Below are 56,550 nucleotides of genomic sequence, written 5' to 3' on the forward strand. Positions count from 1 at the left end.
ACCACGCGAACGTGAGCGCGTTCAGCCAGGTCTGCAGCGGCGGCTTCTCGAAATACTTGTAGCCGTTGTAGCGCGGCGTGATCCAGTCGCCGGTGACGAACATTTCGCGCGCCATTTCCGCGTAGCGGCCTTCGTCGCTCGGAATCAGGTGGCGCAGCCCGAGCGGCGAGAACCAGACGATCGCGAGCGCGACGACGAGGAGGACGAGCGTGATGCGATTGAGCGGTAGCCTCGACGGCGTATCGTTCATGGATTTTCAGCCTGTTGGTTGATGTGACGGGCCGCCGGCGGGTTGCGCCGGCGGCGGGCGGCTTCGCCGGGCCGATCTAGGGGATCGATCCGCTGCGCCGGCCCGAGTTTTACCGCATCGGGGATTAACGTTCAATTAAGAGCGCGGCGGCGACTTTGCGGCCCTCGGCCATCAGGATGTTGTAGGTGCGGCAGGCCGCCTGGAAATCCATCGTCTCGACGCCGATCCGCTTCGCCGTGAGCGCGGCGACGAGCCGCGGGTGCGGGAAGCGCAGCCGCGCGCCGCTGCCGAAGATCACGAGTTCGGGCGTCGGGTCGAGCAGCATCGCGAAATGCTCGGGCGCGAGCGCGTCGAACGACGACACGGGCCATGCCTGGACCGGCGCGCCGGGCAGCACGATGACGCTCGTTTCATGGCGTTCGAGATTGACGTCGACATAATCGGGGCCGTAGCCGGTGACGGTGTTGAGCGCGCCGCTCGTGTCCTGGTGCAGTTTCAAGTCGGTATTCCGCGGTTCCGTAGGGGAATGTGTCGCAGGCCACACGGGCCCGAATGGCCGGTTTCGCTCGCCCGGGGCACGCGGGACGCCTGACGGCGCAGGCCCGGCGCGGCCATGGTGCATTGCGAAAGTCGGCCAAAATCCGCTAAATTATAACTTTTTGGTCGCCCCCGGGCGCCACTTGCGTCGCGCGTCGCCACAAGCCGCGCCCGACCGCCCGCTTTTTCCCAGTCTAGACAGCGCGCACAGACCGGCCGCTTTCCAGTTTTGATCCCGTCCCCCCGGCCGCAAGGCCAAGCCAGGAACCGTGTCGTCGTGAAACCGATTCAGAAGTCGAACAAGCTGCTCAACGTCTGCTACGACATCCGTGGCCCGGTGCTCGAGCACGCCAAGCGCCTCGAGGAAGAAGGCCACCGCATCATCAAGCTGAACATCGGCAACCTCGCGCCGTTCGGTTTCGACGCGCCGGACGAGATCATCCAGGACATGATCCGCAACCTGCCGGCGTCGTCCGGCTACTCGGATTCGAAGGGCGTGTTCTCGGCGCGCAAGGCCGTGATGCATTACACGCAGGAAAAGGGCGTCGTGGGCGTCGGCCTCGACGACATCTACATCGGCAACGGCGCGTCCGAGCTGATCGTGATGGCGACCCAGGCGCTGCTGAACGACGGCGACGAAGTGCTGCTGCCGGCACCCGACTACCCGCTGTGGACGGCCGCGGTCAGCCTGTCGGGCGGCACGCCGGTGCATTACATCTGCGACGAGCAGAACGCGTGGATGCCCGATCTCGACGACATCCGCCGCAAGATCACGCCGAACACGAAGGCGATCGTCGTGATCAACCCGAACAACCCGACGGGCGCGCTTTATTCGGACGAATTGCTGCTCGAACTGCTCGAGATCGCGCGCCAGCACGGGCTGATCGTGTTCGCGGACGAGGTGTACGACAAGATCGTCTACGACGGCCTCGAGCACACGGCGCTGGGTGCGCTGTCGGAGGACGTGATCACCGTCACGTTCAACAGCCTGTCGAAGAGCTATCGCTCGTGCGGCTACCGCGCGGGCTGGATGGCCGTGTCGGGCCTCGGCGGCGACAACCGCCGGCGCGCGAAGGACTATCTCGAGGGGCTCGGCATCCTGTCGTCGATGCGCCTGTGCGCGAACGTGCCCGGGCAGTTCGCGATCCAGACGGCGCTCGGCGGCTACCAGAGCATCAACGAGCTGATCGTGCCGAGCGGGCGCCTGTACAAGCAGCGCGAGCTCGCGTACGACATGCTCACGTCGATCCCCGGCGTGACCTGCGTGAAGCCGCAGGCCGCGCTGTACATGTTCCCGCGCCTCGATCCGAAAATCTATCCGATCCAGAACGACCAGCAGTTCATACTCGACCTGCTGCTCGAGGAGCGCGTATTGCTCGTGCAGGGCACGGGTTTCAACTGGGCGAGCCCGGATCACTTCCGCGTGGTCTTCCTGCCGAACCTCGACGACCTGACCGATTCGATCAACCGGATCGCACGCTTCCTCGACGGCTACCGCAAGCGCCATTCGGCCTGAGCGGCAGGGCCACACGGCACTCACTACTTCTTACTCATCGATCACACGCAGCATGGAACCGATCAAAGTTGGCCTGTTGGGCTTCGGCACGGTGGGCAGCGGCACCTTCACGGTGCTGGGCCGCAACCAGGAAGAAATCAAGCGACGCGCGGGGCGCGGCATCGAGGTGACGCGCATTGCGGTGCGCAACCCGGCCAAGGCGCTGGCCGCGCTCGGCGGCAATGCCGGCACCGCGCAGATCACCGACGATTTCAACGCGGTCGTCGACGATCCGTCGATCGCGATCGTCGCCGAGATGATCGGCGGCACGGGCATCGCGCGCGACCTCGTGCTGCGCGCGATCGCGAACGGCAAGCACGTCGTGACGGCCAACAAGGCGCTGCTCGCGGTGCACGGCACCGAAATCTTCGAAGCGGCGCGCGCGAAGGGCGTGATGGTCGCGTTCGAGGCGGCCGTCGCCGGCGGCATCCCGATCATCAAGGCGCTGCGCGAAGGGCTCACCGCCAACCGCATCCAGTACATCGCGGGCATCATCAACGGCACGACCAACTACATCCTGTCGGAAATGCGCGACCGCGGGCTCGACTTCGCGACCGCGCTGAAGGCCGCGCAGGAGCTCGGCTACGCGGAAGCCGATCCGACCTTCGACATCGAGGGCGTCGACGCCGCGCACAAGGCGACGATCATGAGCGCGATCGCGTTCGGCGTGCCGGTGCAGTTCGACCGCGCGTACGTCGAGGGCATCAGCAAGCTCGACGCGACCGACATCCGCTACGCGGAAGAGCTCGGCTACCGGATCAAGCTGCTCGGCATCACGCGCCGCGCCGAAAACGGCATCGAACTGCGCGTGCACCCGACGCTGATCCCGGAAAAGCGCCTGCTCGCGAACGTCGAAGGCGCGATGAACGCGGTCGTCGTGCGCGGCGACGCGGTCGGCACGACGCTGTACTACGGCAAGGGCGCGGGCGCGGAGCCGACCGCATCGGCCGTGGTCGCCGATCTCGTCGACGTCACGCGCCTGCACACGGCGGACCCGGAGCATCGCGTGCCGCATCTCGCGTTCCAGCCGGACAGCCTGTCGAACACGCCGATCCTGCCGATCGAGGAAGTGACGAGCGGCTACTACCTGCGCCTGCGCGTCGCCGATCAGACCGGCGTGCTCGCCGCGATCACGCGCATCCTCGCCGAGTCGGGCATCTCGATCGATGCGCTGCTGCAGAAGGAGTCGGAGCAGATCGACGGCGCGAACGGCGAGACCGACATCATCCTGATCACGCACGAGACGCTCGAGAAGAACGTCAACGCGGCGATCGCGCAGATCGAGAGCCTGGCGACGGTGGTCTCGAAGGTAACGAAGCTGCGCATGGAAGCGCTGAACTGAGCCGAGGACGACATGAACTACATTTCCACGCGCGGCGCCGGCATCGGCGAGCGCCACACGTTCTCCGACATCCTGCTCGGCGGTCTCGCGAAGGACGGCGGGCTCTACCTGCCGGCTGAGTATCCGAAGGTGTCCGCCGACGAGCTCGCGCGCTGGCGCACGCTGCCGTACGCGGATCTCGCGTTCGAGATCCTGTCGAAGTTCTGCGACGACGTGCCGGCCGACGACCTGCGCGCGATCACGCGCCGCACGTACACGGCCGCCGTGTACAGCAACACGCGCCATGGCGAAAACGCAGCCGACATCACGCCGCTGAAGACGCTCGGCACCGAGAACGGCGCGCCGATCTCGCTGCTCGAACTGTCGAACGGCCCGACGCTCGCGTTCAAGGACATGGCGATGCAGCTGCTCGGCAACCTGTTCGAGTACACGCTCGCGAAGCACGGGCAGACGCTGAACATTCTCGGCGCGACGTCCGGCGACACCGGCAGCGCGGCCGAATACGCGATGCGCGGCAAGGCCGGCGTGCGCGTGTTCATGCTGTCGCCGCACAAGAAGATGAGCGCGTTCCAGACGGCGCAGATGTTCAGCCTGCAGGACCCGAACATCTTCAACCTCGCGGTCGAAGGCGTGTTCGACGATTGCCAGGACATCGTGAAGGCGGTGTCGAACGATCACGCGTTCAAGGCGCAGCAGAAGATCGGCACGGTCAACTCGATCAACTGGGCGCGGGTCGTCGCGCAGGTCGTGTACTACTTCAAGGGCTATTTCGCGGCGACGAAGTCCAACGACGAACGCGTGTCGTTCACGGTGCCGTCGGGCAACTTCGGCAACGTGTGCGCAGGGCACATCGCGCGGATGATGGGGCTGCCGATCGCGAAGCTCGTGGTCGCGACCAACGAGAACGACGTGCTCGACGAGTTCTTCCGCACCGGCGCGTATCGCGTGCGCAGCGCCGAGAACACCTATCACACGAGCAGCCCGAGCATGGACATCTCGAAGGCGTCGAACTTCGAGCGCTTCGTGTTCGACCTGCTCGGCCGCGATCCGGCGCGCGTGATGCAGCTGTTCCGCGACGTCGAGGAGAAGGGCGGCTTCGATCTCGCCGCGAGCGGCGATTTCGCGCGCGTGGCCGAGTTCGGTTTCGTGTCGGGCCGCAGCAGCCACACCGACCGCATCGCGACGATCCGCGACGTGTTCTCGCGTTACGACACGATGATCGATACGCACACGGCCGACGGCGTGAAGGTCGCGCGCGAGCATCTGGATGCGGGCGTGCCGATGGTCGTGCTCGAAACCGCGCAGCCGATCAAGTTCGGCGAGACGATTCGCGAAGCGCTCGATCGCGAAGCCGAGCGTCCGGCCGCGTTCGACGGGCTCGAGGCGCTGCCGCAGCGCTTCGAGGTCGTGAAGGCCGACGCGCAGCAGGTGAAGGACTTCATCGCCGCCCATACGGGCGCATGACGCTCGGCCGGGCCGCGGGCCCGGCTGCGCAGCACGGCCGGAATGCCGATTCGTCGAACGGATCGGGGTTCCGGCCGTTTCGTTTGGCGCTGCCGCGCGGCAAAACCAGTGCCAGACTCGCGCATTCGCGCGCATCACAGTTTGCGCATGTCCGCCATGTCGCGCGCCCGCGCGATGGCGTCGCTACAATGACGTATTGACTCCAACGATCCCCGATTCCATCGATGTCGAACCCGAACCCCGCGGCGCCGCGCGCGCCGATGCTGTCGACCGCCGAAGCGCTCGCCGCGCTGCTCGATGCCGCGAAGCCGTTGCCCGGCACCGAAACCGTCGCCACGCTCGATGCGCTCGGCCGCGTGCTGGCGGCCGACGTGAGCTCGCCGCTCGACGTGCCGCCGATGCATACGAGCGCGATGGACGGCTATGCGGTGCGCGTCGCCGACCTTTTGCACGGCGAGCGGCGTTTGCCGGTGTCGCAGCGCATTCCGGCCGGTCATCCGGCCGCGCCGCTCGCGGCCGGCACGGCCGCGCGGGTCTTCACTGGCGCGACGGTGCCGCCCGGCGCCGACGCGGTCGTGATGCAGGAGCAGACGGCGGCCGACGGCGATGCGGTCGAGATCCTGCATACGCCGAAGGCCGGTGAATGGATCACCGCGCAGGGCGCGGATATCCGGCAGGGCTCGGTGATCCTGCCGGCCGGCACGCGGCTCACGCCGCAGGCGCTCGGCCTCGCCGCGTCGGTCGGCTGCGCGCAATTGCCGGTCGCGCGGCGGATTCGCGTCGCGGTGTTCTTTACCGGCGACGAACTGACGATGCCCGGCGAGCCGCTGAAGCCCGGCGCGATCTACAACTCGAACCGTTTCACGCTGCGCGGGCTGCTGGAGCGGCTCGGCTGCCACGTCACCGACTACGGCATCGTGCCCGATTCGCTCGCCGCGACGCGCGACACGCTGCGCGCGGCCGCGCGCGATCACGACGTGATCCTGACGAGCGGCGGCGTATCGGTCGGCGACGAGGATCACGTGAAGCCGGCCGTCGAGGCCGAAGGGCGGCTCGCACTGTGGCAGATCGCGATGAAGCCCGGCAAGCCGCTCGCGTACGGTGCGGTGCGCCGCGGCGACGATCGCGCCGATGCCCACTTCATCGGGCTGCCGGGCAACCCGGTATCGAGTTTCGTCACGTTCCTGCTGTTCGTGCGGCCGTTCCTGCTGCGCCTTTCCGGCGTGCGCGACGTCGCGCCGCGCGCGCTGTCGCTGCGTGCCGACTTCTCGCAAGGCAAGGGCGACCGGCGCAACGAATTCCTGCGCGCGCGCGTGAACGCGGCTGGCGGCCTCGACCTGTTCCCGAACCAGAGCTCGGCGGTACTGACGTCGACCGTCTGGGGTGACGGCCTGATCGACAATCCGCCGCAGCACGCGATCAGCGCGGGCGAGACCGTGCGTTTCATTCCGTTTTCCGAACTGCTGTCGTAATCCGACGGCTTCCCGAACCATGAAGATTCAGCTGAAATTTTTTGCAAGCGTGCGCGAGGCACTGGGCGTCGCCGACGAGCAGGCCGACGTGCCGGACAGCGTGACGACCGTGGGCGACGTGCGCGCCTGGCTGCGTACGCGCGGGGGGGCATGGGCCGAGACGCTTGCCGACGGGCGCGCGTTGCGCATGGCGTGCAACCACGAGATGACCGATCCCGGCACGCGGCTCACCGACGGTTGCGAGGTCGCGTTCTTTCCGCCGGTGACGGGCGGTTGAGGCACGGGCGATGGCAACGATACGAGTCCAGACCGACGATTTCGACCTGAACGCCGAGGTCGCGGCATTGCGCGCGCGCAACCCGAAGATCGGCGCGATCGCGTGCTTCGTCGGGACTGTGCGCGACCTGAACGAAGGCGATTCGGTGGCCGCGATGGAGCTCGAGCACTATCCGGGGATGACCGAGAAGGCGCTCGAGAAGATCGCCGCCGAGGCCGCCCGGCGCTGGCCGGGCATCGACGTCGCGATCGTGCATCGCGTCGGCCGGCTCCTGCCGCTCGACCAGATCGTGATGGTCGCGACGGTCGCGTCGCATCGCGGCGATGCATTCGCGTCGTGCGAGTTCGTGATGGACTACCTGAAGACCGACGCGCCGTTCTGGAAGAAGGAAACCACGCCCGATGGCGAGCGCTGGGTCGATGCGCGCAGCACCGACGATGCCGCGCTCGCGCGCTGGGGGATCGAATCGGGCAACGCACCGCGCTGAGCGGGGCGCTGCCGGGTGATGCGACGTGGTGTCGCACGCGCGCAGGCGTCGCGTGCGATGGCGCCGCGTTACGCGTCCGGATCGGTGCCGCGGCCGATGATCTTCGTCGGAAACGGCTCGCCGCGCCGTCGCGACGCGGGTGACGGCAACGCGTGCGAATCGTCGCCCGTATCGCGACGGCGCGGCGCGATCGCATCGAGCAGCGCCTGCTGCTCGGGCGGAATCCGATAATCCCAGCCGAACCGGCTCAACTGCAGGCTCTGCGCGATCCGCAGCGCGGGTTCCATGAAGCGGATCGCCGCCGGCGGCGCGTAGCGCGTCTCGACCGTCTTCAGGAACAGCGACAGCCAGCGGCCGAAATGCGCCGGCTCGATCCCGTCGAGCGGCTGGTGCGCCTGCTGCACGTTGCCGCGATAGCCCTTGGTGCCGAGCACGAGGCTCGACCAGAACGTGACCATCTTCGGCAGGTGGTCGTCCCAGCGGCCGGCCAGCTTCGCGTCGAACACGGGCCCGAGCAGCGGATCGGCGCGCACGCGGTCGTAGAACGCGTAGACGAGATCGCGGATGTTCTCTTCGGTCGGCTCGGCGTCGCGAGGGCGGGCCGGTGCGGGTTCGGGCGAGGCGGGCGGGACGGTCATGGCAAAAGGGCCGGCAGAGGGGCAACGACGGGGCGGCGGCGCTGGCATCGGTCAGGACGCCGGCCGGATTTTGACGCAAAATAACGTCCAATAACCGCTGAAAAACGTGCAGATGTCACGCATCTTATTGCGTGCGCGCCATTCCGGCAATCCGGGGCCGCGGAACAGGGGCGCCGACCGGCTCCGTGCGCATCCCGATCGGTCCGGCTTACGTATCCGGTACACGATCGATTTTTTCCGTATTCGCCCATGAGACTCACCGACTACACCGACTATTCGCTGCGCGTGATGCTGTACCTTGCCGTGCGCGGCGAGGGACTCGCGACGATCCAGGAGATCTCGGACGCCTACGGCATCTCGAAGAACCATCTGATGAAAGTCGTCCAGCAGCTCGGCGAACTCGGGTGGGTCGACACCGTGCGCGGCCGCAATGGCGGGCTGCGGCTGTTCCCCGAATCGCTGCGACTGACAGTCGGCGAGGTCGTGCGCGCAACCGAGAGCGATTTCGCGCTGGTCGGCTGCTTCTCGGCCGATGGCGAGGCGCGCGGCTGCGTGATCGAGCCGCAGTGCCGCCTCAAGGGCGTACTGGCCGCTGCGCGCGACGCGTTCTTCGCCGCACTCGACGGTCACACGATCGGCGAACTGGTCGAACCCGCTGCGCCGCTCGCGGCGTTGCTCGGCATCCATCCGCTCGTGCGCGTACCGGCCGCAGCGTCGCCTGAAGAGGCTGCCGTGCCCGCCGAGTCGCCGTCGAAGGCCGGCTGACACGCGCGCGCCGCACGCCGCGATCCGGCCAGGGCCGGTTCCCGGGCCGCGTCGAGCCGGTCCATCGATTTTTGCGCTGAATCAACCCGAATTTCGCTTGAAAGCCGCATAACCATCCTCATCTTGGTGGTAATCGAAAATTGGAGGTCTCGACTAAATGAGAATCGACAAGCTCACCACCAAGTTCCAGGAAGCACTCGCGGACGCCCAAAGCCTCGCGGCAGGCCGCGACAATCAATACATCGAACCCGTTCACGTCCTCGCGGCGCTGGTCGCGCAACAGGACGGTTCCGCCCGCTCGCTGATGTCGCGCGCAGGCGTGCACGTGCAGGCGCTGCAAGGCGCGCTGAACGAAGCGATCTCGCGCCTGCCGCAAGTGACGGGCACGGGCGGCGACATCCAGATCGGCCGTGAACTGGCCGGGCTGCTGAACCAGGCCGACAAGGAAGCGCAGAAGCTCAACGACACGTTCATCGCGAGCGAGATGTTCCTGCTCGCCGTATCCGACGACAAGGGCGAAGCCGGCAAGCTCGCGCGTCAGCACGGCCTCACGCGCAAGGCGCTGGAAGCCGCGATCGCCGCGGTGCGCGGCGGCTCGCAGGTGCACAGCCAGGATGCGGAAAGCCAGCGCGAGGCGCTGAAGAAATACACGGTCGACCTGACCGAACGCGCCCGTGCGGGCAAGCTCGATCCGGTGATCGGCCGCGACGACGAAATCCGCCGCTCGATCCAGATCCTGCAGCGCCGCACCAAGAACAACCCGGTGCTGATCGGCGAGCCGGGCGTCGGCAAGACGGCGATCGTCGAAGGGCTCGCGCAGCGCATCGTCAACGGCGAAGTGCCTGAAACGCTGAAGGGCAAGCGCGTGCTGTCGCTCGACATGGCCGCGCTGCTCGCGGGCGCGAAGTACCGCGGCGAATTCGAGGAGCGCCTGAAGGCGGTGCTCAACGACATCGCGAAGGACGAAGGCCAGACGATCGTCTTCATCGACGAAATCCACACGATGGTCGGCGCGGGCAAGGCCGAAGGCGCGATGGATGCGGGCAACATGCTGAAGCCGGCGCTGTCGCGCGGCGAGCTGCACTGCATCGGCGCGACCACGCTCGACGAATACCGCAAGTACATCGAGAAGGACGCCGCGCTCGAGCGCCGCTTCCAGAAGGTGCTCGTCGACGAGCCGAGCGTCGAGGCGACGATCGCGATCCTGCGCGGGCTGCAGGAGAAGTACGAACTGCACCACGGCGTCGACATCACCGACCCGGCGATCGTCGCCGCGGCCGAGCTGTCGCATCGCTACATCACCGACCGCTTCCTGCCGGACAAGGCGATCGACCTGATCGACGAGGCTGCGTCGAAGATCAAGATGGAAATCGATTCGAAGCCCGAAGAGATGGACAAGCTCGATCGTCGCCTGATCCAGTTGAAGATCGAGCGCGAAGCGGTGAAGAAGGAGCAGGACGAAGCGTCGCAGAAGCGCCTGCAACTGATCGAGGAAGAGATCGAACGGCTCGGTCGCGAGTATTCGGATCTCGAAGAAATCTGGACGGCCGAGAAGGCGGCGGTGCAGGGCAGCGCGCAACTGAAGGAAGAGATCGAGAAGGTGCGCGCCGACATCGCGCGGCTGCAGCGTGAAGGCAAGCTGGAGAAGGTCGCCGAGCTGCAGTACGGCAAGCTGCCGCAGCTCGAGGCGCAGCTGAAGCAGGTCACGCAGGCCGAAGAGCAGGAGCAGCACAACCCGACGCGCCCGCGCCTGCTGCGCACGCAGGTCGGGGCGGAGGAAATCGCGGAAGTCGTGTCGCGTTCCACCGGGATCCCGGTGTCGCGGATGATGCAGGGCGAACGCGAGAAGCTGCTGCACATCGAGGAAAAGCTGCATGAGCGCGTGGTCGGCCAGGATGAGGCGATCAGCGCGGTGGCCGACGCGATCCGCCGGTCGCGCGCGGGGCTCGCCGATCCGAAACGTCCGTACGGCTCGTTCCTGTTCCTCGGCCCGACCGGGGTCGGCAAGACCGAGCTGTGCAAGGCGCTGGCGTCGTTCCTGTTCGATTCGGAAGAGCACCTGATCCGCATCGACATGAGCGAGTTCATGGAGAAGCACAGCGTCGCGCGGCTGATCGGCGCGCCGCCGGGCTACGTCGGCTACGAGGAAGGCGGCTACCTGACGGAAGCCGTGCGTCGCAAGCCGTACAGCGTGATCCTGCTCGACGAGATCGAGAAGGCGCATCCGGACGTGTTCAACGTGCTGCTGCAGGTGCTCGACGACGGCCGCATGACGGACGGGCAGGGGCGCACGGTCGACTTCAAGAACACGGTGATCGTGATGACGTCGAACCTCGGCTCGCAGGTGATCCAGGCGATGACGGGTGCGCCGCAGGAAGAGATCAAGGACGCCGTGTGGCTCGAGGTGAAGCAGCATTTCCGCCCCGAGTTCCTGAACCGGATCGACGACGTCGTCGTGTTCCATGCGCTCGACCGCAGCAACATCGAGTCGATCGCGAAGATCCAGCTCGCGCGCCTGCACGATCGGCTCGCGAAGCTCGACATGGCGCTCGACGTGTCCGACGCGGCGCTCGAACAGATCGGGAAGGTCGGCTACGACCCGCTGTTCGGTGCGCGTCCGCTGAAGCGCGCGATCCAGCAGGAGATCGAGAACCCGGTCGCGAAGCTCATCCTCGCGGGCCGCTTCGGTCCGAAGGACGTGATTCCGGTCGACGTCCACGACGGCAAGTTCGTGTTCGACCGCGTCGTTCACTGATCGCCGGCTTCCGGCCATCGCCCCGCAGCCCCGCTTCGCGCCGGGCGTGCAAAAACGAACACCCCGCCTCGGCGGGGTGTTTGCTTATGGCGCGTCGCAACGACGCGGTGCGTCAGCCCTGCTTGTTGCCGCCGAACATGCCGGCGATCTGCGACAGCGAGCCGAGCACGTTCGACGGGTCGACCTGCGCCTGACCGTCGGCCGGGACCGCGCCGTCCGGCGTCGCGTGGTTGACGACGTGCGGCAGCACCTGCGCGAGCACGGTCGAGGCCATCGCCGGATCGACGCCGAACTTGCTCGCGAGCGCGCCGATCGCGTCCGAGCCGAGCACGTTCTGCAGCGTGTCCGGCGAGATCGGCTGGTTCTGGCCGGTGCCGACCCACGAGCCGATGATGTCGCCGGCGCCGCCGGCCTTGAACTTCTCGATCAGGCCGTTCAGGCCACCCGGCTGGTTGTTGATGAATTCGAGCGCGGTCGTGATCAGCGCGCTTTGCGAGTTGCCGCCGGCCTGGCCGCCGAGCAGACCGCCAACGATGTCGAGGAGACCCATGGTTCTTCACCTTTACCGATAAGGGCGTCACGCAGTGGACGCCCGTTTGAACGAATGCCGCGCGCACGCCGTCGCGCGCGCGGCGCACATCAGGCGCCCGACGCCGTGGCGGCGGAGGCGGCCTTGTCCTTCTTGCTCTTCTTCTTCGAACCCTTCGTCGCCTTCGTCGACGACGCCGCGGCCGGTGCGCTCGCACCCGCATCGGCGGACGCCGCTGCGGCCGCGGCCGCTTTTTCCTTCTTCGTCATGCGCTTGGCCTTGGCCGGCTTCGCCGCCGCATCCGGCGCGCTTGCCGCCGGCGCAGTGGCCGTCGTGCCGGCCGTCGCGGTCGTGGACGTCGACGCCGTACCGGCCGACGTGGTGGCCGACGTCGTCGCGGCCGGCTTCGACAGCTTCACGCCCTTCGGCGGCGTCGCCGAGCCGCCGATCGTCAGACCGTTTTCCTCGAGATGCCCGACCGACTTCGTGCCGAGGCCCTTCACGCGATTCGCGAGATCGTCCGCGTCCTTGAACGGGCCGTTCTTGGTGCGTTCGTCGATGATCGCCTTCGACTTCACGGGCCCGAGACCCTTCACGGATTCGAGCGCGGCCTGGTCGGCCGTGTTGACTTCGACGGCCGCGGCAAGACCTGCGGCGAGCGACAGCGATAGCGCGACGAACAACATCAGCAGCTTTTTCAGCATGGCAAAGGCTCCCTGGTTCTGACGGATGAATGGTTGTTGCAACGGACGGCGGGGCGAGACCTGGCCGGGCGTCGCCGTTAAGCATAGGACAAATGCGTGCCCTTTTTAAGACAAGCTGACCGAATCTTGCTGAAGGCTTGCGGCGCTGTAAAGACCGAAACCCGCGCCGGCACGTGATTTTGACCATTCTTTACGGTGTCGCCGGGCAGTCGCCGACGAATGTCGCACTGGCCGTTCGATAGCGCTTGACTTAGAGTGAACTCTAACTCCTAACCTTGTTCCTGCCATGTCGAAAACCGTATCCCAACCTTCCTCCGCCGGCCCGCTGACGATCGGTCAGGTCGCCGAAACGACCGGCTTGTCGACGCATACGCTGCGGTACTACGAGCAGGCCGGCCTGCTGCGTGCGATTTCGCGCACGGCGGCCGGACACCGGCTCTATGCGCCGGCCGACCTCGACTGGCTGGCCTTCGTGATGCGCCTGAAGGCGACCGGCATGCCGATCGCGCAGATGCAGGCGTTCGCGGCACTGCGCGCGCAGGGAGAGCCGACCTTCGGCGCGCGGCGCGATCTGCTGGTCGCGCATCGCGACGCGGTGCGCGCGCATATCGCGGAGCTGCAGGCGAGCCTCGACGCGATCAGCGACAAGATCGCGTACTACGAGGCACAGGAACGGGATACGGCGCGACGGGCCCACCCCTCTCACGCTTTATCGGAACAGGACGGACATCATGGAACGACTCGTTGAAGATCGCTACACGCGCGGCTGGAACAAACTGAAGGAAATCGACGGTGAGGTGGGCGAGCGGGTGATTGCGGCGCTGGCGCCGATCGCGCCGGATTTCGGGCGGCTCCTGGTCGAATTCAGCTTCGGCGACATCTACAGCCGGCCGCAGCTCGACCTGAGAGCGCGCGAAATCGCGACGATCGCGGCGCTGGCCGCGCTCGGCAACGCGCAGCCGCAGTTGAAGGTGCATATCGAGGCCGCGCTGAACGTCGGCTGCACGCGCGACGAGATCGTCGAGATCTTCATGCAGATGGCCGTGTACGCGGGGATGCCGGCCGCGCTCAACGCGCTGTTCGCCGCGCACGAGGTGTTCACGCGGCGCGACGAAGCGGCCGGCCACGCGGCGCACGCAGGCGAAACGGCCGGGCAGCCCGGATGACGACGCACGCGCGTGCGCGTCACGCGCGGTGCGGCGCAACGATCCGGTGCTTCGCGATGCGCCGGTACAGCGTCGCGCGCGAGATGCCGAGCGCCTGCGCGGCCGCGTCGGGCCGCCAGCGGTGCGCGGTGAGCGCCGCGACGATGCGGCCGCGTTCGTCGTCGGGCAGCGCGCCGGGCGCGACGCCGCCGAGCTGCGCGGCGATATCGGCCGGCAGGTCGTGCCGCGTCACGCGCGCGGCGTCGCACACCGCGCACGCATAGCGCAGCACGTTGCGCAACTGCCGCACGTTGCCGGGCCACGCATACGCGGCGAGCTGTTCGGCGAGCGTCGCATCGAGCGTCAGCACGTGGCCGGTGGCCTGCGCTTCCTCGGCGAAGACGGCGGCAATCACGTCGCGCACGTCGGCGCGTTCGCGCAGCGGCGGCAGCTCGAACGTCGCGCCGCTCAGCCGGTAGTACAGATCCTCGCGGAACGCGCCGTCGGCCACCATGCGCGCGAGATCGCGGTGTGTCGCACAGATCACGTCGAGATCGACGCGCACGGGCGTATCGCTGCCGAGCGGCACGACTTCGCCGTCGGCGAGCACGCGCAACAGGCGCGTCTGCAGCGCGAGCGGCATGTCGCCGATTTCGTCGAGGAACAGCGTGCCGCCGTCGGCGAGCGCGATCTTGCCGCGCGCGCCGTGCTTGCGTGCGCCGGTAAACGCGCCGGCCGCATAGCCGAACAGTTCGCTTTCGATCAGCGCTTCCGGCAGCGCGCCGCAGTTGACCGCGACGAACGGCCTCGCGCGCCGCGCACCGGCGTCGTGAATCGCACGCGCGAACACTTCCTTGCCCGCACCGGTTTCGCCGAGCACGAGAATCGGCAGCCGCTTGCTCGCGACCCGCAGCGCGAGTTCGGCCTGCTGCGCGATGCGCGCGTCGCTGCTGTGCAGGAACGGCGTCAGCGCGCCGACGTGACGTTGCGCGGTGCCTGGGCGGCGCGACGCGGTGCCGGGCTCGCGGCCCGTGCGCCGTAGCGGCGCACGCAGCCGCGCGTAGAGCGGCGCACCGGTCGCGCGCAAGCGCAGCGCGACGATCGCGTCGAGCCGCGCGGCATCGCGCAGCGGCATCTCGGTCGCGTCGAAGATCTCGTCGATATGGCGCGGTTCGCGCAGTGCCGGCAGCGCATCGCGCGCCTGCCGGTTCGCGGCGACGATGTTGCCGCATTCGTCGAACGCGATCAGCCACTCGGGCTGCGCTTCGACGTAGTGACGGTTCGGATGCCCGAACAAGATCCAGTGCTGCGCGGTGCTGTGCACGAAATAGCCGTCCTCGATCAGCGCCGCGCTCTGCCGCACGAGCTGATAGACGAGCCGCTGGCTGTCGCGGCCGTCGGGCGAATGAACGGCCGACGCGTCGAGCACGCCGATCAGCTCGCCGCCCGGCGAGAAGATCGGCGCCGCGCTGCAGGTGAGCGTCGTGAACGCCGCGCGAAAGTGATCGGTCTTGTGCACGGTGATCGGCGCGAGATCGGTCAGCACGTTCGCGACGCCGCACGTGCCTTCCTCGCTTTCCGACCAGCACGAGCCGATGTGCAGCCCCGCATGGCGGAAGTCGTTGCGGCGCTCGCGGTCGATCCGGTAGTCGATCGTCACCCCATGGGCGTCGGTCAGCATCACGCAGTAGTCGGCCACGCGGATCATGTCGTGCAGCCGCGTCAGGCACTGGCCCGACGCGCGCAGGAACGCCTCTTCCTTGTCGCGCACTTCGCGCAGCTCGGCCGCGGTCAGCACGCGCGGGCCGATCGACGAAGCGGGGTCGAGACGGTAGCGCTCCAGCGACCGTTGCCACGACGACACGAGACGCGTGGATTCGGCCGGCGCGGGCAGGCGTCCGGCGAGCGCGCCGAGCACACGGTCGGCGTGCTGGGCCTGGGGGACGGCGTAGGGCATGGTCGGCTCCGGTTCCGTACGGCGGGGAATGCGATGTTCTTGTAGCACATCCCGTTCGACGGATCACATTGCATCGCAGCACGCGGCGCGCATGAGACGTTCGTCTCACCGGTATCGCGGGCGTCTCGTGTCGTTGAGACGCGTGCATGGGCGACAGGCGGCGCGCGACCGGCACGGCGCCGCACGCGCCGCGCCGCGCTACCGCGGGCTTTGCGCGCGCAACGGCGCACGCGCGCCGGCGGCGCGACGGCCGTTTCGTCGCCTCGACGATGTGAGACGCGCGGACCGCACGGCTGCGCGCTTCGTCCCCCCCGGCCGCGATCCGGGCGCGCCGGCACACGCGCCCCGTCAGCATTCACGAGGGTTTCACGGTCATCGCATGCACGGTGGCACGCCGCTTGCAGAGAGGGAGGGCAGGTCGGCGCGGTCGCGTCGACGACGACGATCCGCGGCCCGGCGATGGCAGCGGACGAGACAGGCAGGGCCGCGGCGCACGCATGCGCGGCGGCTGGCCCACTGGATGGAGACGAACCCGTGACGATGCCCGTTACCGTCGGCGTGATCGCGAACCCCGCATCGGGGCGCGACATCCGCCGCCTCACGACGCATGCCTCCGTGTTTCCGACGGCAGAGAAGGCGAACATGATCGTGCGCCTGCTGGCCGGCCTCGGCGCGATGGGCGTCGAACGCGTGCTGACGCTGCGCGACCGGACCGGCATCGCGACGCTGCTGCTGCGCGCGCTCGACACGCATCGTGCGGTCGCGCCGCATGAGCGCTGGCCGCAGGTCGAATTCGTCGACCTGCCGATCACCGATACCGTGGCCGACACGCAGGCCGGCGCTGCCTACCTGCACCGGATGGAAGTCGCGCTGATCGTCGTGCTCGGCGGCGACGGCACCCATCGCGCGGTGGCCGCGCACTGCGGCGCGACGCCGCTCGTCGCACTGTCCACCGGCACCAACAACGCGTTTCCCGAGCATCGCGAAGCCACCGTCGCCGGTGTCGCGGCAGGACTCGCCGCGACCGGCGCGGTGCCGGCGGACGTCGCGTTCACGCGCAACAAGCGGCTCGTCGTGCGCTGCGTGGCGGGTACGCAGCCGGGGCGCGAGGAAATCGCGCTCGTCGACGTGTGCGCCGCGCGGCAGCGCTTCATCGGTGCGCGCGCGATCTCGGGGTCCGACGATATCGAGTCGCTTTACCTGACGTTCGCGGAACCGGACGGGATCGGCCTGTCCGCGCTCGGCGGCGCGTGGGCGCCGCTCGAACGCAGTGCGCCGCACGGGCTCGCGATGCGTTTCGCCGGTGAAGGCAAGACGGCCGGCACGCCGCTCGTCGCGCCGATTGCGCCGGGCCGCGTCGATCGCGTCGTGATGCGCAGTTGCGAGCGGCTCGAGCCGGACGCGTGGCAGACGATCCCGTTCGAGCGCGGCACGCTCGCGTTCGACGGCGAACGCGAGATCGAGGTCGCGCGCGGCGATTGTTACGAGATCTCGCTCGACTGGCGCGGGCCGTTGACGGTCGACGTCGGCCGCACGCTGCGCTACGCATCGTCGCGGCAACTGCTGCGCGATGCCGGCACGTGGCACGCGTGAGCGACGGCGTTCCCGCAAGAAATTTCGATATCCATAACGATCATCAAGGAGACATCGCAATGACAGTTTCACTCGAAGGACAGGTCGCCATCGTCACGGGCGGCGCGCGCGGCATCGGCCGCGGCATTGCGCTGACGCTCGCCGGCGCGGGCGCCGACATCCTGCTGGCCGACCTGCTCGACGCCACCGCGCGCGAGGTGCGCGCACTCGGCCGCCGGGCCGCGGTCGCGAAGGTCGACGTCACGCAGGCCGCACAGGTCGACGCGATGGTCGCACAGGCGCTCGCCGAACTCGGTCGGCTCGACATTCTCGTGAATTGCGCGGGCGTGATCAGCATTCATCCGGTCGGCGAGCTGAGCGAGCGCGACTGGGATGTCGTGATGGACGTGAACGCGAAGGGCACGTTCCTCGGCTGCCGCGCGGCGCTCGCGCCGCTGAAGGCGCAGGGCCGCGGCCGGATCATCAACGTCGCGTCGATCGCCGGCAAGGAAGGCTTTCCGAATCTCGCGCATTACAGCGCGTCGAAATTCGCGGTCGTCGGTTTCACGAACGCGCTCGCGAAGGAGGTCGCGCGCGACGGCGTGACCGTCAACGCGATCTGCCCCGGCATCGTGCGTACCGACATGTGGGACCGGCTGTCCGACGCGTGGAAGGCCGACGGCGAATCGGTCGAGGCGTCGTGGCAGCGGCACCAGCTGACGCTGATACCGCAGGGGCGCGCGCAGACGCCGAAAGACATGGGCCGGCTCGCGCTGTTCTTCGCGACGATGGACAACGTGACGGGCCAGGCCGTGAACGTCGACGGCGGCTTCACGTTCCACTGACGGCCATAGGCCGTGCAATCCGCCGCCACGGCCCGGCCGCGGCGGCATTCGCAGTCAGACCTACTCAGGAGACACACATGACAGCTTCGACACAGCTCGGCAGGGACAAGCTGCTGGACGCCTACCGGATGATGCGCACGATCCGCGAATTCGAGGAACGCCTGCACGTCGAATTCGCGACCGGCGAGATCCCCGGCTTCGTTCACCTGTACGCGGGCGAGGAGGCGTCGGCGGTCGGCACGATGCTGCACCTCGGCCTCGACGACTACGTCGCGACCACGCATCGCGGCCATGGCCATTGCATCGCGAAGGGCGTCGACGTGCACGGGATGATGGCCGAGATCTACGGCAAGAAGACGGGCGTCTGCCACGGCAAGGGCGGCTCGATGCACATTGCCGACCTGTCGATGGGGATGCTCGGCGCGAACGGGATCGTCGGTGCGGGCGGCCCGCTCGTGTGCGGCGCGGCGCTCGCGGCGAAGCACCGGAAGACGGGCGGCGTCGGCGTGTGCTTCTTCGGCGACGGCGCATCGAACCAGGGCGTGATCTTCGAATCGATGAACCTCGCGTCGGTGTGGCGGCTGCCCGCGATCTTCGTTGCCGAAAACAACGGCTACGCGGAAGCGACGTCGTCGAGCTGGTCGGTCGCGACCGACAACATCGCCGATCGCGCGAACGGCTTCGGGATGCCGGGCGTGATCGTCGACGGCTTCGACTTCTTCGCGGTGCACGAAGCGCTCGGCGAGGCCGTCGAGCGCGCGCGCAACGGCGGCGGCCCGACGCTCGTCGAGGTGAAGTTCACGCGCTACTTCGGCCACTTCGAAGGCGATGCGCAAACCTACCGCGCGCCCGGCGAGGTGCAGAAGCTGCGCGACGAGAAGGACTGCCTGAAGCATTTCGAAACGCGCGTCGTGCGCGCCGAAGTGCTGACGACCGACGATCTTCGCGCGGTCGATGCGCAGGTGAGTGCGCTGATCGACGACGCGGTCGCGCAGGCCAAGGCCGCGCCGGTACCCGATGCCGCCGACCTGCTGACCGACGTCTACGTGTCGTACCCGTGATCGCGGCCTGACACCGAGGCAGGCACGGCGAACCGAACAATTCAGGAGGCAGACATGGCAAGGAAAATCACTTATTCGCAGGCGATCAACGAGGCGCTCGCACAGGAAATGACGCGCGACGACAGCGTGATCGTGATGGGCGAGGACAACGCGGGCGGCGCGGGCGCGCCGGGCGAGGACGACGCGTGGGGCGGCGTGCTCGGCGTGACGAAGGGGCTGTTCCACAAGTTTCCGGGCCGCGTGCTCGATACGCCGTTGTCGGAGGGCGGCTACATCGGCGCGGCGGTCGGCGCGGCCGCGTGCGGAATGCGGCCCGTCGCGGAGCTGATGTTCATCGATTTCATGGGCGTGTGCTTCGACCAGATCTTCAACCAGGCCGCGAAGTTCCGCTACATGTTCGGCGGCAAGGCCGTGACGCCGGTCGTGATTCGCGCGATGTACGGCGCGGGCTTGCGCGCGGCCGCGCAGCACTCGCAGATGCTGACGTCGCTGTTCACGCACATTCCGGGGCTGAAGGTCGTGTGCCCGTCGACGCCGTACGACGCGAAGGGGCTGCTGATCCAGGCGATCCGCGACAACGATCCCGTGATCTTCCTCGAACACAAGCTGCTCTATACCCGCGAAGGCGAGGTACCGGAGGAGTCCTATGCGATTCCGTTCGGCGAAGCGAACGTGATGCGCGACGGCGACGACGCAACGATCGTCACGTACGGCCGCATGGTGCACCTCGCGATGGACGCGGCCGCGAAGCTCGCGAAGGACGGCATCCAGGTCGACGTGATCGACCTGCGCACCACGTCGCCGCTCGACGAGGAAACGATCCTCGAAAGCGCGGAGCGCACCGGGCGCGTGGTGGTCGTCGACGAAGCGAACCCGCGCTGCTCGATCGCGACCGACATCGCCGCGCTCGTCGCGCAGCGCGCGTTCCATTCGCTGAAGGCGCCGATCGAACTCGTGACCGCGCCGCATACGCCCGCGCCGTTCGCGAGCGTGCTGGAAGACCTGTATATCCCGTCCGCCGATGCGATTGCGCAGGCGGTCCTGAAGACGAGGAGCTGACACGATGTCGATTCACATGATCACGATGCCCAAGTGGGGGCTGTCGATGGAGCAGGGGCAGGTCAACGGCTGGCTGAAGGCGATCGGCGAGCGCGTGACGAAGGGCGACGAAGTGCTCGACGTCGAGACCGACAAGATCTCGTCGGGCGTCGAATGCGCGTTCGACGGCACGCTGCGCCGGCAGGTCGCGCAGGAAGGCGAGACGCTGCCGGTCGGCGCGCTGCTCGGCGTCGTTGCGGCCGCCGACGCGAGCGATGCCGACATCGATGCGGCGATCGCCGATTTTCAGCGCGACTTCGTGCCGAGCGCGGCGTCCGACGAAGCCGCGGGTCCGCAGCCCGAGAAGGCGCAGATCGGCGGCCGGACGGTGCGCTTCCTGAAGCTCGGCGAAGGCGCCGGTACGCCCGCGGTGCTGATCCACGGCTTCGGCGGCGATCTGAACAACTGGCTGTTCAATCACGCGGATCTTGCCGCGCACCGGCCGGTGTGGGCACTCGACCTGCCCGGGCACGGCGAATCGGGCAAGGCGCTCGACACGGGTAGCCTCGACGAACTGGCCGATGCGGTGCTCGCGCTGCTCGACGCGCAGCAGATCGACCGTGCGCACCTGATCGGCCATTCGATGGGCGGCGCGGTCGCGATGGCGGCGGCCGAGCGGGCGCCGCAGCGTGTCGCGTCGCTGACGCTGATCGCGAGCGCGGGGCTCGGCACCGAGATCAACCGTGCGTACATCGACGGCTTCGTCGCCGGCAACAGCCGCAACACGCTGAAGCCGCACCTCGGCGCGCTGTTCGCGGACAACGCGCTGGTCACGCGGCAGCTCGTCGAAGATCTGGTCAAGTACAAGCGGCTCGAAGGCGTGCAGGCCGCGCTGGCGAAGATCGCGGAGGCCGCGTTCGACGGCGCCGCCCAGCGGCGCGTGTTCCGCGACCGGCTCGCGTCGCTTGCGCCGCGCACGCTCGTGATCTGGGGCGAGCGCGACCAGGTGATCCCGGCCCACCACGCGCAGGGGTTGCCGGACGACGTGCGGGCCGAGGTGCTCGCCGGCAGCGGGCACATGGTGCAGATGGAGGCCGCCGCCGACGTGAACCGCCTGATCGCCGCGTTTCTCGGAGACTGACGATGGCCGCCGCGCTCGAACGACCCAGCCTCACCGCGCTCGGCCAGCCGGGCGCGCGCAGCCGCGACAAGCTCGCGCGCATCCCGGTGCGCGTCGAGCCGGCGGCCGGCGCGGCGTTGCCGAAGCCGCCGTGGCTGCGCGCGCGGCCGATGATGAGCGGGGCGGTCGCCGACATGGCGGCCGTGCTGCGCGAGCATCGGCTGCATTCCGTCTGCGAGGAGGCGATGTGCCCGAACATCGGCGAATGCTTCGCGCAGCGCACCGCGACCTTCATGATCATGGGCGGGCTGTGCACGCGGCGCTGCCCGTTCTGCGACGTCGCGCACGGCCGCCCCGAGCCGCTCGACCCCGGCGAGCCGGCGCGACTGGCGGCCGCGTCCGCCGCGCTCGGGCTGCGCTACGTCGTGATCGCGTCGGTCGACCGCGACGACCTGCGCGACGGTGGCGCCGCGCATTTCGCCGCGTGCATTGCGGCGGTGCGCGCGCGCGTGCCGGGCATCGGCGTCGAAGTGCTGACGCCGGACTTCCGTGGCCGCGTGCCGCGCGCGCTCGATGCGCTGTCGGCCGCGTGGCCCGACGTGTTCAACCACAACATCGAGACGGTGCCGTCGCTGTATCGGGCGGCGCGGCCGGGCGCCGACTATCGCGGCTCGCTCGAACTGCTCGCGCAGGCGAAAGCCATGCGGCCGGGGCTGGTGACGAAATCGGGGCTGATGCTCGGGCTCGGCGAGTGCGACGACGACGTGCGCGACACGCTGCGCGACCTGCGTGCGCACGACGTCGACGTGCTGACGCTCGGCCAGTATCTCGCGCCGTCCGCGCACCATCTGCCGGTGCGGCGCTACGTGAGCCCGGACGCATTCGCCGCATGGCGCGACGACGCGCTATCGCTCGGTTTCAGGGAAGTGGTTGCCGGCCCGCTCGTGCGGTCGTCGTATCACGCGGCCGACGTACTGGAGGAGACGTAACGGGCCGCGCGTCAGGCGGATGCGGCCGCCTGCGCGCGACTGACGCGCTGCAGGTACAGCACGAGCCCGGCGCCCGCGAGCATCAGGCTGACCGTGTTCGCGAACCAGAAGCCGCGCGCGCCGGTCAGCCACGCGGGCGCGATGCCGCCCACGTCGAAACCGAGCGCGTAGCCGCCGCTGAGCCCGACGCCCCACAGCGCGACCGCATAGATCACGGACGGCACGACCGCGACCTTGTACGCGCGAAGCACGAACGCCGACGTAACCTGCAGCGCATCGAAGACGTGGTAGCACGCGACGATCGCGACGAGCGGCATCGCGGCCGCGGCGACGGCCGGGTTCGGCGTATAGCCGCCGATGATCAGCGGGCGCAGCACGAACACGAGCAGGCCGTAGGTCGCGGCGATGCCGCACGCGAAGATCACGCTGTGCCGGCCGAGCAGCCGGGCTTCTTCGAGCCGGCCGGCGCCGAGCGCGCGTGCGACGAGCGTCGACGCCGCCACGCCGATCGACAGCGGCGTCATGTACAGCACCGCGCCGATGTTGCCGGCGATCTGGTGGCCGGCGAGCGTCGTCGTGCCGAATTGCGCGATGAACAGCGCCATGCACGTGTACGACGTGACTTCGATCAGGTACGACAGGCCCATCGGTACACCGAGTTTCAGGATCGCCTTCTGACGCGCCCAGACCGGCCAGCAGAAGCGCGAGAAGATCGCGAGCGGCGCGAACACGTCGAGCTTCGCGAGCAGCGTGTAGCCGATCAGTGCGAGCGCCCAGTTGATCAGCGTGCTCGCGAGCCCGCAGCCGGGACCGCCGAGGGCCGGCACGCCGAACCCGCCGAAGATGAACCACACGTTGAGCGGAAACTTGAGCAGCAGCGCGCCGATCTGGAGGATCATCGCGAGCCGCGGCTTGCCGGCCGCGTTGGTCAGCGCGTTGTAGATGCGAAAGACGAGGCTGGCGGGCAGCCCGTAAGACAGGATGCGCAGGTACTCGACGGTGCGGTCGTGCAGCGCGGCGGGTGTGTGCGCGAGGTGCAGCAGCGGTTCGGGAAAATGCAGCAGGAGAAAGCCGGGCACCGCGAGCAGGAGCGCGAGCCACAGCGCCTGGCGTACTTCCTCGCCGATCTCGGCGTAGCGCCGCGCGCCGTACAGTTGCCCGGTGATCGGCTGCAGCGCGGACAGGATGCCCGTCAGGCCGATATAGATCGACACGTAGATCGACGAGCCGAGCCCGAGTGCGGCGAGATCGACGGCCGAGTAGCGGCCGACCATCGCGGTGTCGATCACGCCGAACGCAATGATCGCGAGCTGGCCGACGAGCACCGGCCACGCGAGACCGACGATCCGGCGGATGTCGCCGAACATCGTCAGCCGGCCGGCTGACGGCGAGCCGGGCGCCGCTTGACGGGCGTCTTCGGCCGTTCGATGCGCTCGTACAGGCGGAAGCGTTCGTCGCGGTCGGCGACGCGGCGGCCTTCCCACACGAGACGCCACACGTATTGCGACATCGAGCTCGGCTCGCCGAAGTCCGAGCGGTCCTGGCGCAGAATCACGTCGCAGTCGCCGGAGAAATCGAAGCGCATGTTGCCGAAATAGGCGAAGGTCGCGATCTGCGCGTCGCCGAGCCGCGCGGGCGAGATGCACTCATAGTCGGACGGAAGGTGCACGGCGATCTGCTGCGCGACGTCGCGATAGGTGCGGCCGTAGTTGACGATCGGCAGCCACAGCGTCATCAGCAGTACCCACATCAGCGTGGTGCCCGCGCCCGACAGCACGACGCTGCGCCACAGCACCTTCGGCTGCCGCGAGATGCGCCAGCGCACGAGGAAGCACCAGCACACGGTGGCGATCACCGCGCAGATGAACGACAGGATCTTGAAGTGCGGCTCGTAGCCGGGCACGAGCCGCGCGAGGTTGCGCGCGAGCGGATGCGGGAAGCCCGTGATCGACGCGAGCCACACGAGCCACACGAAGGTGCCGAGAATCGTGAAGCTCAGCACCGCGAACCAGTCGATCGCGTTGATCGCGCCGCGCTTGAGGGTCGGCAGCGCGAACGTCGCGAGCACCGCGAGCGGCGGCAGCAGCAGCATGTACATGCGGTTCGACTGCTGGCTCTGCAGGATCACGAGCGCGACGAGCGGCACGGCGACCGACAGCGGAATCGCGACGTGTGCACGGCGGCGCAAGCCGGCCCAGCTCCACCACGCCCAGATCGCGAGCGGCCACGCGGGCCACGTGAACAACGGCAGGTTCTTCGCCGCATAGCCGAGCACCGCGGTCGGCGGCCCCGAAAAGCGCATCAGGCTGCCGTGGATCCACTGGTTGAAGAACCAGGCGGCGTCGTCGGGCGCGGCGACGAACGCGGCCAGCGGCCACAGCGCGAAGATCGCGGCCGCGAGCGGCACGCCGACGAGCGGCAGGCGCAGGTTGCGCATCTCGGGCGTGACGAGCCACAGGACGGCCGTACCGGCGAGCAGGGCGACGACCAGCACCGGGTTGCCGGACAGGGCGACGAGGCCGATCGCGGCGCCCCACCACAGCGCGCCCTGCATCGGCTTGTCGATGCCGCGCACGATCCCGTAGACGAGCATCGCGATCCACGCGAACTGCGCGAGCTGCGGCGTCGTTTCGTGCCCGCGCTCCGCGAGGCCGAAGCAGGCGACGAGGACCAGCAGCGCGCCGTCGGCGAGCGTGCGGCCGTAGTCGCGCGGCTCGGGCTCGCCGCCGAACGCGTATTTGAACGGCTGGACCTCGGCGCGCCGGCCGAGCAGGTAGGCTGCGTACCAGACGAACGCGCACGCGACGCAGAACAGCACGCCGGTGTCGACGCGCGACGCGTTGCTTGCGTCTACCCACGGGCCGAGCCCGCGGATCGACAGTGCGCCGAGCCAGTAGCCGAGCGGCCCGTCGGTCGTGATGAACTTGCCGACCAGGTTCGGCAGCAGCCAGTCGTGCCAGCCGCCCTTGGCCATCGTCCACATCACGCCGAAGCCCGCCGCGTCCTCGTTCTTCCACGGGTCGCGGCCGAACAGGCCGAACGCCGCGTAGACGAAGCAGAGCGTGAGCAGCAGCCAGCGCGGCAGCGCGCGCGTGGCGGAGGCGGTGAGACGGACGACAGGCTTCATGCAGATGAGCGATTTGTTATGGGCGGGTGGCCGGCGCGGTGGCGCGCGGTCGGGCCGGATTCGAGCATCCGGCATTGTAGACGCGCCCGCTGTTGCACGTCAGGTGGATGCCCGGGCGCCGGCGGGCGCGTGCCGGGCGAGCAGAGACAAAAAAGGGCAGCCTGGGCTGCCCTTTCGTGCGGTACCGGTCGATGCAACCACCGGATACGGTGCGAAGCTTACTTCGCGACCTTGCCGCTGGCGCGTGCGCCGAACTTGTTCTTGAACTTCTCGACACGGCCTGCCGTGTCCATGATCTTTTGCTGACCCGTGTAGAACGAGTGCGATTCCGACGACACTTCGATCTTGGCGAGCGGGTAGGTCTTGCCTTCGTGGTCGATGGTTTCACGCGTCTGGATCGTCGAGCGCGTGATGAACTTGAAGCCGTTCGACATGTCTTGGAAGACGACTTCGCGGTAGTCCGGGTGAATGCCAGGTTTCATGATGTTCCTTGGTGAGAGCGGTAGCCAACCCGCCGCTTGCCGTGCCGTGCCGCGCAGATTTGCGCGATTCGGCCGACGTCAAGCCCGGCGCGAGCCACTTGCCTAAGGTCGAAAAACGGCGATTATGCCAGAAAATCAGACGGTTGACGAATAATTTTCACGGTGCGCCGAGCGCGCCGGTGCCGGCCGGATCCTGCCGGTAGTAGCGCGCCAGCAGCCGGTACAGTTCCGGAAATTCGGACTCGAACGCCTTCGGCCGGACGAACAGCGCTTCGCTGCACACCGCGAAGAACTCCGAAGGATGGTCGGCCGCATAGGGATCGATCAGCGAATCCCGCTCGAAGCGCGCCCACGCGCGGTCCGGCACCGCGTCGACGCGCGCGCAGAACTGGTCGTACGCGTGCTCGAACACGTCGGCCCACGCCTGCGCATCGAGGTGCGGCGCGTGCCAGCGACGAAAAAGGGGCGGATAGCCGTCGGCTGCGCCGTTGACCATGTCGATCTTGTGCGCGAACTCGTGGATCACGACGTTGTACGCGTCGCGGCCGTCGGTCATCTGCGCGTCTTCCCAGGACAGGATCACCGGGCCGCCTTCCCAGGCTTCGCCGCTCGCATCCTGCTCGACTTCGTGGACGACGCCGTCTTCGTCCTGCACTGTCTTGCGGATCACGAATTCGCCCGGATACACGACGACGCCGACCCAGCCGTCGTACAGCGACAGGTCGAGATTCAGCACGGGCAGGCAGGCCTGCGCGGCGATCGCGACGACCATCGCGTCGGTCAGCTCGAGCCCGTGCGCGGTCGAGAACGATTTCTTCGCGACGAACAGGCTCGTCAGTTCGCGCAGCCGGCCGAGCGCGTCGGGCGACAGCGTGGCGAGGAACGGCAGGCGCTCGACGGTGTCCTGCCACAACGCGTCGGGGATCGGATGGCTGCGCAGCGCGCGGTCGCGGCGGCGGTCGTCGAACCAGCGGGTCAGTTTCGAGAGCATGAAGGCGGTCCGCGGAAATCCAAAGCCTGTCTTTTAACTCAATCGATCTCTTTTTGCCATGCCGCGAAGAGACCGCCGACGAGCGCCACACCCGCCAGGAAGTAAAAGCCGTCGAGCGACGCGAGGAACGACGCCTGTTGCGCGACCATGCGCGCGATCGACGCGAGCGCGAGGCCGTGCGCGTCGTTCAGCGCGTGGCCGGCGGTAACATAGCTGTGCGTCAGCGCATCGACGGTCTGCTGGAACAGCGGGTCGAACACGTTCGCGCGCTCGACGAGCCGCGTCTGATGAACGGCCACGCGGTGCTGCTCGACGATGATCACCGACGACGTCGCGAACGAGATCGTCAGTTGCCGCACGATGTTCTTCAGCCGGTAGCCGTGCGTATATTCGTCGATCGCGAAGATCCGGAACGTCAGGTTGGCCACCGGCAGCACGATGAAGAGCAGCAGCAGCCCGCGCAGCAGCAGCGGGACGATCAGCGCGGCCTCGCCGACCTGCGGCGTCATGCGCGTCATCCACAGCGCGGCCGTGACGGCGATCGCGAACCCCGGCACGACGAACCATTTCTTGTGCGTGACGAATTTCGCGTAGCGCAGGTACGCGAACAGCGCGGTGGCCGAAATCAGCGACATCGTGCCCACCAGCCGCCCGGCGTTCTCGACCGGATAGCCGAGCCCGCCTTCGAGAAACCGCGAGGTCAGGTAACTGAAGCCCGTCGACTCGTAGTAATAGAACATGTAGAGCAGCAGCCCGATCTGGAACGTCCGCTCGCGCAACGCGTGCAGGCGCACGAGCGGCGTCGGGTGGTTCCACTGGTGATACGCGAACCACGCGAGCGCGCCGATCCCCGCGATCGTCAGCACGATCAGCATCGGCGAGCCGCTGTACAACTGGTAATGCACCTGCTGCAGCACGATCTGCAGCGCGCCTTGCGCGAGCGCGAACACCACATACGGCCAGAAGTGGCCGGAACCGCGCGCGTCGTCGGGTGCGCGGCCCGAATCGGGCAGCGTGAGCAGCGCGAGGATCGCGAACGCGATGCCGGCCGGCGCCGTGCACGCGAACAGTGCGCGCCACGTCGCATGCGCGACGAGCAGGCCGCCGACGATCGGCGCGAGCGCGCTGCCGAGCAGGATCATGATCAGGAACGCGCGCGTCGCGGGCGGCCGTTCCTGCGGCTTGAAGCTGATCTGGATCAGGATCCGGCATGCGCCCATCATCGGCCCGATGAAGTAGCCCTGGAAGCCGCGCGCGAACGCGAGTTCGAGCGACGTGTCGGCCAGCGCGGCCGCGATCGCGCCGAACGAGAACATCAGCATGCAGCCGGCGACGTAGCGACGATGGCCGAGCCGGTCGACCCACCATTGCTGCTGCAGGATGCCGAGCACGGCCGTGACCGCATACGCGCTCGACGACCACACGAGCTCGTCGGGCGACGCGTTGACGCCGCCCGCGATGTAGCTCGCGAAGAACGAGAAGACCGCGTTGTCGAAGTAGTCGATGCCGGTCACGAGCGCGAGCGCCCACGGGAACAGGTCCGCGCGCAGGTTCGCGCGGCTCCACAGCGGCGGGCGACCGGGCAGCGCGTTCATTCGCGCGCCTTGCGTGCGCGCCGCGTGCCGGTTTCGGCCTGCCGCTGCGCGATCAGCGTCTCGGCGTTTTCGCCGGCAAGACGCCGCTCGACGTAGTCGATGTCGTGCTGCAGTTCCTTGCGCAGCGCGACGGCTTCCTTCAACTCGCGCTGGACGGCCGCGATCCGCCGATCGAGCGTGTCGATCTGCTCGGCAAGGCCGGTGCGGATGTCGCGCAGCGACGCGTCCGAATAGCGGCGCCGGCCGTCGCCCGTTTCTTCGAGCGGGCGCTTCAGCATCTCGGTGATGCCGTGCAGCGAGAAACCGAGCGCGCGCAGCCGCAGGATGCGCGCGAAGCGTTCGAGGTCTGCTTCGTCGTACAGGCGGTAGCGGCCTTCGCTGCGCGATGGCGTGACGAGCCCGCGCTCTTCGTAATACTTCAGCGTGCGCGGCGTGACGCCGAGCCGCGACGCGGCATCGCTCACGGTCAGCAACGGGGTGGGGGCGTCGTTCGGCATCGGGCGGCGTGGGAGTCGGTAGCGGCGATGTGGCGATTATAGATCAACCTGTACGTTCACGTTCAGGTTGGCGCGAAAAAACGGCCGCCGGGCAGAATGCGCGGGCGGCCGTTTTCGGGTGCGGGCGGAGGCGATCAGCCGCCGCGGCGCATCAGGTCGAAGAACTCGGAGTTGCTCTTCGTCTGACGGATCTTGTCGAGCAGGAATTCCATGGCCTCGACTTCGTCCATGTCGTGGATGAACTTGCGCAGCACCCAGATCTTCTGAAGGATCTCGGGCTTGATCAGCATTTCCTCGCGACGCGTGCCCGACTTGTTCAGGTTGATCGACGGGTACACGCGCTTTTCCGCGAGACGGCGCTCGAGGTGCACTTCCATGTTGCCGGTGCCCTTGAACTCTTCGTAGATCACGTCGTCCATGCGGCTGCCGGTTTCGATCAGCGCGGTGCCGATGATCGTCAGCGAACCGCCTTCCTCGATGTTGCGCGCCGCGCCGAAGAAGCGCTTCGGACGCTGCAGTGCGTTCGCGTCGACACCGCCCGTCAGCACCTTGCCCGATGCCGGGATCACGGTGTTGTAGGCGCGTGCGAGACGCGTGATCGAGTCGAGCAGGATCACGACGTCGTGCTTCATTTCGACGAGGCGCTTGGCCTTCTCGATCACCATTTCGGCGACCTGGACGTGGCGCGTGGCCGGCTCGTCGAACGTCGACGCGATCACTTCGCCGGCGACCGAGCGCTGCATTTCGGTCACTTCTTCAGGGCGCTCGTCGATCAGCAGCACGAACAGGATCACGTCCGGGTGGTTCTGCTTGATCGCGTGCGCGATGTGCTGGAGCATCACGGTCTTGCCCGACTTCGGCGACGCGACGAGCAGGCCGCGCTGGCCCTTGCCGATCGGCGCGATCATGTCGATGATGCGGCCCGTGACGTTTTCCTCGCCGCGCATTTCGCGTTCGAGCGACAGCGGCTTGTTCGGGTGCAGCGGCGTGAGGTTCTCGAACATGATCTTGTGTTTCGAGGCCTCGGGCGGCTGCCCGTTGACTTTGTCGACCTTCACCAGCGCGAAGTAGCGCTCGCCGTCCTTCGGCGTGCGGACTTCACCTTCGATGGTGTCGCCGGTGTGCAGGTTGAAGCGGCGGATCTGCGACGGGCTGATGTAGATGTCGTCGGTGCTCGCGAGGTACGACATTTCCGGCGAGCGCAGGAAGCCGAAGCCGTCCGGCAGCACTTCGAGCGTGCCGTCACCGAAGATCGTCTCTCCCGTCTTGGCGCGCTTTTTAAGAATGGCAAACATCAACTCCTGCTTGCGCAGGCGGTTCGCGTTTTCGATCTCCAGGCCGTTGGCCATTTCGATCAGTTCGGAGACGTGCAGAGACTTGAGCTCGGATAAATGCATACGGAGAACCCGCCAGGGAGGAGACGACGAAAGAAATAAAGGGAGGAGGGCGAGCGGAAGCGCTCAGAGACTTAAATGCGTCTTGTCGACGTTTTTTAATTCTAGCATAGGCCGATTCGCGCTTGAGCGAGCGATCGGCGGGTTGACGGCGGACGTGTTGCCGGCTGACAACACGTCCGCGGAACTGCCGGTATTACAGGTGGCTGTCCAGGAATGCGGTGAGCTGCGACTTCGACAGCGCGCCGACCTTCTGCGCAGCGGCCGCGCCGTTCTTGAACAGGATCAGCGTCGGGATCCCGCGCACGCCGAACTTCGCGGGCGTCGCCTGGTTGTCGTCGACGTTGATCTTCGCGATCTGCAGCTTGTCGCCGTAATCCTTCGCGACTTCGTCGAGGATCGGGGCGATCATCTTGCACGGGCCGCACCATTCGGCCCAGAAATCGACGAGCACGGGCTTGTCGGACTTGACGACGTCCTGTTCGAACGATGCGTCGCTGATGTGTTTGATCTGTTCGCTCATTGGGTCAATACCTCTTACGGTTCGGGGACTGCCTGCTTGCGCGTTGCGGCGTACCGGCCGCCGTGGGCGGCCGGCCGCTGCGGCAGGTCACTCCCGTCTCCGGAAAGGAAGGGTGTAAGCGCTGCATGCCGCGGCTCGCGGGTCGTTCGGGCGTCATATTAGCCTAAATTGCTATCTGCTGCGGGCGGCGATAGTAGCCGCTACGCGAGTAGGGGTACGACGCGACGTTCGACCATCGTATCCGGCAGGTGGAGGCCGGCTCGCGAATTACAAGGGGGAGCCGTGCGCGCGGCCCGATTCGCAGGCGCTTCGTGCGACCGGTTGCGCGCCGGTTTGCCCGCTCGCATGCGCATTGATGCGAACAAACGGTCGCATTCGTCCGGAAGCGGTGATAGAATATGCCGTGACGGGCCTCCTCGCATGGTGGGGCGGTGAACCTGGTCAGGTCGGGAACGAAGCAGCCACAATCGTTTTCCGCCAGTGCCGAGGGTTGGGCTCGTCACCTTCCTTCTCGCCCCGTTCGTTGGGCGTTTTTTATTTCTGCACCACACTCCGTTTGGCCTGCGCGTCGCCTGTCTTGCGCACCGTTTCGCGTGTCGGCGCGGCGCAGCGTTACTGATACAATTTCCCGATGACCTATCAAGTTCTCGCACGCAAGTGGCGTCCGAAGGATTTCGCTTCGCTCGTCGGCCAGGAGCACGTCGTCAGGGCGCTCACGCACGCGCTCGACGGCGGGCGTCTCCATCACGCCTATCTGTTTACCGGAACCCGCGGTGTCGGCAAGACGACGCTGTCGCGGATCTTCGCCAAGGCTCTCAACTGTGAAACCGGCGTCACGTCGCAACCGTGCGGCGTGTGTCGCGCGTGTCGCGAGATCGACGAAGGGCGTTTCGTCGATTACGTCGAAATGGATGCCGCGAGCAACCGAGGCGTCGACGAAATGGCCGCGCTGCTCGAGCGCGCGGTGTACGCGCCCGTCGATGCGCGCTTCAAGGTCTACATGATCGACGAAGTGCACATGCTGACGAATCACGCGTTCAACGCGATGCTGAAGACGCTCGAAGAGCCGCCGCCGCACGTCAAGTTCATCCTCGCGACGACCGATCCGCAGAAAATTCCCGTCACCGTGCTGTCGCGCTGCCTGCAGTTCAACCTGAAGCAGATGCCGGCCGGGCACATCGTGTCGCATCTCGAGCAGATTCTCGGCGAAGAGCAGGTCACGTTCGAACCGCAGGCGCTGCGTCTGCTCGCGCGTGCCGCGCAGGGCAGCATGCGCGACGCGCTGTCGCTCACCGACCAGGCGATCGCCTACTCGGCGAACGAGGTGACCGAGGCGGCGGTGTCGGGCATGCTCGGCGCGCTCGACCAGACTTACATGGTGCGTCTGCTCGACGCGCTCGCCGCCGGCAGCGGCCCGGAAATCCTCGCGATTGCCGACGAGATGTCGCTGCGCAGCCTGTCGTTCTCGACCGCGCTTCAGGATCTCGCGAGCCTGCTGCACCGGATCGCGTGGGCGCAGTTCGCGCCGGGCTCGGTGCTCGACGAATGGCCCGAAGCGGCCGACCTGCGCCGTTTTGCGGAGACGCTGAGCCCCGAGCAGGTGCAGTTGTTCTATCAGATCGCGACGGTCGGGCGCGCCGAACTCGGCCTGGCGCCGGACGAGTACGCCGGCTTCACGATGACGCTGTTGCGGATGCTCGCGTTCGAGCCGGCGGTTGCCGCCGGCGGGGCGCCGGGCGGCCAGCCTTCGGTGCCGCGTGCGGTGCCGGCTCCGCGCGTGGCCGCATCGGCCGCCGCGGCGAAGCCGGCAGCGGCCGCGCCTGCCGAAGCCGTGCGGCCGCAGGTTGCCGCTGCGGCTGCGCCAGCCGCTCCGGTCGCACCAGCCGCATCCGCGGCGCCGGTTGCGCGTAAAGCGCCGGTGCAGTCCAGCGACGTACCCGACCAGTCAGCCGTGAAGCCGGTTGCCGTCCAGGCATCCGCGCCGGCGCCGGTCGTCGAGACACCGCAGCCTACGCAGCCTACGGAAGCCTCTGCACCGCAAGCAGCGCCTGCCGGCGATCAGCCGGCCCCCGCGCACAAGGAACCTGAGCCGCCTGTTGCCGTTGCGCAGCGAGGCGACGAGCCGGCTGCGCCGGCCGACCCGGTGCCGCGCGCTGCGCCGGCCGAGCCCGCTGCACGTCCGGCCGCGCGTTCCGGCGGTGCCGCCGCCGCGCTCGACGTGCTGCGCAATGCGGGGATGCGCGTGTCGTCCGACCGCGGGCGCGCGGGCGCCGCCGCGAAATCGGCCGCGTCGCCGGCGGCCGAGAAGCCGGCCGCCCCGCGTCCCGCCGCCGTCCAGGTGCCGACGCCGCGCGCGGCGTCCCGTGCGCCGCAGGCAGCCGATTCGCGCCAGGCCCCGCCGCCGTGGGAGGACATCCCGCCGGACGAGTACGTGCCGCTCAGCGCCGACGAGATGTTCGGCGGCCCGGCCGACGACGGTTTCGTGCCGGTATTCGACAGCGGCCCCGACGACGTGCGCGTGACGCCGAAGCCGGCGGAAACCCGTCCGTCCGCACCGCTCGACACGCGTCCGTTGCCGCCCGCGATCGCACTCGATCCGGTCGGCTTCGACGGCGAATGGCCGGCGCTGGCCGCGCGACTGCCTCTCAAGGGCGTCGCGTATCAGCTCGCGTTCAACAGCGAACTGACGGCCGTCGATGCGACGACGTTGAAACTGTCCGTGCCGGTGCCGCAATACGCGGACGCCGCGCAGGTGGCGAAGCTGAAGGCCGCGCTGGCCGATGCGCTCGGCAAGTCGGTCGAGGTGAGCGTCGAAATCGGGCCGGCCCGGCGCACGGCGGCGGCGCTCGATGCGGCCGCCCGCGCGGCGCGCCAGCGCGAGGCCGAGCAGGAGATTCACGGCGATCCGTTCGTCCAGCAGCTCGTGCGCGACTTCGGTGCGCGCATCGTCGACGGGTCCGTGCGCCCGCTCGCCGATGCAGCGCCGGACGGCCCGCCGCCGACGCTGCATTGAACTGAGCGCCCCGCGGCAGGCACAATCACGCCCACACATTGGCCGGCACGCGCCGCGTGCCGGTTTTTACACGATCAAGAAGGAGTATTCCCATGTTGAAAGGCAACCTCGCCGGACTGATGAAGCAAGCGCAGCAAATGCAGGAAAACATGAAGAAGATGCAGGAGCAGCTTGCGCTGATCGAAGTCGAAGGGCAGTCGGGCGCCGGTCTCGTCAAGGTGACGATGACCTGCCGCAACGAAGTGCGCCGCGTGTCGATCGATCCGAGCCTGCTTGCGGACGACAAGGACATGCTCGAGGATCTCGTCGCCGCTGCGTTCAACGACGCGGTGCGCAAGGCCGAGGCGACCTCGCAGGAAAAGATGAGCGGCATGACGTCGGGCCTGCCGCTGCCCCCGGGCTTCAAGCTGCCGTTCTGAGCGCCGCGTCCGTGCCACTGCTTGCCGTCGTATGAAACAGCCGTCCGCCCTGTCCGCGCTCGTCGAAGCGCTGCGCGTGCTGCCCGGCGTCGGGCCAAAATCCGCCCAGCGCATGGCGGTCCACCTGATGCAGCACGATCGGGAGGGCGCGGAGCGGCTCGGCCGCTCGCTGCTGTTCGCGACCGAGCACCTGCAGCACTGCGAGAAGTGCAACACGTTCACCGAAGCGCAGATCTGCGAGGTCTGCAGCGACGAGGAGCGTGATCCGACGCTGCTGTGCGTCGTCGAGACGCCTGCCGACCAGATCATGCTCGAGCAGACGATGACGTACCGCGGGCTGTATTTCGTGCTGATGGGGCGCCTGAGCCCGCTCGACGGAATCGGCCCGAAGGAGATCCATTTCGACCGCCTCGTGCGGCGCGCGTCCGACGGTATCGTCAAGGAAGTCGTGCTCGCGACCAACTTCACGAACGAGGGCGAAGCCACCGCGCACTACCTCGGCCAGACGCTGAAGGCGCGCGGGCTCGCGGTCACGCGCCTCGCGCGCGGCGTGCCGGTGGGCGGCGAGCTCGAATACGTCGATGCGGGCACCATCGCCCGCGCGATGCTCGACCGTCGCACGATGTAAGCCGGGCGCCGCCGACCGGCGGCGCCGTTCCTCATGCCAGGGAGACACATGAGCACCAGCCAGGGCCCGCTCGCGGGCGTCAAAGTGCTCGAATTCGGAACGCTGATCGCGGGGCCGTTCGCGTCGCGGCTGTTCGCCGAATTCGGCGCGGAAGTGATCAAGATCGAGGATCCGAACGGCGGCGACCCGCTGCGCAAGTGGCGCAAGCTCTATCCGGAGCAGGGCGGCACGTCGCTGTGGTGGTCCGTCCAGGCGCGCAACAAGAAATCGGTCACGCTCAACCTGAAGGCCGACGCCGGCAAGGCGATCGCGCGGCAACTCGCGCGCGAGGCCGACATCGTGATCGAGAACTTCCGCCCGGGCTTGCTCGAAAAGCTCGGGCTCGGCTACGACGTGCTGTCGGCCGAGAATCCGGGCCTCGTGATGGTGCGCCTGTCCGGCTACGGGCAGACGGGCCCGTACCGCGACCGCCCCGGCTTCGGCGCGATCGCCGAATCGATGGGCGGGCTGCGGCACATCACCGGCTATCCCGACCTGCCGCCGCCGCGTATCGGCATCTCGATCGGCGATTCGATCGCCGCGCTGCACGGTGTGATCGGCGCACTGATGGCGCTCCATCACCGCAAGGTCAACGGCGGCGCGGGGCAGGTGGTCGACGTCGCGCTGTACGAAGCCGTCTTCAACATGATGGAAAGCGTGGTGCCCGAATACGGCGTGTACGGGATGGTGCGCGAGCGCACCGGCGCGTCGCTGCCGGGCATCGTGCCGTCGAATACGTATGCGTGCCGCGACGGCAGCATCGTGATCGGCGGCAACAGCGATCCGATCTTCAAGCGGCTGATGAAGGCGATCGAGCGCGACGACCTCGCGGACGATCCCGCGCTCGCGCAAAACGACGGGCGCGTGCCGCGCACGCAGGAGATCGACGCCGCGATTGCCGCGTGGCTCGCGCCGCGCACGATCGACGAAGCGCTCGTCGTGCTCAACGCGGCCGACGTGCCGGCCGGGCGCATCTACAGCGCCGCCGACATGTTCACCGATCCGCAGTTCGTCGCGCGGCAGATGATCCAGCGCTTCAAACTGGCCGACGGCACCGACATTCCGCTGCCGAACATCACGCCGAAGCTGTCGGACACGCCGGGCGAAACGCGCTGGCTCGGCCCCGAGCTCGGCGAGCACACGGACGAGGTGCTGCGCGGCCTCGGCTACGACGCGCAGGCGATCGCCGCATTGCGCGAGTCGGGCGCGATCTGAGCGTCCGCCGGGCCTGTCGCTTCGCGACAGGTTCGCCGCCGGGCGCATTCCGCGACGGGCTCCGTTGGCGGTAGAAAACCCGGGCCGCCCCGGTGTTTTCCCGGGCGCGCGCAACGCCGCGCGATACGGCGGGACAGCACCTGCGGGCGGTCGCAACGGTCCGTCCGCCGTCGCCGGACTGTCGCTCTCGCGCCATCTTTCCTCGGTTACAATCGCCGGATGCGAATCCTACTCAGCAACGACGACGGCTATCTCGCCCCCGGTCTCGCCGCGCTCAGCGACGCGCTGCAGCCGCTGGCCGAGCTCACGGTGATCGCGCCCGAGCAGAACTGCAGCGGCGCGTCGAATTCCCTCACGTTGTCGCGGCCGCTGTCGGTGCAGCGCGCGGCGAGTACGGGTTTCTTCTATGTGAACGGCACGCCGACCGATTCGGTGCACGTCGCGTTGACGGGCATGGTCGACGCCCGTCCGGACCTCGTCGTCTCCGGAATCAACAACGGCCAGAACATGGGCGAAGACACGCTCTATTCGGGGACAGTTGCGGCCGCCACCGAAGGCATCATGTTCGGCGTGCCGGCCATCGCGTTCTCGCTGGCCGACAAGGGCTGGGCCCATCTGGCCGACGCCGCGCGCGTCGCCGCGGAAATCGTCGAGCACTACCTCGCGCATCCGCTGTCGGGCCAGCCGCTGCTGAACGTCAATATTCCGAACCTGCCGTACGGCGAACTGAAAGGCTGGAAGGTCACGCGCCTCGGCAAGCGTCATCCGTCGCAGCCGGTGATTCGCCAAACCGACCCGCGCGGCGAACCGATCTACTGGATTGGCGCGGCGGGCGACGCGCTGGACGCGAGCGAAGGCACCGATTTCCACGCGGTGGCAAACGGTTTCGTGTCGATCACGCCGCTGCAGCTCGACCTCACGCATACGCAGATGCTGCCCGCGACGCGCGAATGGGCGCGCGCCGGAGGGCGGGCTTCATGAGCGGCGAGCGCGCGAAGCGGTTCCCGCTCGCGCTCGAAGATCTCAAGCGAGCGCCACGCAAGTCGGAAGGCCGGACCGGCGAACGCCATGCGGCGGTCGCGGTGTCGAAGGCCGCCGACAAGCCCGCGGCCGCGCCGAAACCGGTTGTCGTGAAGCCTGCCGCGCCGCGAACGGCGCTGCCCGGCTCCGCCGCCGCGAAGCCCGCGACCGCACCGAAGCCGACCGCGCTGAAGCCTGCGATGCCGAAGCCGGCCGCGCCCAGCGTTGTGCCGGCCGGTGCGTTCGCGCTCACGTCGGAACGTGTGCGCGAACGGATGGTCGAACGGCTGCGCGCGAACGGTGTGACCGACGCGCGCGTGCTGGAGGCGATGGCCGCGGTGCCGCGTCACCTGTTCGTGGATCCGGGGCTCGCGACGCAGGCCTACGAGGATTCCGCGTTGCCGATCGGCCATCAGCAAACCATTTCCAAGCCGTCGGTCGTCGCGCGCATGATCGAGCTCGCGATGGCCGGCCGCACGCTCGAGCGTGTCCTCGAAATCGGCACGGGCTGCGGCTATCAGGCCGCCGTGCTGAGCCACGTGGCACGCGACGTGTATTCGATTGAACGCATCAAGCCGCTCTACGAGCGCGCGAAGCTGAACCTGCGGCCGCTGCGCGTGCCGAACATCCGTCTGCACTACGGCGACGGGCGTGTCGGCCTGCCGTCCGCAGCCCCGTTCGACGCGATCGTGATCGCGGCGGCGGGGCTCGACGTGCCGCAGGCGCTGCTCGAGCAGCTCGCGATCGGCGGGCGGCTCGTCGCGCCGGTCGGCGCGCAGAGCGGGCAGCACCAGGTGCTCACGCTCGTCGAGCGCGTCGCGCACGCGCAATGGCGGGAGTCACGGCTTGATCGCGTTTTCTTTGTCCCTTTAAAATCCGGAGTAATTTGAAACCGATGAGTATGTTGCGCGCGATGCAAAACAACCGTTCCAGGGAACCGCTCACGCTCGCCCAGCGCGCGATCTGCGTAGCCGCGTTCTCCACGCTACTGGCCGCCTGTGCGACGCGGCTCGACAACGCGCCCGTCGTCGATCGCTCCGGTTCGCTCGGCACGACCGGCACCGCGCAGCCCGCGGCGCCGCTGCCGCCGGCGCCGCCCGGTTACTACCGGGTGAAGCCGGGCGACACGCTGTACCGGATCGCACTCGAAAACGGGCAGAACTATCGCGACATCGCCGCGTGGAACAACCTGGCGAACCCGAATCAGATCGAAGTCGACCAGCTGCTGCGCGTTTCGCCGCAGGCCGGTGCCTCCGTGGCGGGCACGCAGGTCGCCGCGCCGATCGCGGGCGCCGCCGTTGCGACCGCGCCGCTCAGCAGCGGCCCGGCGACGCCCGCCGCCGGTACGTCGTCGTCGGTCGCGACGCCGCCTGCCGCGGCAGCCGCATCGAGCGACACGGCCGCCGCGCCGAGCGGCCCCGTGACGTTTGCGTGGCCCGCGCGCGGCCCCGTGCTGAACGGCTTCGACGACGCGAAGAACAAGGGCGTCAATATCGGCGGCACCGCCGGCGAAACCGTGAAGGCGGCTGCCGACGGCCGCGTCGTCTATTCCGGTAACGGGCTGCGCGGCTACGGCAACCTCATTATCATCAAGCACGATGCAACTTACCTCACGGCATATGCACACAATCGCGCTTTGATGGTAAAAGAGGGGGACGCGGTAACGAAGGGGCAGAAGATCGCCGAGATGGGGAACAGCGATTCCGACCGCGTGATGCTGCATTTCGAGGTTCGCCGGCAGGGTAAACCTGTCGATCCGCTGAAGTATTTGCCGCCTCAATAACCGAGACGACCATGCCGAAATCGAAGCGCCACGAGCCGCAAGCCGAGTCTGAGAAGATCAGTCGCGCCACGCAAGCATCGGTGGGGCGTGCGGGTGCTTCGACGGACGATGACGAAGACGTCGCGGACAACGAGCGCGACCTCGAGGCTCGCGACGCCGACTCGGAAGGCGGCGACGACGAGCGCGACGGCCGTGCGGAGGTGGCGCCCGACGTCGACGATTTTCGCACGCTGCTGCAGGCCGAACTCACGGCCGACACGATCCAGCATTACCTGAACCGCATCAGCGTGAAGCCGCTGCTCACCGTCGAGGAAGAGCAGCGCTATTCGCGTCTGGCCAAGGCCGGCGAATTCGAGGCGCGGCAGGTGATGATCGAGCGTAACCTGCGTCTCGTCGTCAGCATCGCGAAGGGGTATCTGAACCGCGGCGTGCCGCTGCTCGACCTGATCGAAGAAGGCAACCTCGGCCTGATGCACGCGATCGAGAAATTCGACCCGACGCGCGGCTTCCGTTTCTCGACCTACGCGACGTGGTGGATCCGGCAGAGCATCGAGCGGGCGATCATGAATCAGGCCCGCACGGTGCGCCTGCCCGTGCACGTGATCCGCGAGCTGAACCAGGTGCTGCGCGCGAAGCGTCACCTCGAAAAGAATTCGATGTCGACGGGCGAAGCGGCCGAGCGCCGCGAAGCCAGCATCGACGACATCGCCTACCTCACCGGCAAGACCGCCGAGGAAGTCACCGACATCCTCGCGCTCAACGAGCACACGGCATCGCTCGACGCGCCGCTCGACCTCGATCCCGCGAGCAGCCTGCTCGACCTGCTGCCCGACGACCAGAGCCAGTCGCCCGACGCCGAGGTGCAGCACCGCGAGCTCGAGACGCTCACGCGCGCGTGGCTGTCGCGGCTGTCCGACAAGCATCGGCACGTGATCGAGCGCCGCTTCGGCCTGAACCACATCGAACCGGCGACGCTCGAGGAGCTGGCCGACGAGATGGGGCTCACGCGCGAGCGCGTGCGCCAGATCCAGCAGGAAGCGCTGGTGCGCCTCAAGCGGTTCTTTGCCTCCAACGGCGTGCGCAAGGACGCCGTTCTGTAACTGATGACTCCGATTCTCGTTTTTGACATCGAGACGATTCCCGATGTCGACGGCATTCGCCGTCTGGAAGACCTGCCCGCGACGCTCGACGATGCCGCGGTGGCCGAACATGCGTTTGCCGCCCGCCGCGAGAAGACCGGCAGCGATTTCCTGCCGCACCATCTGCAGCGCATCGCGGCGATCTCGTGTGTGTTCCGCGACAACAACGGTTTTCGCGTGCGCTCGCTCGGCACGCCGCAGGACAACGAAGCGACGCTGATCCAGTCGTTCTACCGCGTGATCGAGAAATACACGCCGCAGCTCGTGTCGTGGAACGGCGGCGGCTTCGATCTGCCGGTGCTCCATTACCGTGCGCTCGTGCACGGCATTCCCGCGACCCGCTACTGGGATCTCGGCGAGGACGACCGCGAGTTCAAGTGGAACAACTACATCTCGCGTTACCACTCGCGGCATACCGACCTGATGGACGTGCTCGCGATGTATCAGGCGCGTGCGAACGCGCCGCTCGACGCGCTCGCGAAGATGTGCGGCTTTCCGGGCAAGCTCGGGATGGACGGCAGCCAGGTGTGGCCGGCGTTCCAGGAAGGGCGGATCGATGAAATCCGCAACTATTGCGAAACCGACGTCGTCAATACGTACCTGCTGTATTGCCGCTTCCAGCTGATGCGCGGCGGCCTGACGCCGAGCGAGTATGCGGACGAGATCCTGCTCGTGAAGAACGCGCTCGCGCAGGAGCCGGCGTCCCACTGGGCCGAGTACCTGGCCGGCTTCGCCGCGTAACGCGGGCAGGCTGTGCGCGGCGGCCTGCGGCCCGCTCATGCGAGTTCGAGCAGCACCGGCTGGTGATCCGACGCGCGCACGTCGCTGTCGATCTCGCAGCGCATGACGCGCGGCAGCAGCGTTTCGGTCACGAACACGAAGTCGCATGCGAGCGGCCCCTCCGACCATTGCACCGTATCGTAGACACCCGCCGTCGGCGGTGGTGTGCGGCCGGGGTGCCGTGCAATCCATGCGTCGACGAAGCGTGGCGCATCGGCGATCGGTTCCAGAAATCGGCAATACGCATCGCTGTCGAATGCGCTGTTGAAATCGCCGCAGACGATCGCATCGCGCGGCTGGCCGGTCGCGCTGAACGGCCCCTCGGCGGTTTCGGCGGGCGCCGGTCGTGCCGCATGCGCGCAGGCCTCGCGATGCCTCTCGCGCAGCGCATCCACCTGCGCGAGCCGCTGGCGCGCTGAATAATATTCCAGATGGGTGGTAACGACGCGCAGCGGCCCGAACGGCGCCTGCAGCTCGACGTTCAGCGCGACGCGCGGCATCGACGGCGCGCCGGCGTCGGCCGGCCACGGCAACAACTGGCGCAGCACGCGCCCGGTCGGCAGCCGGGTTGCGATCGCGTTGCCGAACTGGCGGCGCGGTGCGCCGGTTTCGATCGGTGGCAGGTCTGCGCCGATCGCTTCGAAGATCGTGTAGCCTGGCAGCAGCGCCGCGAGTTCGGCGAACTGGTCGGCGCCGGGCCGGCCGGGCAGTGCGCCGAAGCCGCGCGTGACTTCCTGCAGGCACAGCACGTCGAAGTCGCCGAGCCGGCGGATCGCCGCAACGGTGCGCGCAAGGTCGACGCTGCCGTCCGCGTCCCGACCCCATTGGATGTTCCAGTCGATCAGTCGCATGGTCGAATCTCCTGTTGCGCGGGTTTCGAGCGCATTTCGTGCCGGCGGCCGTTGCGCGGGCCGCCCGTCGGCCTCGCCGGCCGTGGGTGCTGCCCGGGCCGCCTGCGGGGCCGTCCCGGGGCCGCGCCGAGTCGTCCATGCGCGGGCATCGACGCTTGCCTCAAGCAAAGCGCGCGACGCGGGCCTGCGTCGTCTACAATCTCGCCTTCTTCAACGTTTGTCAGGAAAAGCTGGTGTCCGAAGCCGTCCCCACTTCTGCGCGCAAATCTAGAAATGCGCCCGTCGCGCCCGGGCCCGCCCCGGTTCTCGAGATCGAATCGCTCGACATGGAAGCGCGCGGTGTCGGCCGCACGATTACCGAGAGCGGCGAGCCGGGCAAGGTCATCTTCGTCGAGGGTGCGCTGCCGGGCGAACGCGTGACCTATTCGAGCTTCCGCCGCAAGCCGAGCTACGAGCAGGCGACGGTTGTCGACATTCTGCGCCCGAGCGTGATGCGCACGAAGCCGAAATGCGCGTTCTTCGGCACCTGCGGCGGCTGCTCGATGCAGCATCTCGACATGCGCGCGCAGGTGGCGGTCAAGCAGCGCGTGCTCGAGGACAACCTGTGGCACCTGGCGAAGCTGCGTGCGGAAACGATGTTCGCGCCGATCCACGGCCCGTCGTGGGGCTATCGCTATCGCGCACGCCTGACCGTGCGCAACGTCGCGAAGAAGGGCGGCGTGCTTGTCGGGTTCCACGAGAAGAAGAGCAGCTACGTCGCCGACATGACGAGTTGCGAAGTGCTGCCGCCGCACGTGTCGGCGATGCTGGTGCCGCTGCGCCGGCTGGTCGAGGGGCTGTCGATTCGCGACCGGATGCCGCAGATCGAGCTGGCGGTCGGTTCGGAAGTCACGGCGCTCGTGCTGCGCGTGCTGGAGCCGATCAACGCGGACGACGAAGCATTGCTGCGCGCGTTCGCGGACGAGCACAACGTGCAGTTCTGGCTGCAGCCGAAGGGCCCGGATACGGTGACGCCGTTCTATCCGCTCGACGTGTCGCTCGACTACACGCTGCCGGAATTCGGTATCCGCATGCCGTTCAAGCCGACCGACTTCACGCAGGTCAACCATCAGATCAACCGTGTGCTGGTGGGCCGCGCGCTGCGCCTGCTCGCGCCGTCGCGCGACGACCGCGTGCTCGACCTGTTCTGCGGGATCGGCAACTTCACGCTGCCGCTCGCGCGGCTGTCGCGCGAAGTGATGGGCATCGAGGGCAGCGACACGCTGACGACGCGCGCGCTGGCGAACGCGCGCGAGAACGGCGTCGACGGCCACACGACGTTCGCGTGCCGCAACCTGTTCGAAGTGACGGGCGACGACATCCGCGCGCTCGGCGCCTTCGACAAGTTTCTGATTGACCCGCCGCGCGAAGGCGCGCTCGCGGTGTCGAAGGCGCTGGCCGAGATTGCGCAGAGCGGTCAAGGCCCGCTGCCGAAGCGCATCGTCTACGTGTCGTGCAACCCGTCGACGCTGGCGCGCGACGCGGGTCTGCTCGTGCACGAGGCCGGTTACCGCCTGAAGGGCGCCGGTGTCGTGAACATGTTCCCGAATACGTCGCACGTCGAATCGATCGCGCTGTTCGAGCGCGACTGAGCCGGGTCGCGGACGTAAAAAAACCGGCCCGCGGGCCGGTTTTTTCGTCGTGCAGCGCGAGCGTCAGTTCCGGTTGCCGCCGAAGATGCCGAGCAGCGCGAGCAGGTTCGTGAACACGTTGTACAGGTCGAGGTAGATCGCAAGCGTCGCCGAGATGTAGTTGGTTTCGCCGCCATTCACGACGCGCTGGACGTCGAACAGCATGTACGCGGAGAAGATCGCGATCGCGAGCACCGACACGGTGAGCATCAGCGCCGGGAGCTGCAGGAAGATATTCGCGACCGATGCGAGCAGGATCACGATCACGCCCATGAACAGCCACTTGCCGAGGCCCGAGAAATCGCGCTTGCTGACGGTGGCGATCGTCGCCATCGCAGCGAAGATGATGCCGGTGCCGCCGAACGCGAGCATGATCAGCGACGGGCCGTTCGAGAAGCCGAGGATGAAGCTCAGCAGCCGCGACAGCATCAGGCCCATGAAGAACGTGAAGCCGAGCAGCACGAACACGCCGGCCGCGCTGTTTTTCGTCCGCTCGATCGCGAACATGAAGCCGAACGCGATCGCGAAGAACGCGAGCAGGCTCATCATCGGGCTCGTGGCCGCGAACAGCGAGAAGCCCGTCGCGACGCCGACCCAGGCGCCCAGCACGGTCGGCACCATCGACAGCGCGAGCAGCCAGTACGTGTTTCGCAGCACGCGGTTGCGAACCTCGGCGGTGCTGACGGAACCGCCGCGGCCGAAATTGTACGGATAGTCGTTCATGGTTTCTCCTAACATTGAACGCATGGGCGTTCGGGGCCGGTTCGGCGCGCGCGGTGTGCGGCGCAGCAAACCGGAGCAGCTATGGCTAAGATACGTTCCGTCCCGGGAGGTTTCAATGGCCGGGCGGCACAAAACACAGGGATTCCGAACCTTTCGCGTGTGTAAGGGTTCAATCGCAATGATACACGGGATCGTGCTACAATAGCGGATTCATTTGAACCTGTAACTTCTTAATTTTTTGGAGTTTTTATGGCAATCGAGCGCACCCTGTCGATCATCAAGCCGGATGCGGTGGCAAAGAACGTGATCGGCCAGATCTACAGCCGTTTCGAAGGCGCCGGCCTGAAGATCGTCGCATCGCGCATGGCACACCTGTCGCGTGCTGACGCAGAGAAGTTCTATGCGGTTCACGCAGCGCGTCCGTTCTTCAAGGACCTCGTCGATTTCATGATCTCGGGCCCGGTGATGATCCAGGTTCTGGAAGGTGAAGGCGCGATCCTGAAGAACCGCGACCTGATGGGCGCAACCGATCCGAAGAAGGCTGAAAAGGGCACGATCCGCGCCGACTTCGCCGACAGCATCGACGCGAACGCCGTTCACGGTTCGGACGCAGCTGAAACGGCAGCGGTCGAAATCGCGTTCTTCTTCCCGGAAATGAACGTCTACTCGCGCTAAGCCCTGGCTGGCAGCAAGTAGGCAGGATTCAGCGCACGCGGCAAGGCAGCACATCATGACGAGCGAAACTTCCGTCAATCTTCTCGACTTCGATGCCGAGGGTCTTGTCGCGTACTGCGGCAGCCTCGGCGAGAAGCCGTTCCGCGCCAAGCAGTTGCAGCGCTGGATCCACCAGTACAACGCTGGCGACTTCGACGGCATGACCGATCTCGCGAAGTCCTTGAGAGAGAAACTCAAGGGCCGCGCGTCGATCGTCATGCCCGAGATCGCCAGCGATCACGTTTCCGCCGACGGCACGCGCAAGTGGCTGATCGACGTCGGGAACGGCAATGCGGTCGAAACCGTGTTCATCCCGGAAGAGACGCGCGGCACGCTGTGCGTGTCGTCGCAGGCCGGGTGTGCGGTCAACTGCCGCTTCTGTTCGACGGGCAAGCAGGGCTTTTCCCGCAACCTGTCGACAGCCGAAATCATCGGCCAGCTGCGGATGGCCGAATTCGCATTGCGAGCGTCGCTGGGCCGCGCGCCCGGCCCGAACGGCAAGGCCGAACGGGTCGTCACCAACGTGGTGATGATGGGCATGGGCGAGCCGCTGCTGAATTACAGCGCGGTCGTGCCGGCGATGCGGCTGATGCTCGACGACAATGCGTACGGCCTGTCGCGCCGCCGCGTCACGCTGTCGACGTCGGGCGTGGTGCCGATGATGGACCGCCTCGGCGCCGAGCTGCCGGTCGCGCTGGCCGTTTCGCTGCACGCGCCGAACGATGCGCTGCGCGACGAGCTGGTGCCGCTCAACAAGAAGTATCCGCTGCGCGAGCTGATGGCGGCTTGCCAGCGTTATCTGAAAGTCGCGCCGCGCGATTTCATCACTTTCGAATACTGCATGCTGGACGGCGTCAACGACACCGAAGCGCATGCACGCGAGCTGCTGGCCGTCACGCGCGACGTGCCGTGCAAGTTCAACCTGATCCCGTTCAATCCGTTTCCGGAATCGGGCCTCATCCGCTCGAAGCCGGAGCAGATCAAGCGTTTTGCACAGGTCCTCATCGACGCGGGTGTCGTCACGACCGTGCGCAAGACGCGCGGCGACGACATCGATGCCGCGTGCGGCCAGCTGGCCGGCGCGGTGAAGGACCGCACGCGCCTCGCGGAACGAACGGGCGCGGCAGGAAAAGTCATCGAGGTTCGGGCGATTTGACGGGGGTGCGTGGGCCGGGGATGCCAGCACCTTCAAGCGGTACAACACGCGAATAGCGATCGGTCGCGGCGCCTCGGCGTCGCGCATGGTATGGACAGTTGCGGGTGCCGGCCGGCCTGAGCCGGCGGCGGCCGCCAGTGAAGAAGAATCGACGCGAGGACAAGGATGAGTGAGCCGCAGCCGTCTAACGGCGCAGAGACGAATGGCGCGAAGCCGGCACCGGCAGGGTTGGAATCGCTTGCGGCGGTCGGCAGCCGGCTGGCGCAGCTTCGGGAGTCGCGAGGCTGGACCGTCGACGACGTGTCGGCGCGACTCAAGGTCGCTCCGCAGAAGCTGCGGGCGCTCGAGGCCGGCGACATCAGCCATTTGCCCGGCGTGACGTTCGCGCTCGGCGTCGTGCGCAGCTACGCGAAGATGCTCGGCGTCGATCCGGAGCCGTTCGCGCAGGCGTTGCGCCGCGAGCGCGGGGTGCCGGAAGTCGACCTGTCGATGCCTGCGTCGTCGGGGACGGATCTGCCGCGCGGCCGCGTGTCGATTCCGCTGGGCGGATCGTCGCGGCATCACCCGTGGCTGTGGGGCACGGCGATCGTCGTCGTCGCGGTGGTGGCGGTACTGATGTGGCACACTGGCGGCGATTCGTCGAGCCTGCTCGCACGCTTCAAGAGCGGCGACGCGGAGCACGTGTCGGCCGCGAGCGTGCCGGCGGCCTCGTCGTCGTCCGTCGAGGAGGCGGCTGCGAGCGGCGCATCTGCCACGGTTGCGAATGAGGTTCCGGCCCCGGCCCCGGCCCCGGCCCCGGCCCCGGCCGCTGCGTCGGCTGCGCCCGCGCCCGTGGCGCCGGTCGTGACGGCCGCTGCATCGCAGCCCGTCGTCGCCACGACCGCGGCAAGCGCCGCCGCGCCGGCTCAGCCGGCGAGCGTCGCGGTTGCGGCCGGCCAGTCGATGGTCGAGCTGAAGGTCAAGCAGGACAGCTGGTTCAGCGTGCGCGACAAGAACGGCAAGGAGCTGTTCTCCGGGCTGGTGCACGGCGGCGACGCGAAGCAGGTCGCGGGCGACGGCCCGTTCAAGGTCACGATCGGCAACAAGGCGGGCCTCGACGCGATCGCGTTCGACGGAAAACCTGTCGATCCGGCAAAATATTCGGCAGCGCGGGGTAACGTGGCGCGGTTCACGTTGCCCTGACGTCAAGCGCCGTGGCGAAGGCCTGTCGTCGATGTCGGCAGGCCGAGCGGGCACGGCGCTTTTTCAATTCATGCGCCGCGTCGCGGCGCATTCCGCGTAAATGGATCTATCGATGCAATCCGAAGCTCAATCCCCACGCATTAGTCAGATTTGTTCGACCGAACCGGTATTCGGCGGGCAGCAGCCGCGCCGCGTATCGCATGCGGTGGATGTCCGCTGGGGCGGGCAGCTCGTGACGATCGGCGGCGACGCGCCGGTGCGCGTGCAGTCGATGACGAATACCGACACGGCCGACGCGATCGGCACCGCGATCCAGATCAAGGAACTCGCGAACGCGGGCTCCGAGCTGGTGCGCATCACGGTCAACACGCCCGAGGCCGCGGCCGCCGTGCCGGCGATCCGCGAGCAGCTCGACCGGATGGGCGTGAGCGTGCCGCTCGTCGGCGATTTCCACTACAACGGCCACCTGCTGCTGCGCGATTACCCGGGTTGTGCGGAGGCGCTGTCGAAGTACCGGATCAACCCGGGCAACGTCGGCCAGGGCGCGAAGCGCGACACGCAGTTCGCGCTGATGATCGAGGCCGCGGCCAAGTACGACAAGGTGGTGCGAATCGGCGTGAACTGGGGCAGCCTCGACCAGGATCTGCTCGCGCGCATGATGGACGAGAACGCTGCGCGTTCGGAGCCGTGGGGTGCGCAGAGCGTGATGTACGAAGCGCTGATCCAGTCGGCGATCGGCTCGGCCGAGCGCGCGGTCGAACTCGGCCTCGGCCGCGACCGCATCGTGCTGTCGTGCAAGGTCAGCGGCGTGCAGGACCTGATCGCCGTGTACCGCGAGCTCGGCCGCCGTTGCGGCTTCGCGCTGCACCTCGGGCTGACCGAGGCCGGCATGGGTTCGAAGGGCATCGTCGCATCGACGGCCGCGCTCGGCGTGCTGCTGCAGGAAGGGATCGGCGACACGATCCGCATCTCGCTGACGCCGGAGCCGGGCGCGCCGCGCACCGGTGAAGTGATCGTCGGCCAGGAAATCCTGCAGACGATGGGCCTGCGCTCGTTTGCGCCGATGGTGATCGCGTGCCCGGGCTGCGGCCGTACGACGAGCACGCTGTTCCAGGAGCTCGCGATGCAGATCCAGACGTACCTGCGAGAACAGATGCCGGTATGGCGCAAGGAATATCCGGGCGTCGAAAAGATGAACGTCGCGGTGATGGGCTGCATCGTCAACGGCCCGGGCGAATCGAAGCACGCGAACATCGGCATCAGCCTGCCGGGTTCGGGCGAGAACCCGGCCGCGCCCGTTTTCATCGACGGCGAGAAGGTCAAGACGCTGCGCGGCGAGCGGATCGCCGAGGAATTCCAGCAGATCGTCAGCGACTACGTCGCACGCAACTACGGCCGCGCTGAGGCCACGAACTAATTCGTCCACACACACGATGACTGAACAAAAACGCAAGATCGAGAAGCTCACCGGCGTCAAGGGCATGAACGACATCCTTCCGCAGGATGCCGGCCTTTGGGAGTTCTTCGAAGCCACCGTGAAATCGCTGCTGCGTGCGTATGGCTACCAGAACATCCGCACGCCGATCGTCGAGCACACGCAGCTCTTCACGCGCGGCATCGGCGAGGTCACGGACATCGTCGAGAAGGAGATGTACAGCTTCACCGACGCGCTGAACGGCGAGAACCTGACGATGCGTCCGGAAAACACCGCGGCCGTCGTCCGTGCGTCGATCGAGCACAACATGCTGTACGACGGCCCGAAGCGCCTGTGGTACATCGGCCCGATGTTCCGTCACGAGCGCCCGCAACGCGGCCGCTACCGCCAGTTCCACCAGGTCGGCGTCGAGGCGCTCGGCTTCGCGGGCCCGGATGCGGACGCCGAGATCATCATGATGTGCCAGCGCCTGTGGGACGACCTCGGGCTGACCGGCATCAAGCTCGAGATCAACTCGCTCGGCCTCGCCGAAGAGCGTGCCGCGCACCGCGTCGAACTGATCAAGTACCTCGAGCAGTTCGCCGACGTGCTCGACGAGGATGCGAAGCGTCGCCTGTATACGAACCCGCTGCGCGTGCTCGACACGAAGAATCCCGCGCTGCAGGAAATCGCGCAGAACGCACCGAAGCTGATCGACTTCCTCGGCGACGAGTCGCGCGCGCACTTCGAGGGGCTGCAGCGTCTGCTGCTCGCGAACAACATCCCGTTCAAGATCAACCCGCGTCTCGTGCGCGGCCTCGACTACTACAACCTGACCGTGTTCGAATGGGTGACCGACAAGCTCGGCGCGCAGGGCACGGTCGCGGCCGGCGGTCGTTACGATCCGCTGATCGAGCAGCTCGGCGGCAAGCCGACCGCCGCGTGCGGTTGGGCGATGGGCATCGAGCGGATTCTCGAACTGCTGAAGGAAGAGGATCTCGCGCCCGAGCAGGAAGGCGTCGACGTGTACGTCGTGCATCAGGGCGAGACCGCGCGCGAACAGGCGTTCATCGCGGCCGAGCGCCTGCGCGACACGGGCCTCGACGTAATCTTCCACTGCAGCGCCGACGGTGCGCCGGCGAGCTTCAAGTCGCAGATGAAGCGGGCGGATGCCAGCGGTGCCGCGTTCGCGGTGATCTTCGGCGAAGAAGAGGTCGCGAACGGCACGGTGGGCGTGAAAGCGCTGCGCGGCGCGGGCGGAGACGGCGAAAAGAACGTTCAGCAGACCGTACCGGTCGAAGGCTTGACCGAATTCTTAATCAATGCGATGGTTGCATCCGCCGAAGATGGCGACGACTGATCGCGCTGGCATCCGCTCGACAAAAACGGCCTGAACAGGAAGGAATCGCTCGCCGATGAGTTATCACGACGAACAAGAATCGATTGAAAGTCTCAAGGCGTGGTGGGCCCGCTGGGGCAACCTCACCACGTGGATCGTGCTCGCGGCGCTCGTCGTCGCGGCCGGCTTCAACGGCTGGAACTACTGGCAGCGCCGTCAGGCTGCTGAAGCGTCCGGGCTGTACGAGCAGGTCCAGAAGGCCGCCGCCGCTAACGACAAGGCGACGATGGCCCGCGCGGCCGCCGACATGGAGGACAAGTTCGGCAGCACGCCGTATGCGCAGATGACGGCACTCTCCGCTGCGAAGACGCTGTACGCGGCCGGCGACTCGGCGGGTGCGAAGGCGCAGCTGCAATGGGCCGCCGATCACGCCAAGGATGACGAGTACAAGCAGATCGCGAAGCTGCGTCTCGCGTCGCTGCTGCTCGACGAGAAGGCGTACGACGCGGGCCTCGCGCTGCTGTCGGGTACGCCGGTCGATGCATTCAAGGGCCTCGTGGCCGATCGCCGCGGCGATCTGCTGGCCGCGCAAGGCAAGACCGACGATGCGCGCGCCGCTTACAAGCTCGCGCTCGACGGCCTGTCGAAGGACGACCAGTCCGCACGCCAGCTCGTACAGTTCAAGCTGGACGCGCTCGGCGGCTGAACTCCGGTCCCCTCAACCTCTTAACTCTGCTTCGCTAACCGATGAATTTGCTGAAACGTTACGCTGTGCCCGTTGCCTGCGCGGCGGCTGTTCTCGCACTGGCGGCCTGCTCGTCGTCGAAGGACGCGCGCCGCGTGCCGACGCCGCTCACCGAGTTCAAGCCCGTGATGGACGTGCAACAGGTCTGGAAGGCGAGCGTCGGCAAGGGCGGACGCTATCTGTTCTCGCCGGTCGCCGTGGGCGACGCCGTCTATGCGGCGGGCGAAAACGGGTCGGTCGAGAAGATCGACGCGAAGACGGGCCAGACGGTCTGGCGTGCGAAAGTCGGCTCCGATCTGTCGGCCGGTGTCGGCAGCGACGGCAACCTGACCGCGGTCGGCGCACTGAAGGGCGGCGTGTTCGTGCTGGGCCCGGACGGCAAGCAACTGTGGAAGACCAGCGTGCAGGGCGAGATATTCTCGCCGCCGCTCGTCGGCAACGGCCTCGTGGTCGTGCGCACGATCGACGGCCAGGTGATCGCGTTCAACGCGCAGACGGGCGAGCAGAAGTGGAACTACCGCAATCGTGCGGTGCCGCTGAACCTGCGCGTGTCGGCCGGCATGACGTTCGCCGGTGATGCGGCCGTGCTGGCGGGCTTCCCGGGCGGCGGGCTGGTCGCGATCAACCTGCAGACGGGCGAGCCGTTCTGGCAGACTCCGGTGTCGTTCCCGAAGGGTGTGACCGAGGTCGAGCGCATCAACGACGTCAGCGGCCCGCCGACGCTCGTGGGCGCGGAAGCCTGCGCGGTCACGTTCCAGGGCCAACTCGGCTGCTTCGATGCGAACTCGGGCCGCCCCCTGTGGGAAAAGCCGTTCTCGAGCCGCAGCGGTCTGGCCCAGGACGATTCGGTGGTCGCCGGCGGCGACGACTGGTCGATCGTGACGGCGTACGACGCGGCCACCGGCAACCAGCTGTGGCGCAACGACAAGCTGAAAAGCCGTGACGTCGGCGTGCCGTATCTGCTCGGTCATGCGGTCGTGATGGGCGACTACAAGGGCTTCGTACACTTCCTGTCGCGCGAAGACGGCAGCTTCATCGCACGGATGAAGACCGACGGCAGCGCGATTACGGCGGCGCCGGTCCTCGCGGGCAACACGCTCGTCGTGCAGACGAAGGACGGCGGCCTGTACGGATTCCGTCCGCGCTGACACGCAGGAAACAGGCGCGGGCCCGGCGCGACGGGCTTGTCCCGCGCGCCGCGCTCGCGCGACTTGAAGGCGGCCGGTGCATCCGGCCGCTCGGTATTTGAAAGGCAGTTCGAGACGAAAGACGATGGCGCGCTGCGCGCGCCAGGCGCGCGCATCCGGCGCGGCGCGAATTCGTGATATTTTCATTCAGCGCAGCCGCCCGCAGCAGCGGGCCTCCCGCTGCTGCGCTTCACCGTAGAAAACACAGATGAAACCGGTCATTGCCCTCGTTGGGCGCCCCAATGTGGGGAAATCCACGCTGTTCAACCGGCTCACGCGCTCGCGTGACGCGCTGGTCGCCGACTTGCCGGGCCTGACGCGCGATCGCCATTACGGCGAAGGGCGCGTCGGCGAACGGCCGTACCTGGTCGTCGATACGGGCGGCTTCGAGCCCGTCGCGAAGGACGGCATCCTGCACGAGATGGCGCGCCAGACGCGGCAGGCCGTCGAGGAAGCCGACATCGTCGTGTTCATCGTCGACGGCCGCAACGGGCTCGCGCCGCAGGACAAGTCGATTGCCGACTACCTGCGCAAGACCGGCCGGCCGATCTTCCTCGTGGTCAACAAGGCCGAGGGGATGAAGTACACGTCGGTCGCCTCTGAGTTCTACGAGCTCGGGCTCGGCGATCCGCGCGCGATTTCGGCCGCGCACGGCGACGGCGTGACCGACATGATCAACGAAGCGCTCGCGGTCGCCTATGCGGACCGGCCGGAGGAAGAGGACGAGAACGATCCGTCGCGCGGCATCAAGATCGCGATCGTCGGCCGTCCGAACGTCGGCAAGTCGACGCTCGTGAATGCGCTGATCGGCGAAGATCGCGTGATCGCGTTCGACATGCCGGGCACGACGCGCGATTCGATCTACGTCGACTTCGAGCGTAACGGCAAGAAATACACGCTGATCGACACGGCCGGCCTGCGCCGTCGCGGCAAGGTGTTCGAGGCGATCGAGAAGTTCTCGGTCGTGAAGACGCTGCAGTCGATCTCCGACGCGAACGTCGTCATTCTTCTGCTGGATGCGCAGCAGGACATTTCCGACCAGGACGCGCACATCGCCGGCTTCGTCGTCGAGCAGGGCCGCGCGCTCGTGATCGGCGTCAACAAGTGGGACGGTCTCGACGAGCATGCGCGCGACCGTGCGAAAGCGGATTTGACCCGCAAGCTGAAATTCCTCGACTTCGCGAAATCGCACTTCATCTCGGCCGCGAAGAAGACGGGCATCGGTACGCTGATGCGCTCGGTCGACGACGCGTACGCGGCGGCGATGGCGAAGCTGCCGACGCCGAAGCTCACGCGCGCGCTGATCGAAGCGGTCGAATTCCAGCAGCCGCGCCGTCGCGGCCCGGTGCGTCCGAAGCTGCGCTACGCGCACCAGGGCGGCCAGAATCCGCCGATCATCGTGATCCACGGCAACGCGCTCGACGCGGTCACGGAAACCTACAAGCGCTACCTCGAAAACCGGTTCCGCGAAACTTTCTCGCTGACCGGGACTCCATTGCGCATAGAGTTCCGTTCGTCGAACAATCCGTACGCGGACAAGAGCTGAATCAGCCTGTTACACACGTCATGCAAGGGGTTGGCCGCAAGGCCTATGCCCCGGGCGGGCCAGGCAAAATCAGCTATAGTGTAGCGATTGGCGCCGGATCTCTTTTTCTTTCCCGCCAATCCAGATCAACCTGCAAAAAAAGATGGAGTACGCCATGAGCAACAAAGGGCAATTGTTACAAGACCCGTTTTTGAACGCACTGCGCAAAGAGCACGTTCCCGTTTCGATTTACCTCGTCAACGGCATCAAGCTTCAAGGGAACATTGAATCGTTCGACCAGTACGTCGTGTTGCTCCGTAATACGGTGACCCAGATGGTGTACAAGCACGCCATCTCGACGGTCGTGCCGGCGCGCCCGGTGAATTTCCACCCGGACGCGGAAGCCTCGTCCTAACCTATCGCAGCGGCCGGCGTCCGGTCGCCGCGAGCGACCGATGCCAGCCGCCTTATCTTGACACCCGAAAATTTGATCAACGCAGCGCTCGTCGGCATCGATTTCGGCAAGACCGATTTCGAAGCCAGTCTCGAAGAACTCAGTCTTCTCGCCTCCAGCGCGGGGGCCCGTCCCGCAGTCACCCTCACGGGTCGTCGCTCAAGCCCCGATGCCAAGATGTTCATCGGCAGCGGCAAAGCCGAAGAATTGCGGCTTGCCTGCGACGCGCACAACGTCGAAATCGTCATCCTCAACCACGCACTGGCGCCGGCCCAGCAACGTAATCTGGAGCAGGCGCTTAACAGGCGTGTGGTCGATCGCACCAGCCTCATCCTCGACATCTTCGCCCAGCGCGCCCGCAGCCACGAAGGCAAGCTGCAGGTCGAACTCGCGCAGCTTCAGTACCTGTCGACGCGGCTCATTCGCGCATGGACCCACCTTGAACGGCAGAAGGGCGGTATCGGCCTGCGCGGCCCGGGTGAAACCCAGCTCGAAACCGACCGCCGGCTGATCGGCGAGCGCATCAAGATGCTGAAGTCGCGGCTCGACCGGCTGCGCCGGCAGCACAGCACGCAACGTCGGCAGCGCGCGCGCAGCGGCACGATGTCGGTGTCGCTCGTCGGCTATACGAACGCGGGCAAGTCGACGCTGTTCAATGCGCTGACGAAAGCGCAGGCGTACGCGGCCGACCAGTTGTTCGCCACCCTCGACACGACGTCGCGGCGCGTATACCTCGGCGACGAGGTCGGCCAGATCGTCGTGTCCGATACGGTCGGCTTCATCCGTGAACTGCCTCACCAACTGGTCGCGGCATTCAGGGCGACCCTCGAGGAAACGATCCACGCGGATCTGCTGCTGCACGTGGTCGATGCATCGAGCGCGGTCCGGCTCGAGCAGATCGAGCAGGTCAACGGCGTGCTGCACGAGATCGGCGCGGACACGATCCGGCAGGTGCTGGTGTTCAACAAGATCGACGCGGTGCCCGAGCTGGCGGCCCGCGGCGACGCGGTCGAGCGGGACGAGTATGGTAATATTTCGCGCGTCTTTTTGAGCGCGCGCACCGGTCAGGGTCTTGACGCGTTGCGTGCCGCCATCGCCGAAATCGCCTCCGCGGAACACCTTTCCGGCGCGACGTTACCCAACGACGTGCTCGACGGCGCACCCGCTGAACCACACGAAGACCACACGATTTCCGAACACGGGCGCTAACCGGTCCCGGCCGGTTCGCCGGCGTCCAATCTGGTGAACAAACTCTGGTGAACGAATACAACGAGCGGAGTACCTGGCGGCGGATGCGCGCCTTGCTGTCGATCAACGATCCCCGCTGGGGACGCGGCGAAGGCAATGGCAAAGACGGATCCCGTCCCCGTGCGAACGAATCGAAGCGTCCGCAAGGCGGCGACGGCGATGGTCCGCCCGATCTCGACGAGATGTGGCGCAACTTCAACCGGCGCCTGAACGGCCTCTTCGGCGGCAAGGGCGGTAACGGCTTCCGTCCCGACAACGGGCGGGCCGCGAAGGTCGGCGTCGGCATCGTGATCGGCGTGCTGGTCGCGATCTACGCGGGCAGCGGGCTGTTCGTCGTGCAGGACGGGCAGACGGGCGTCGTGCTGCAGCTCGGCAAACTGTCGGGCACGGTCGGCCAGGGCGTGCACTGGCGCGCGCCGTATCCGTTCGCGTCGCACGAGATCGTCGATACGTCGCAGGTGCGCTCGATCGAGATCGGCCGCAACAATGTCGTGCGTCTCGCGAACGTGAAGGAAGCGGCGATGCTCACGCGCGATGCCGATATCGTCGACGTGCGCTTCATCGTCCAGTACCGGATCCGTTCCGCAACCGATTACCTGTTCCGCGGCGTCGATCCCGAGCGCAGCGTGTCGCAGGCCGCCCAGGCCGCGGTGCGCGCGATCGTCGGCACGCGCAGCGCGGCCGACCTGCTGAACCAGGACCGCGACGCGCTGCGCGAGCAGCTTTCCGCCGCGATCCAGCGCGATCTCGACCGCTATCAAACGGGCCTCGAAGTGACGGCCGTCACGATGCAGAGCGTCGCGGCGCCCGAGCAGACGCAGGCCGCCTACGCCGAAGTCGCGAAGGCGCGCGACGAGCGCGAAGCCGCGAAGCGTGCCGCGCAGGCGTATGCAAGCGACCTGCTGCCGAAGGCGCAGGGCGACGCCGCGAAGCTCGTCGACGAAGCGAAGGCGTATGCCGATCGTGTGGTCACGCAAGCCGAAGGCGATGCCGACCGCTTCAAGCAGGTCTATGCGCAGTATTCGAAGGCACCCGCGGTGATCCGCGAGCGCATGTATCTCGAGACGATGCAGGAAATCTATTCGAACGCGACGAAGGTGTTCGTCGGCAACAAGGGTGGCAACAGCGTCGTGTATCTGCCGCTCGACAAGCTCGTCGAGCAGGGGCGACAGAATGCCGCGACGTCCGCCGGCGC

The 56,550-nt window shown here is 67.4% G+C and carries 53 protein-coding genes and 1 other RNA gene (2 of these 54 running past the window's edge); 38 read left to right on the plus strand and 16 right to left on the minus strand.

Features of this window, described 5'->3' with window-relative positions:
• A protein-coding gene (locus HWX08_RS17230) for a glycosyltransferase family 39 protein (protein WP_174920536.1) crosses the window boundary here: on the minus strand, positions 1-250 show its 5' portion. It extends 1,427 nt beyond the left edge of the window; 250 of the gene's 1,677 nt are visible here — the first part of the coding sequence; it begins with the start codon at positions 248-250; its stop codon lies beyond the left edge, outside the window.
• A gap of 124 nt (positions 251-374) precedes the next feature.
• A complete protein-coding gene (locus tag HWX08_RS17235) occupies positions 375-749 on the minus strand; it encodes an Mth938-like domain-containing protein (protein WP_012328660.1) in 375 nt (124 codons plus the stop codon).
• Positions 750-1,064: 315 nt separating this feature from the next.
• On the opposite strand from HWX08_RS17235, the gene HWX08_RS17240 reads away from it, so the two are divergent.
• From HWX08_RS17240 to HWX08_RS17265, 6 genes are all read left to right on the plus strand, one after another.
• Positions 1,065-2,303, plus strand: coding sequence for a pyridoxal phosphate-dependent aminotransferase (locus HWX08_RS17240; protein WP_107313634.1), 1,239 nt, complete (start codon positions 1,065-1,067; stop codon positions 2,301-2,303).
• 52 nt (positions 2,304-2,355) lie between these two features.
• Positions 2,356-3,684: a homoserine dehydrogenase gene (locus HWX08_RS17245; RefSeq protein WP_069256854.1), complete on the plus strand. Its 1,329-nt coding sequence runs from the start codon at positions 2,356-2,358 to the stop codon at positions 3,682-3,684.
• A 12-nt stretch (positions 3,685-3,696) separates the two neighbouring features.
• Positions 3,697-5,148 carry a threonine synthase gene (thrC, locus tag HWX08_RS17250; protein ID WP_069256853.1) on the plus strand — a complete coding sequence of 484 codons (1,452 nt, stop codon included), beginning with the start codon at positions 3,697-3,699 and terminating at the stop codon, positions 5,146-5,148.
• Positions 5,149-5,372: 224 nt separating this feature from the next.
• Positions 5,373-6,620 (plus strand): molybdopterin molybdotransferase MoeA, encoded by a 1,248-nt coding sequence (locus HWX08_RS17255; protein WP_069256852.1) that lies wholly within the window; start codon positions 5,373-5,375, stop codon positions 6,618-6,620.
• Positions 6,621-6,639: 19 nt separating this feature from the next.
• Entirely contained in the window at positions 6,640-6,897 is a 258-nt protein-coding gene (gene moaD / locus HWX08_RS17260; protein ID WP_069256851.1) for a molybdopterin converting factor subunit 1, read from the plus strand.
• Positions 6,898-6,907: 10 nt separating this feature from the next.
• Complete coding sequence (locus tag HWX08_RS17265) at positions 6,908-7,384, plus strand: molybdenum cofactor biosynthesis protein MoaE (protein ID WP_069256850.1); 477 nt, start codon at positions 6,908-6,910, stop codon at positions 7,382-7,384.
• 68 nt (positions 7,385-7,452) lie between these two features.
• Here HWX08_RS17265 and HWX08_RS17270 read toward each other — a convergent pair whose 3' ends face one another.
• The gene (locus HWX08_RS17270) at positions 7,453-8,022 is read right to left on the minus strand and encodes a group III truncated hemoglobin (protein WP_174920537.1); all 570 of its coding nucleotides are present in this window, start codon (positions 8,020-8,022) and stop codon (positions 7,453-7,455) included.
• Positions 8,023-8,271: 249 nt separating this feature from the next.
• Between HWX08_RS17270 and HWX08_RS17275 the strand changes: the two genes are divergently transcribed.
• Together HWX08_RS17275 and clpB are read left to right on the plus strand one after the other, a co-directional pair.
• A complete protein-coding gene (locus HWX08_RS17275; protein ID WP_069256848.1) occupies positions 8,272-8,787 on the plus strand; it encodes an Rrf2 family transcriptional regulator in 516 nt (171 codons plus the stop codon).
• A gap of 157 nt (positions 8,788-8,944) precedes the next feature.
• Entirely contained in the window at positions 8,945-11,542 is a 2,598-nt protein-coding gene (gene clpB / locus HWX08_RS17280) for an ATP-dependent chaperone ClpB (protein WP_174920538.1), read from the plus strand.
• Positions 11,543-11,654: 112 nt separating this feature from the next.
• Here clpB and HWX08_RS17285 read toward each other — a convergent pair whose 3' ends face one another.
• Together HWX08_RS17285 and HWX08_RS17290 are read right to left on the minus strand one after the other, a co-directional pair.
• Positions 11,655-12,092: a YidB family protein gene (locus HWX08_RS17285; protein ID WP_069256846.1), complete on the minus strand. Its 438-nt coding sequence runs from the start codon at positions 12,090-12,092 to the stop codon at positions 11,655-11,657.
• An 89-nt stretch (positions 12,093-12,181) separates the two neighbouring features.
• Entirely contained in the window at positions 12,182-12,775 is a 594-nt protein-coding gene (locus tag HWX08_RS17290; RefSeq protein WP_174920539.1) for a ComEA family DNA-binding protein, read from the minus strand.
• A 286-nt stretch (positions 12,776-13,061) separates the two neighbouring features.
• On the opposite strand from HWX08_RS17290, the gene HWX08_RS17295 reads away from it, so the two are divergent.
• Both HWX08_RS17295 and HWX08_RS17300 read left to right on the plus strand, forming a co-directional pair.
• The gene (locus tag HWX08_RS17295; RefSeq protein WP_069256844.1) at positions 13,062-13,523 is read left to right on the plus strand and encodes a MerR family transcriptional regulator; all 462 of its coding nucleotides are present in this window, start codon (positions 13,062-13,064) and stop codon (positions 13,521-13,523) included.
• The gene (locus HWX08_RS17300; RefSeq protein WP_069256843.1) at positions 13,507-13,941 is read left to right on the plus strand and encodes a carboxymuconolactone decarboxylase family protein; all 435 of its coding nucleotides are present in this window, start codon (positions 13,507-13,509) and stop codon (positions 13,939-13,941) included. The genes HWX08_RS17295 and HWX08_RS17300 overlap by 17 nt, the downstream gene beginning before the upstream one ends.
• Positions 13,942-13,960: 19 nt before the next feature.
• Here the strand turns inward: HWX08_RS17300 and HWX08_RS17305 are convergent, their stop codons facing one another.
• Positions 13,961-15,877 (minus strand): sigma-54-dependent Fis family transcriptional regulator, encoded by a 1,917-nt coding sequence (locus HWX08_RS17305; protein ID WP_069256842.1) that lies wholly within the window; start codon positions 15,875-15,877, stop codon positions 13,961-13,963.
• Between the two features lie 534 nt (positions 15,878-16,411).
• Here HWX08_RS17305 and HWX08_RS17310 point away from each other — a divergent pair.
• From HWX08_RS17310 to lipA, 6 genes are all read left to right on the plus strand, one after another.
• Positions 16,412-17,470 carry an ATP-NAD kinase family protein gene (locus HWX08_RS17310; protein ID WP_174920540.1) on the plus strand — a complete coding sequence of 353 codons (1,059 nt, stop codon included), beginning with the start codon at positions 16,412-16,414 and terminating at the stop codon, positions 17,468-17,470.
• Between the two features lie 59 nt (positions 17,471-17,529).
• Positions 17,530-18,294 carry an SDR family NAD(P)-dependent oxidoreductase gene (locus HWX08_RS17315; RefSeq protein WP_174920541.1) on the plus strand — a complete coding sequence of 255 codons (765 nt, stop codon included), beginning with the start codon at positions 17,530-17,532 and terminating at the stop codon, positions 18,292-18,294.
• Positions 18,295-18,371: 77 nt separating this feature from the next.
• Positions 18,372-19,355: a thiamine pyrophosphate-dependent dehydrogenase E1 component subunit alpha gene (locus tag HWX08_RS17320; RefSeq protein ID WP_069256839.1), complete on the plus strand. Its 984-nt coding sequence runs from the start codon at positions 18,372-18,374 to the stop codon at positions 19,353-19,355.
• Positions 19,356-19,409: 54 nt separating this feature from the next.
• Positions 19,410-20,414, plus strand: coding sequence for an alpha-ketoacid dehydrogenase subunit beta (locus tag HWX08_RS17325; RefSeq protein ID WP_174920542.1), 1,005 nt, complete (start codon positions 19,410-19,412; stop codon positions 20,412-20,414).
• Positions 20,415-20,418: 4 nt separating this feature from the next.
• Positions 20,419-21,534 (plus strand): acetoin dehydrogenase dihydrolipoyllysine-residue acetyltransferase subunit, encoded by a 1,116-nt coding sequence (locus HWX08_RS17330; protein WP_069256837.1) that lies wholly within the window; start codon positions 20,419-20,421, stop codon positions 21,532-21,534.
• Positions 21,535-21,536: 2 nt separating this feature from the next.
• Positions 21,537-22,502, plus strand: coding sequence for a lipoyl synthase (lipA, locus tag HWX08_RS17335; protein ID WP_174920543.1), 966 nt, complete (start codon positions 21,537-21,539; stop codon positions 22,500-22,502).
• A gap of 11 nt (positions 22,503-22,513) precedes the next feature.
• On the opposite strand, the gene HWX08_RS17340 is transcribed toward lipA, so the two are convergent.
• The 8 genes from HWX08_RS17340 to trxA all read right to left on the minus strand — a co-directional run bounded on the left by HWX08_RS17340 (position 22,514) and on the right by trxA (position 31,111).
• Positions 22,514-23,869, minus strand: coding sequence for an MATE family efflux transporter (locus HWX08_RS17340; RefSeq protein WP_174920544.1), 1,356 nt, complete (start codon positions 23,867-23,869; stop codon positions 22,514-22,516).
• Between the two features lie 2 nt (positions 23,870-23,871).
• A complete protein-coding gene (locus HWX08_RS17345; RefSeq protein WP_226241414.1) occupies positions 23,872-25,629 on the minus strand; it encodes an ArnT family glycosyltransferase in 1,758 nt (585 codons plus the stop codon).
• A 218-nt stretch (positions 25,630-25,847) separates the two neighbouring features.
• Positions 25,848-26,111, minus strand: coding sequence for a type B 50S ribosomal protein L31 (locus tag HWX08_RS17350; RefSeq protein ID WP_011884985.1), 264 nt, complete (start codon positions 26,109-26,111; stop codon positions 25,848-25,850).
• 157 nt (positions 26,112-26,268) lie between these two features.
• Positions 26,269-27,102 carry a M90 family metallopeptidase gene (locus HWX08_RS17355; RefSeq protein ID WP_069256833.1) on the minus strand — a complete coding sequence of 278 codons (834 nt, stop codon included), beginning with the start codon at positions 27,100-27,102 and terminating at the stop codon, positions 26,269-26,271.
• A 38-nt stretch (positions 27,103-27,140) separates the two neighbouring features.
• Complete coding sequence (locus tag HWX08_RS17360; RefSeq protein ID WP_174920546.1) at positions 27,141-28,697, minus strand: MFS transporter; 1,557 nt, start codon at positions 28,695-28,697, stop codon at positions 27,141-27,143.
• Entirely contained in the window at positions 28,694-29,194 is a 501-nt protein-coding gene (locus tag HWX08_RS17365) for a MerR family transcriptional regulator (RefSeq protein ID WP_107314836.1), read from the minus strand. Before HWX08_RS17365 ends, HWX08_RS17360 begins: the two co-directional genes overlap by 4 nt.
• 134 nt (positions 29,195-29,328) lie before the next feature.
• Positions 29,329-30,591 carry a transcription termination factor Rho gene (gene rho, locus HWX08_RS17370; RefSeq protein ID WP_006478662.1) on the minus strand — a complete coding sequence of 421 codons (1,263 nt, stop codon included), beginning with the start codon at positions 30,589-30,591 and terminating at the stop codon, positions 29,329-29,331.
• A 193-nt stretch (positions 30,592-30,784) separates the two neighbouring features.
• On the minus strand, positions 30,785-31,111 hold the full coding sequence (gene trxA / locus HWX08_RS17375) for a thioredoxin TrxA (RefSeq protein WP_006402348.1): 327 nt from the start codon (positions 31,109-31,111) through the stop codon (positions 30,785-30,787).
• Between the two features lie 405 nt (positions 31,112-31,516).
• Between trxA and ffs the strand changes: the two genes are divergently transcribed.
• The 10 genes from ffs to HWX08_RS17425 all read left to right on the plus strand — a co-directional run bounded on the left by ffs (position 31,517) and on the right by HWX08_RS17425 (position 41,108).
• Positions 31,517-31,615, plus strand: an RNA gene (gene ffs, locus HWX08_RS17380) — signal recognition particle sRNA small type.
• A 127-nt stretch (positions 31,616-31,742) separates the two neighbouring features.
• Complete coding sequence (locus tag HWX08_RS17385) at positions 31,743-34,124, plus strand: DNA polymerase III subunit gamma/tau (RefSeq protein WP_175807029.1); 2,382 nt, start codon at positions 31,743-31,745, stop codon at positions 34,122-34,124.
• Between the two features lie 92 nt (positions 34,125-34,216).
• Complete coding sequence (locus tag HWX08_RS17390) at positions 34,217-34,543, plus strand: YbaB/EbfC family nucleoid-associated protein (protein WP_006482124.1); 327 nt, start codon at positions 34,217-34,219, stop codon at positions 34,541-34,543.
• Between the two features lie 31 nt (positions 34,544-34,574).
• Positions 34,575-35,171: a recombination mediator RecR gene (gene recR, locus HWX08_RS17395; protein ID WP_034181272.1), complete on the plus strand. Its 597-nt coding sequence runs from the start codon at positions 34,575-34,577 to the stop codon at positions 35,169-35,171.
• Positions 35,172-35,219: 48 nt separating this feature from the next.
• The gene (locus HWX08_RS17400; RefSeq protein ID WP_069256829.1) at positions 35,220-36,425 is read left to right on the plus strand and encodes a CaiB/BaiF CoA transferase family protein; all 1,206 of its coding nucleotides are present in this window, start codon (positions 35,220-35,222) and stop codon (positions 36,423-36,425) included.
• Positions 36,426-36,644: 219 nt separating this feature from the next.
• A complete protein-coding gene (surE, locus tag HWX08_RS17405; RefSeq protein WP_069256828.1) occupies positions 36,645-37,406 on the plus strand; it encodes a 5'/3'-nucleotidase SurE in 762 nt (253 codons plus the stop codon).
• Complete coding sequence (locus HWX08_RS17410) at positions 37,403-38,335, plus strand: protein-L-isoaspartate(D-aspartate) O-methyltransferase (protein WP_069256827.1); 933 nt, start codon at positions 37,403-37,405, stop codon at positions 38,333-38,335. The genes surE and HWX08_RS17410 overlap by 4 nt, the downstream gene beginning before the upstream one ends.
• Positions 38,336-38,340: 5 nt before the next feature.
• Positions 38,341-39,228 (plus strand): peptidoglycan DD-metalloendopeptidase family protein, encoded by an 888-nt coding sequence (locus HWX08_RS17415; protein ID WP_174922774.1) that lies wholly within the window; start codon positions 38,341-38,343, stop codon positions 39,226-39,228.
• A gap of 11 nt (positions 39,229-39,239) precedes the next feature.
• Positions 39,240-40,328: an RNA polymerase sigma factor RpoS gene (gene rpoS, locus HWX08_RS17420; RefSeq protein ID WP_069256825.1), complete on the plus strand. Its 1,089-nt coding sequence runs from the start codon at positions 39,240-39,242 to the stop codon at positions 40,326-40,328.
• A gap of 3 nt (positions 40,329-40,331) precedes the next feature.
• Positions 40,332-41,108, plus strand: coding sequence for a 3'-5' exonuclease (locus HWX08_RS17425; protein ID WP_069256824.1), 777 nt, complete (start codon positions 40,332-40,334; stop codon positions 41,106-41,108).
• A 35-nt stretch (positions 41,109-41,143) separates the two neighbouring features.
• On the opposite strand, the gene HWX08_RS17430 is transcribed toward HWX08_RS17425, so the two are convergent.
• Entirely contained in the window at positions 41,144-41,998 is an 855-nt protein-coding gene (locus HWX08_RS17430; protein WP_174922773.1) for an endonuclease/exonuclease/phosphatase family protein, read from the minus strand.
• 137 nt (positions 41,999-42,135) lie between these two features.
• Between HWX08_RS17430 and rlmD the strand changes: the two genes are divergently transcribed.
• Positions 42,136-43,629, plus strand: a complete 1,494-nt coding sequence (gene rlmD, locus HWX08_RS17435) for a 23S rRNA (uracil(1939)-C(5))-methyltransferase RlmD (protein ID WP_404822518.1) — start codon at positions 42,136-42,138, stop codon at positions 43,627-43,629.
• Between the two features lie 63 nt (positions 43,630-43,692).
• Here rlmD and HWX08_RS17440 read toward each other — a convergent pair whose 3' ends face one another.
• Positions 43,693-44,391 carry a Bax inhibitor-1/YccA family protein gene (locus HWX08_RS17440; RefSeq protein ID WP_006761414.1) on the minus strand — a complete coding sequence of 233 codons (699 nt, stop codon included), beginning with the start codon at positions 44,389-44,391 and terminating at the stop codon, positions 43,693-43,695.
• 249 nt (positions 44,392-44,640) lie between these two features.
• Between HWX08_RS17440 and ndk the strand changes: the two genes are divergently transcribed.
• The 11 genes from ndk to hflK form a co-directional block, all read left to right on the plus strand.
• Positions 44,641-45,066, plus strand: a complete 426-nt coding sequence (gene ndk, locus HWX08_RS17445) for a nucleoside-diphosphate kinase (protein ID WP_006478674.1) — start codon at positions 44,641-44,643, stop codon at positions 45,064-45,066.
• Positions 45,067-45,121: 55 nt separating this feature from the next.
• Positions 45,122-46,261 (plus strand): dual-specificity RNA methyltransferase RlmN, encoded by a 1,140-nt coding sequence (gene rlmN, locus HWX08_RS17450; RefSeq protein WP_069256820.1) that lies wholly within the window; start codon positions 45,122-45,124, stop codon positions 46,259-46,261.
• A 165-nt stretch (positions 46,262-46,426) separates the two neighbouring features.
• The gene (locus HWX08_RS17455; protein WP_174922772.1) at positions 46,427-47,443 is read left to right on the plus strand and encodes a helix-turn-helix domain-containing protein; all 1,017 of its coding nucleotides are present in this window, start codon (positions 46,427-46,429) and stop codon (positions 47,441-47,443) included.
• A gap of 112 nt (positions 47,444-47,555) precedes the next feature.
• Entirely contained in the window at positions 47,556-48,860 is a 1,305-nt protein-coding gene (gene ispG, locus HWX08_RS17460) for a flavodoxin-dependent (E)-4-hydroxy-3-methylbut-2-enyl-diphosphate synthase (RefSeq protein WP_069258020.1), read from the plus strand.
• Between the two features lie 16 nt (positions 48,861-48,876).
• Complete coding sequence (gene hisS, locus HWX08_RS17465) at positions 48,877-50,217, plus strand: histidine--tRNA ligase (protein ID WP_039360260.1); 1,341 nt, start codon at positions 48,877-48,879, stop codon at positions 50,215-50,217.
• Between the two features lie 55 nt (positions 50,218-50,272).
• Positions 50,273-50,902: a tetratricopeptide repeat protein gene (locus HWX08_RS17470; protein WP_069256818.1), complete on the plus strand. Its 630-nt coding sequence runs from the start codon at positions 50,273-50,275 to the stop codon at positions 50,900-50,902.
• 41 nt (positions 50,903-50,943) lie between these two features.
• Positions 50,944-52,089 (plus strand): outer membrane protein assembly factor BamB, encoded by a 1,146-nt coding sequence (gene bamB, locus HWX08_RS17475; RefSeq protein WP_069256817.1) that lies wholly within the window; start codon positions 50,944-50,946, stop codon positions 52,087-52,089.
• Positions 52,090-52,336: 247 nt separating this feature from the next.
• Complete coding sequence (gene der, locus HWX08_RS17480) at positions 52,337-53,674, plus strand: ribosome biogenesis GTPase Der (RefSeq protein ID WP_069256816.1); 1,338 nt, start codon at positions 52,337-52,339, stop codon at positions 53,672-53,674.
• Between the two features lie 154 nt (positions 53,675-53,828).
• Positions 53,829-54,068, plus strand: coding sequence for an RNA chaperone Hfq (gene hfq, locus HWX08_RS17485; protein WP_006399927.1), 240 nt, complete (start codon positions 53,829-53,831; stop codon positions 54,066-54,068).
• Positions 54,069-54,140: 72 nt separating this feature from the next.
• Positions 54,141-55,316, plus strand: a complete 1,176-nt coding sequence (gene hflX, locus HWX08_RS17490; RefSeq protein ID WP_174922771.1) for a GTPase HflX — start codon at positions 54,141-54,143, stop codon at positions 55,314-55,316.
• Between the two features lie 47 nt (positions 55,317-55,363).
• A protein-coding gene (gene hflK, locus HWX08_RS17495) for an FtsH protease activity modulator HflK (RefSeq protein ID WP_174922770.1) crosses the window boundary here: on the plus strand, positions 55,364-56,550 show its 5' portion. Its footprint extends 154 nt past the window's final position; 1,187 of the gene's 1,341 nt are visible here — the first part of the coding sequence; it begins with the start codon at positions 55,364-55,366; the stop codon falls past the right edge of the window.

The sequence above is a fragment of the Burkholderia metallica genome, from assembly GCF_902832845.1.
Taxonomy (GTDB): Bacteria; Pseudomonadota; Gammaproteobacteria; order Burkholderiales; family Burkholderiaceae; genus Burkholderia; species Burkholderia metallica.

Bases quoted from the DNA above. Each gene is read 5' to 3' on its own strand.
- HWX08_RS17245 (WP_069256854.1), top strand. From the start codon at position 2,356: ATGGAACCGATCAAAGTTGGCCTGTTGGGCTTCGGCACGGTGGGCAGC.
- thrC (WP_069256853.1), top strand. From the start codon at position 3,697: ATGAACTACATTTCCACGCGCGGCGCCGGCATCGGCGAGCGCCACACG.
- HWX08_RS17255 (WP_069256852.1), top strand. From the start codon at position 5,373: ATGTCGAACCCGAACCCCGCGGCGCCGCGCGCGCCGATGCTGTCGACC.
- moaD (WP_069256851.1), top strand. From the start codon at position 6,640: ATGAAGATTCAGCTGAAATTTTTTGCAAGCGTGCGCGAGGCACTGGGC.
- HWX08_RS17265 (WP_069256850.1), top strand. From the start codon at position 6,908: ATGGCAACGATACGAGTCCAGACCGACGATTTCGACCTGAACGCCGAG.
- HWX08_RS17270 (WP_174920537.1), bottom strand. From the start codon at position 8,022: ATGACCGTCCCGCCCGCCTCGCCCGAACCCGCACCGGCCCGCCCTCGC.
- HWX08_RS17275 (WP_069256848.1), top strand. From the start codon at position 8,272: ATGAGACTCACCGACTACACCGACTATTCGCTGCGCGTGATGCTGTAC.
- clpB (WP_174920538.1), top strand. From the start codon at position 8,945: ATGAGAATCGACAAGCTCACCACCAAGTTCCAGGAAGCACTCGCGGAC.
- HWX08_RS17285 (WP_069256846.1), bottom strand. From the start codon at position 12,092: ATGGGTCTCCTCGACATCGTTGGCGGTCTGCTCGGCGGCCAGGCCGGC.
- HWX08_RS17290 (WP_174920539.1), bottom strand. From the start codon at position 12,775: ATGCTGAAAAAGCTGCTGATGTTGTTCGTCGCGCTATCGCTGTCGCTC.
- HWX08_RS17295 (WP_069256844.1), top strand. From the start codon at position 13,062: ATGTCGAAAACCGTATCCCAACCTTCCTCCGCCGGCCCGCTGACGATC.
- HWX08_RS17300 (WP_069256843.1), top strand. From the start codon at position 13,507: ATGGAACGACTCGTTGAAGATCGCTACACGCGCGGCTGGAACAAACTG.
- HWX08_RS17305 (WP_069256842.1), bottom strand. From the start codon at position 15,877: ATGCCCTACGCCGTCCCCCAGGCCCAGCACGCCGACCGTGTGCTCGGC.
- HWX08_RS17315 (WP_174920541.1), top strand. From the start codon at position 17,530: ATGACAGTTTCACTCGAAGGACAGGTCGCCATCGTCACGGGCGGCGCG.
- HWX08_RS17320 (WP_069256839.1), top strand. From the start codon at position 18,372: ATGACAGCTTCGACACAGCTCGGCAGGGACAAGCTGCTGGACGCCTAC.
- HWX08_RS17325 (WP_174920542.1), top strand. From the start codon at position 19,410: ATGGCAAGGAAAATCACTTATTCGCAGGCGATCAACGAGGCGCTCGCA.
- HWX08_RS17330 (WP_069256837.1), top strand. From the start codon at position 20,419: ATGTCGATTCACATGATCACGATGCCCAAGTGGGGGCTGTCGATGGAG.
- lipA (WP_174920543.1), top strand. From the start codon at position 21,537: ATGGCCGCCGCGCTCGAACGACCCAGCCTCACCGCGCTCGGCCAGCCG.
- HWX08_RS17340 (WP_174920544.1), bottom strand. From the start codon at position 23,869: ATGTTCGGCGACATCCGCCGGATCGTCGGTCTCGCGTGGCCGGTGCTC.
- HWX08_RS17345 (WP_226241414.1), bottom strand. From the start codon at position 25,629: ATGAAGCCTGTCGTCCGTCTCACCGCCTCCGCCACGCGCGCGCTGCCG.
- HWX08_RS17350 (WP_011884985.1), bottom strand. From the start codon at position 26,111: ATGAAACCTGGCATTCACCCGGACTACCGCGAAGTCGTCTTCCAAGAC.
- HWX08_RS17355 (WP_069256833.1), bottom strand. From the start codon at position 27,102: ATGCTCTCGAAACTGACCCGCTGGTTCGACGACCGCCGCCGCGACCGC.
- HWX08_RS17360 (WP_174920546.1), bottom strand. From the start codon at position 28,697: ATGAACGCGCTGCCCGGTCGCCCGCCGCTGTGGAGCCGCGCGAACCTG.
- HWX08_RS17365 (WP_107314836.1), bottom strand. From the start codon at position 29,194: ATGCCGAACGACGCCCCCACCCCGTTGCTGACCGTGAGCGATGCCGCG.
- rho (WP_006478662.1), bottom strand. From the start codon at position 30,591: ATGCATTTATCCGAGCTCAAGTCTCTGCACGTCTCCGAACTGATCGAA.
- trxA (WP_006402348.1), bottom strand. From the start codon at position 31,111: ATGAGCGAACAGATCAAACACATCAGCGACGCATCGTTCGAACAGGAC.
- HWX08_RS17385 (WP_175807029.1), top strand. From the start codon at position 31,743: ATGACCTATCAAGTTCTCGCACGCAAGTGGCGTCCGAAGGATTTCGCT.
- HWX08_RS17390 (WP_006482124.1), top strand. From the start codon at position 34,217: ATGTTGAAAGGCAACCTCGCCGGACTGATGAAGCAAGCGCAGCAAATG.
- recR (WP_034181272.1), top strand. From the start codon at position 34,575: ATGAAACAGCCGTCCGCCCTGTCCGCGCTCGTCGAAGCGCTGCGCGTG.
- HWX08_RS17400 (WP_069256829.1), top strand. From the start codon at position 35,220: ATGAGCACCAGCCAGGGCCCGCTCGCGGGCGTCAAAGTGCTCGAATTC.
- surE (WP_069256828.1), top strand. From the start codon at position 36,645: ATGCGAATCCTACTCAGCAACGACGACGGCTATCTCGCCCCCGGTCTC.
- HWX08_RS17410 (WP_069256827.1), top strand. From the start codon at position 37,403: ATGAGCGGCGAGCGCGCGAAGCGGTTCCCGCTCGCGCTCGAAGATCTC.
- HWX08_RS17415 (WP_174922774.1), top strand. From the start codon at position 38,341: ATGAGTATGTTGCGCGCGATGCAAAACAACCGTTCCAGGGAACCGCTC.
- rpoS (WP_069256825.1), top strand. From the start codon at position 39,240: ATGCCGAAATCGAAGCGCCACGAGCCGCAAGCCGAGTCTGAGAAGATC.
- HWX08_RS17425 (WP_069256824.1), top strand. From the start codon at position 40,332: ATGACTCCGATTCTCGTTTTTGACATCGAGACGATTCCCGATGTCGAC.
- HWX08_RS17430 (WP_174922773.1), bottom strand. From the start codon at position 41,998: ATGCGACTGATCGACTGGAACATCCAATGGGGTCGGGACGCGGACGGC.
- rlmD (WP_404822518.1), top strand. From the start codon at position 42,136: ATGCGCGGGCATCGACGCTTGCCTCAAGCAAAGCGCGCGACGCGGGCC.
- HWX08_RS17440 (WP_006761414.1), bottom strand. From the start codon at position 44,391: ATGAACGACTATCCGTACAATTTCGGCCGCGGCGGTTCCGTCAGCACC.
- ndk (WP_006478674.1), top strand. From the start codon at position 44,641: ATGGCAATCGAGCGCACCCTGTCGATCATCAAGCCGGATGCGGTGGCA.
- rlmN (WP_069256820.1), top strand. From the start codon at position 45,122: ATGACGAGCGAAACTTCCGTCAATCTTCTCGACTTCGATGCCGAGGGT.
- HWX08_RS17455 (WP_174922772.1), top strand. From the start codon at position 46,427: ATGAGTGAGCCGCAGCCGTCTAACGGCGCAGAGACGAATGGCGCGAAG.
- ispG (WP_069258020.1), top strand. From the start codon at position 47,556: ATGCAATCCGAAGCTCAATCCCCACGCATTAGTCAGATTTGTTCGACC.
- hisS (WP_039360260.1), top strand. From the start codon at position 48,877: ATGACTGAACAAAAACGCAAGATCGAGAAGCTCACCGGCGTCAAGGGC.
- HWX08_RS17470 (WP_069256818.1), top strand. From the start codon at position 50,273: ATGAGTTATCACGACGAACAAGAATCGATTGAAAGTCTCAAGGCGTGG.
- bamB (WP_069256817.1), top strand. From the start codon at position 50,944: ATGAATTTGCTGAAACGTTACGCTGTGCCCGTTGCCTGCGCGGCGGCT.
- der (WP_069256816.1), top strand. From the start codon at position 52,337: ATGAAACCGGTCATTGCCCTCGTTGGGCGCCCCAATGTGGGGAAATCC.
- hfq (WP_006399927.1), top strand. From the start codon at position 53,829: ATGAGCAACAAAGGGCAATTGTTACAAGACCCGTTTTTGAACGCACTG.